The sequence below is a fragment of the Acidobacteriota bacterium genome (assembly GCA_039028635.1).
Classification (GTDB): Bacteria; Acidobacteriota; Thermoanaerobaculia; order Multivoradales; family JBCCEF01; genus JBCCEF01.
Window position 1 is genome coordinate 1 of sequence record JBCCHV010000029.1, and the last position, 57,671, is coordinate 57,671.

At 68.1% G+C, this 57,671-nt stretch carries 45 protein-coding genes (1 of these 45 running past the window's edge); 20 read left to right on the top strand and 25 right to left on the bottom strand.

Going from position 1 to position 57,671, the window contains the following annotated elements; genetic code table 11:
* Window positions 1-281 precede the first annotated feature (281 nt).
* From AAF604_12985 to AAF604_12995, 3 genes are all read left to right on the top strand, one after another.
* The gene (locus AAF604_12985; protein MEM7050573.1) at window positions 282-2,144 is read left to right on the top strand and encodes an ABC transporter ATP-binding protein; all 1,863 of its coding nucleotides are present in this window, start codon (window positions 282-284) and stop codon (window positions 2,142-2,144) included.
* Between the two features lie 58 nt (window positions 2,145-2,202).
* Window positions 2,203-5,064, top strand: a complete 2,862-nt coding sequence (locus tag AAF604_12990; GenBank protein ID MEM7050574.1) for a VWA domain-containing protein — start codon at window positions 2,203-2,205, stop codon at window positions 5,062-5,064.
* 129 nt (window positions 5,065-5,193) lie between these two features.
* Window positions 5,194-6,249, top strand: coding sequence for an alpha/beta hydrolase (locus tag AAF604_12995; GenBank protein ID MEM7050575.1), 1,056 nt, complete (start codon window positions 5,194-5,196; stop codon window positions 6,247-6,249).
* Here the strand turns inward: AAF604_12995 and AAF604_13000 are convergent.
* From AAF604_13000 to AAF604_13075, 16 genes are all read right to left on the bottom strand, one after another.
* The gene (locus tag AAF604_13000; GenBank protein MEM7050576.1) at window positions 6,243-7,466 is read right to left on the bottom strand and encodes an efflux RND transporter periplasmic adaptor subunit; all 1,224 of its coding nucleotides are present in this window, start codon (window positions 7,464-7,466) and stop codon (window positions 6,243-6,245) included. The two genes, AAF604_12995 and AAF604_13000, sit on opposite strands and share 7 nt — an antisense overlap.
* Window positions 7,467-7,511: 45 nt before the next feature.
* Complete coding sequence (locus AAF604_13005) at window positions 7,512-8,123, bottom strand: CIA30 family protein (protein ID MEM7050577.1); 612 nt, start codon at window positions 8,121-8,123, stop codon at window positions 7,512-7,514.
* Window positions 8,124-8,140: 17 nt separating this feature from the next.
* Window positions 8,141-8,875, bottom strand: a complete 735-nt coding sequence (locus tag AAF604_13010; protein ID MEM7050578.1) for an ABC transporter permease — start codon at window positions 8,873-8,875, stop codon at window positions 8,141-8,143.
* Entirely contained in the window at window positions 8,856-9,815 is a 960-nt protein-coding gene (locus tag AAF604_13015; protein MEM7050579.1) for an ABC transporter ATP-binding protein, read from the bottom strand. Before AAF604_13015 ends, AAF604_13010 begins: the two co-directional genes overlap by 20 nt.
* Window positions 9,812-10,630: a SagB/ThcOx family dehydrogenase gene (locus AAF604_13020; protein MEM7050580.1), complete on the bottom strand. Its 819-nt coding sequence runs from the start codon at window positions 10,628-10,630 to the stop codon at window positions 9,812-9,814. Before AAF604_13020 ends, AAF604_13015 begins: the two co-directional genes overlap by 4 nt.
* A gap of 13 nt (window positions 10,631-10,643) precedes the next feature.
* The gene (locus tag AAF604_13025) at window positions 10,644-12,056 is read right to left on the bottom strand and encodes a YcaO-like family protein (protein ID MEM7050581.1); all 1,413 of its coding nucleotides are present in this window, start codon (window positions 12,054-12,056) and stop codon (window positions 10,644-10,646) included.
* A complete protein-coding gene (locus AAF604_13030; GenBank protein ID MEM7050582.1) occupies window positions 12,046-13,071 on the bottom strand; it encodes a TOMM precursor leader peptide-binding protein in 1,026 nt (341 codons plus the stop codon). The genes AAF604_13025 and AAF604_13030 overlap by 11 nt, the downstream gene beginning before the upstream one ends.
* A 154-nt stretch (window positions 13,072-13,225) precedes the next feature.
* A complete protein-coding gene (locus AAF604_13035; protein MEM7050583.1) occupies window positions 13,226-13,390 on the bottom strand; it encodes a hypothetical protein in 165 nt (54 codons plus the stop codon).
* Window positions 13,391-13,599: 209 nt separating this feature from the next.
* Window positions 13,600-14,793, bottom strand: a complete 1,194-nt coding sequence (locus AAF604_13040) for an ABC transporter permease (GenBank protein ID MEM7050584.1) — start codon at window positions 14,791-14,793, stop codon at window positions 13,600-13,602.
* Between the two features lies 1 nt (window position 14,794).
* Window positions 14,795-15,943, bottom strand: coding sequence for an FtsX-like permease family protein (locus AAF604_13045; protein MEM7050585.1), 1,149 nt, complete (start codon window positions 15,941-15,943; stop codon window positions 14,795-14,797).
* Entirely contained in the window at window positions 15,940-16,629 is a 690-nt protein-coding gene (locus AAF604_13050; protein ID MEM7050586.1) for an ABC transporter ATP-binding protein, read from the bottom strand. The genes AAF604_13045 and AAF604_13050 overlap by 4 nt, the downstream gene beginning before the upstream one ends.
* A 9-nt stretch (window positions 16,630-16,638) precedes the next feature.
* A complete protein-coding gene (locus AAF604_13055) occupies window positions 16,639-19,185 on the bottom strand; it encodes a zinc-dependent metalloprotease (protein MEM7050587.1) in 2,547 nt (848 codons plus the stop codon).
* A gap of 69 nt (window positions 19,186-19,254) precedes the next feature.
* The gene (locus tag AAF604_13060; protein MEM7050588.1) at window positions 19,255-21,144 is read right to left on the bottom strand and encodes a CehA/McbA family metallohydrolase; all 1,890 of its coding nucleotides are present in this window, start codon (window positions 21,142-21,144) and stop codon (window positions 19,255-19,257) included.
* A 33-nt stretch (window positions 21,145-21,177) separates the two neighbouring features.
* Window positions 21,178-21,948 carry a hypothetical protein gene (locus tag AAF604_13065; GenBank protein ID MEM7050589.1) on the bottom strand — a complete coding sequence of 257 codons (771 nt, stop codon included), beginning with the start codon at window positions 21,946-21,948 and terminating at the stop codon, window positions 21,178-21,180.
* Window positions 21,949-21,961: 13 nt separating this feature from the next.
* Window positions 21,962-22,639 carry a SatD family protein gene (locus tag AAF604_13070; GenBank protein MEM7050590.1) on the bottom strand — a complete coding sequence of 226 codons (678 nt, stop codon included), beginning with the start codon at window positions 22,637-22,639 and terminating at the stop codon, window positions 21,962-21,964.
* A gap of 150 nt (window positions 22,640-22,789) precedes the next feature.
* Window positions 22,790-24,145, bottom strand: a complete 1,356-nt coding sequence (locus AAF604_13075; GenBank protein MEM7050591.1) for a zinc metalloprotease — start codon at window positions 24,143-24,145, stop codon at window positions 22,790-22,792.
* A 300-nt stretch (window positions 24,146-24,445) separates the two neighbouring features.
* Between AAF604_13075 and AAF604_13080 the strand changes: the two genes are divergently transcribed.
* The 3 genes from AAF604_13080 (at window position 24,446) to AAF604_13090 (ending at window position 28,045) form a co-directional block, all read left to right on the top strand.
* Window positions 24,446-25,558, top strand: a complete 1,113-nt coding sequence (locus AAF604_13080; protein ID MEM7050592.1) for a hypothetical protein — start codon at window positions 24,446-24,448, stop codon at window positions 25,556-25,558.
* A gap of 66 nt (window positions 25,559-25,624) precedes the next feature.
* Window positions 25,625-27,013, top strand: coding sequence for an AbgT family transporter (locus AAF604_13085; GenBank protein MEM7050593.1), 1,389 nt, complete (start codon window positions 25,625-25,627; stop codon window positions 27,011-27,013).
* 24 nt (window positions 27,014-27,037) lie between these two features.
* Complete coding sequence (locus AAF604_13090; GenBank protein ID MEM7050594.1) at window positions 27,038-28,045, top strand: NADP-dependent oxidoreductase; 1,008 nt, start codon at window positions 27,038-27,040, stop codon at window positions 28,043-28,045.
* 6 nt (window positions 28,046-28,051) lie between these two features.
* Here AAF604_13090 and AAF604_13095 read toward each other — a convergent pair whose 3' ends face one another.
* The gene (locus tag AAF604_13095) at window positions 28,052-30,904 is read right to left on the bottom strand and encodes an insulinase family protein (GenBank protein ID MEM7050595.1); all 2,853 of its coding nucleotides are present in this window, start codon (window positions 30,902-30,904) and stop codon (window positions 28,052-28,054) included.
* 211 nt (window positions 30,905-31,115) lie between these two features.
* On the opposite strand from AAF604_13095, the gene AAF604_13100 reads away from it, so the two are divergent.
* A complete protein-coding gene (locus AAF604_13100; GenBank protein MEM7050596.1) occupies window positions 31,116-32,045 on the top strand; it encodes a hypothetical protein in 930 nt (309 codons plus the stop codon).
* Window positions 32,046-32,202: 157 nt separating this feature from the next.
* Window positions 32,203-36,297, top strand: coding sequence for an Ig-like domain-containing protein (locus AAF604_13105; GenBank protein ID MEM7050597.1), 4,095 nt, complete (start codon window positions 32,203-32,205; stop codon window positions 36,295-36,297).
* A gap of 153 nt (window positions 36,298-36,450) precedes the next feature.
* On the opposite strand, the gene AAF604_13110 is transcribed toward AAF604_13105, so the two are convergent.
* The 3 genes from AAF604_13110 to AAF604_13120 form a co-directional block, all read right to left on the bottom strand.
* A complete protein-coding gene (locus AAF604_13110; GenBank protein MEM7050598.1) occupies window positions 36,451-38,394 on the bottom strand; it encodes a SpoIIE family protein phosphatase in 1,944 nt (647 codons plus the stop codon).
* 99 nt (window positions 38,395-38,493) lie between these two features.
* The gene (locus AAF604_13115) at window positions 38,494-40,464 is read right to left on the bottom strand and encodes a thiamine pyrophosphate-dependent enzyme (protein ID MEM7050599.1); all 1,971 of its coding nucleotides are present in this window, start codon (window positions 40,462-40,464) and stop codon (window positions 38,494-38,496) included.
* Window positions 40,465-40,552: 88 nt separating this feature from the next.
* The gene (locus AAF604_13120; protein MEM7050600.1) at window positions 40,553-41,305 is read right to left on the bottom strand and encodes an NRDE family protein; all 753 of its coding nucleotides are present in this window, start codon (window positions 41,303-41,305) and stop codon (window positions 40,553-40,555) included.
* 267 nt (window positions 41,306-41,572) lie between these two features.
* Between AAF604_13120 and AAF604_13125 the strand changes: the two genes are divergently transcribed.
* The 7 genes from AAF604_13125 (at window position 41,573) to AAF604_13155 (ending at window position 48,169) form a co-directional block, all read left to right on the top strand.
* A complete protein-coding gene (locus AAF604_13125) occupies window positions 41,573-41,833 on the top strand; it encodes a hypothetical protein (protein MEM7050601.1) in 261 nt (86 codons plus the stop codon).
* Window positions 41,830-42,261, top strand: coding sequence for a hypothetical protein (locus tag AAF604_13130; GenBank protein MEM7050602.1), 432 nt, complete (start codon window positions 41,830-41,832; stop codon window positions 42,259-42,261). The genes AAF604_13125 and AAF604_13130 overlap by 4 nt, the downstream gene beginning before the upstream one ends.
* Window positions 42,258-43,295, top strand: a complete 1,038-nt coding sequence (locus AAF604_13135; GenBank protein ID MEM7050603.1) for a Rieske 2Fe-2S domain-containing protein — start codon at window positions 42,258-42,260, stop codon at window positions 43,293-43,295. Before AAF604_13130 ends, AAF604_13135 begins: the two co-directional genes overlap by 4 nt.
* A gap of 2 nt (window positions 43,296-43,297) precedes the next feature.
* Complete coding sequence (locus tag AAF604_13140; protein ID MEM7050604.1) at window positions 43,298-44,047, top strand: hypothetical protein; 750 nt, start codon at window positions 43,298-43,300, stop codon at window positions 44,045-44,047.
* 7 nt (window positions 44,048-44,054) lie between these two features.
* Window positions 44,055-44,855, top strand: a complete 801-nt coding sequence (locus AAF604_13145; protein ID MEM7050605.1) for a GNAT family N-acyltransferase — start codon at window positions 44,055-44,057, stop codon at window positions 44,853-44,855.
* A gap of 133 nt (window positions 44,856-44,988) precedes the next feature.
* Window positions 44,989-45,516, top strand: a complete 528-nt coding sequence (locus tag AAF604_13150) for a DinB family protein (GenBank protein MEM7050606.1) — start codon at window positions 44,989-44,991, stop codon at window positions 45,514-45,516.
* Between the two features lie 91 nt (window positions 45,517-45,607).
* Window positions 45,608-48,169, top strand: coding sequence for an alpha/beta fold hydrolase (locus AAF604_13155; protein ID MEM7050607.1), 2,562 nt, complete (start codon window positions 45,608-45,610; stop codon window positions 48,167-48,169).
* 137 nt (window positions 48,170-48,306) lie between these two features.
* Here AAF604_13155 and folK read toward each other — a convergent pair whose 3' ends face one another.
* From folK to AAF604_13170, 3 genes are read right to left on the bottom strand one after another with little or no spacing between them, the layout of a single operon-like run.
* Window positions 48,307-48,792 carry a 2-amino-4-hydroxy-6-hydroxymethyldihydropteridine diphosphokinase gene (gene folK, locus AAF604_13160; GenBank protein ID MEM7050608.1) on the bottom strand — a complete coding sequence of 162 codons (486 nt, stop codon included), beginning with the start codon at window positions 48,790-48,792 and terminating at the stop codon, window positions 48,307-48,309.
* Between the two features lie 7 nt (window positions 48,793-48,799).
* On the bottom strand, window positions 48,800-49,165 hold the full coding sequence (gene folB / locus AAF604_13165; GenBank protein ID MEM7050609.1) for a dihydroneopterin aldolase: 366 nt from the start codon (window positions 49,163-49,165) through the stop codon (window positions 48,800-48,802).
* A gap of 8 nt (window positions 49,166-49,173) precedes the next feature.
* A complete protein-coding gene (locus tag AAF604_13170) occupies window positions 49,174-49,941 on the bottom strand; it encodes an SDR family oxidoreductase (GenBank protein ID MEM7050610.1) in 768 nt (255 codons plus the stop codon).
* A gap of 115 nt (window positions 49,942-50,056) precedes the next feature.
* Between AAF604_13170 and AAF604_13175 the strand changes: the two genes are divergently transcribed.
* Complete coding sequence (locus AAF604_13175) at window positions 50,057-50,389, top strand: DUF1820 family protein (protein ID MEM7050611.1); 333 nt, start codon at window positions 50,057-50,059, stop codon at window positions 50,387-50,389.
* A 138-nt stretch (window positions 50,390-50,527) separates the two neighbouring features.
* On the opposite strand, the gene AAF604_13180 is transcribed toward AAF604_13175, so the two are convergent.
* Complete coding sequence (locus AAF604_13180; GenBank protein ID MEM7050612.1) at window positions 50,528-50,782, bottom strand: DUF6289 family protein; 255 nt, start codon at window positions 50,780-50,782, stop codon at window positions 50,528-50,530.
* A gap of 232 nt (window positions 50,783-51,014) precedes the next feature.
* On the opposite strand from AAF604_13180, the gene AAF604_13185 reads away from it, so the two are divergent.
* From AAF604_13185 to AAF604_13195, 3 genes are all read left to right on the top strand, one after another.
* Complete coding sequence (locus AAF604_13185) at window positions 51,015-52,529, top strand: ion transporter (protein ID MEM7050613.1); 1,515 nt, start codon at window positions 51,015-51,017, stop codon at window positions 52,527-52,529.
* 105 nt (window positions 52,530-52,634) lie between these two features.
* Window positions 52,635-53,213: a DNA-3-methyladenine glycosylase I gene (locus AAF604_13190; GenBank protein ID MEM7050614.1), complete on the top strand. Its 579-nt coding sequence runs from the start codon at window positions 52,635-52,637 to the stop codon at window positions 53,211-53,213.
* Complete coding sequence (locus AAF604_13195) at window positions 53,210-55,867, top strand: sulfatase-like hydrolase/transferase (GenBank protein ID MEM7050615.1); 2,658 nt, start codon at window positions 53,210-53,212, stop codon at window positions 55,865-55,867. The genes AAF604_13190 and AAF604_13195 overlap by 4 nt, the downstream gene beginning before the upstream one ends.
* Before the next feature lie 4 nt (window positions 55,868-55,871).
* On the opposite strand, the gene AAF604_13200 is transcribed toward AAF604_13195, so the two are convergent.
* Complete coding sequence (locus AAF604_13200) at window positions 55,872-56,750, bottom strand: acyl-CoA desaturase (protein ID MEM7050616.1); 879 nt, start codon at window positions 56,748-56,750, stop codon at window positions 55,872-55,874.
* A 243-nt stretch (window positions 56,751-56,993) separates the two neighbouring features.
* Here AAF604_13200 and AAF604_13205 point away from each other — a divergent pair, with 243 nt between their 5' ends.
* Window positions 56,994-57,671: the 5' portion of a HAMP domain-containing sensor histidine kinase gene (locus AAF604_13205; protein MEM7050617.1), read on the top strand. Its footprint extends 270 nt past the window's final position; 678 of the gene's 948 nt are visible here — the first part of the coding sequence; the start codon lies at window positions 56,994-56,996; its stop codon lies beyond the right edge, outside the window.

Here is a 57,671-nt window from a genome sequence, read left to right on the forward strand (position 1 = left end):
CATAACCGCAATCGCTGGCAGGTTGCGGTTATGATCGCTAGCAGGTTGCTGTACATCTCATCGGCAACCTGCTTCCGGGCCCGGAAGGGCTGGGCGCCCCCGGCCCAGCGGCGGCGGTGCCGCCGCGACGGGAGAGGAGGCCCACGAACCGCGCTTCGCGGGCCGGAGAGGGGCGCGTAGCCCCTCTCGGAAAAAACAGCTAGCAGCGCTGGAAAAGTCGCAAAGCGGACTTTTTCAGCAACCTGCTAGGTCGCACTGCTGACCTGCCGGGAGCCTCCCCCTTGTCCGGAGAATCGAAACAAAAGTCGACCCGCCATCGCCTGACCGATGGCTGGCGAGAAGCGCGTCAGATCCTGTGGGCTCGACGCGGGCGTCTCACGGTCGGTTTCATGCTGATGATCATCAGCCGCCTCGCCGGCTTGGTGCTGCCGGGCAGCTCGAAGATCCTCTTCGACGAGGTCGTCGGCGCCGGCCGCGCCGAGCTCCTGATGCCCCTGGCCGCCGCCGCCGGCATCGCCACGGTCGTCCAGGCCCTCACCTCCTTCGGCCTGTCGCAGCTCCTGGGGGTCGCCGCCCAGCGCTCCATCACCGACCTCCGGCGCCGCGTTCAGGAGCACGTCAACCGCCTGCCGGTGAGCTACTTCGACTCCACCAAGAGTGGTGTCCTGATCTCGCGCATCATGACCGACGCCGAGGGCATTCGGAATCTCGTCGGCACCGGCATCGTCCAGCTCATCGGCAGCCTGCTCACCGCCGCCGTGGCCTTTGTGGTGCTGTTCTGGCTCAACTGGCGCATGACCACCATCACCCTCGCCGTCCTGGTGATCTTCGGCGCCATCATGGGCTTCGCCTTCAGCCGCCTGCGGCCGCTCTTCCGCGAGCGCGGCAAGCTCAATGCCGAGGTCACCGGTCGCCTCTCGGAGGCCCTCGGCGGCATCCGCATCGTCAAGGTCTACACCGCCGAGAAGCGCGAGCAGCGCATCTTCGCCCGCGGCGTCCACGGTCTGCTGCGCAATGTCGCCAAGTCGGTCACCGCCGTCGCCGGCGTCGGCTCCCTCGCCAGCGTGCTGTTCGGCGGCGTCGGCGTCCTCATGATGGTCCTCGGCGGCCGCGCCATGCTCTCCGGCTCGATGACCCTCGGCGACTTCATCATGTACATCTTCTTCACCGGCATGATGGTCTCGCCGGTGGTCCAGATCGCCTCCATCGGCACCCAGCTCAGCGAAGCCTTCGCCGGCCTCGACCGCATCCGCGAGCTGATGGCGGTGCGTGCCGAAGACGCCGAGGACGGCCGACGCCAGGGCTTGCCGGAGGTGCGCGGCGACATCACCTTCGACGATGTCTCCTTCGAGTACGACGAGGGCGTCCCGGTGCTGCAGGAGATCGACTTCCACGCCCCGGCCGGCACCACCACCGCCCTGGTGGGCTCGAGCGGCTCCGGCAAGAGCACTCTGATCGGCCTGGTGACGGCCTTCTATCGGCCCCTCGGCGGCAGCGTTTCGGTGGACGGCCACGACCTCTCGGAAATCCGCCTCCACGAGTACCGCCGCCACCTCGGCGTCGTGCTGCAGGAGAACTTCCTGTTCGACGGCACCATCGCCGACAACATCGGCTACGGCCATCCGGGAGCCAGCCGCGAGGCCATCGAAGAGGCGGCGCGGGTGGCCCACTGCGACGACTTCGTGCGCGGCTTCGAAGACGGCTACGACACCGTCATCGGCGAACGCGGGGTCAAGCTCTCGGGCGGCCAGCGGCAACGCCTGGCGATCGCCCGGGCCATTCTGGCGGACCCGGCCATTCTGATCCTCGACGAAGCCACCTCGAGCCTCGACAGCGAGAGCGAAGGGCTGATCCAGGAAGCCCTCGGCCGGTTGCGCTCGGGCCGCACCACCTTCGTCATCGCCCACCGCCTCTCGACCATCCAGAGCGCCGACCAGATCCTGGTGATCGAAGGCGGACGCATCGTCGAGCGCGGCACCCACGAGGAGCTGCTGGCGGCGGCCGGCCGCTACCGCGAGCTCTACGACAAACAACACCGCTTCGAGACCAATCGCTTCATCAATCCCGGCGAGGACTTCACCCCCGAGCCCGAGAAGGAAGAGCCACCGGCCGCGCCGCGCAGCTCGATCCTGCGACCGGGCTGAGCCGCGCCGCCCGGCCGATGCCGCCGGCGGGCACGGGAGCTGCATGGGAAGCAACCCCATGAGAGCTCTCGCCGCCGCCCTCGGTCTCGTCCTCACCGTCTCCGTCGTCGCTCCGGCCCTCGGCCAGGTCCAGGTGGTGCTGCCGCGTGCCACCGAGCGCCTGGAAATCGCCGGCCAAGCTTGCCCCGAGCTGCGCCGGACGCCGGTGCGGGATTGGTTCACGGTGATCTACTTCGATCCCGCCATGCTGACCCCCGATGGCATGCGTCGGGCAGCTCTCGCCCTCGCCGACGAGGCCGATCGGCTGGCCGCCCGCGGCCCCGTCGAGGTCGTTCTCGTCGACCCCTATCCGACGCCTTACCTCGATGCCACCGGCGACGCGGCGGCGCTGCGCGAAGGGCTCGAGATCCTCGCCGAGGAGAGCGTGCTCGCCGGCGAGCGGGTCGAGATCCGCGACGAGCGGGCCGCCCTCGGCGACGGTGACTCCGCCCTTCACCAGCAGCTCGCCGGCGAGGAGCAGGCCCTCTGGCGGCGCTCGCGGTCAGCCCTGCTCGACTACCTGGCGATCTCGGCGGCGCGCGGGCCACGCGCGCTGCTGCTGATCGAGGACGGCTTCCCGACCCCAGCCGCCGAGCAACAAATCGCCGCCCACTGGGCCCGCAGCCTGGCCGCCGGCGGCTGGTCGACCCAGGCCGTCGCCCTGGGAGAAGTCCCGACAGCGCTCGCCCCCTCGACCGCGGACCTCGAAGCCCTCGCCGCCGAGAGCGGCGGCTCGGTAGCGACCACCGCGGCCGACCTCGAAGCCTGGCTGACCGCCAGCACCGACTACGACCTGGTGACCTGCGATCTCGCCAGCGAAGACGGTCGACCGGTGACCGTCGGCGCCGTACCGCTTGCGGGAAGCCCACGCTGGACCACCGCCGGGAGCCCGCGCAGCGTCTCCGAGCGGCGCGCCCGGCAGGCCCTCGAGGGCTCCCTCCGAGGAGCCGGCCGCGGCGAGACGCGGCTCCTCCTGAGCGGCGCCCTGCGAGTCGACCGAGAGCAGCGATCGGCCAGCGCTTCCGATCGCCTCGAGGTCTCCCTGCTGTGGTCGAATGCTGCCCCGGAGAGGGAGGAGTCCGAAGCCCTCCGGCCGGGCGCCGCCACCACCGCCCGTCTCACCCTGGTCGCCGAGCGTCTCGATGCCGAGCCCTTCGTTCTCCACGAGGTACACGCCATCGCCGAGCGCTCCGTCGGCACCGACTGGCTGTTCCAGCGGACTCTGTCCGTTTCCGAGGACGTTCGCGTCGTCGCCGTGGTCCTCGAAGACCTCACCAGCGGCGCCTGGGGAGCTCTCAAGCTGCCCTTCGTCAACTCGCCCTTCGCAGCTCCCGTCGGACGCAGCGTGATCACCGCCGGTGAACCGCTGGGATCGGGCACCCTTCAGCCACCGACGGCGGCGGCCGGCGGCGCAGCCGGCACCGCGCCGACGGCGGCGGCTTCGGCGACGGCCACCGAGAGTGACATCGCAGACCGCGTCATCGTTCTCCTGCCGCCCCGGCGAGCCGGGGCCGGCCGCTTTTCAGGGGCAGTGTCCGGCGCCATCAAGGGTCGGATTCGGCTCGAAACGCTGGCCACCAGCGACGCCATCGGTCGCGCCGTCTTCTACCTCGACGACCGCGAGGTGGGACGCGACGAGAAGGCGCCCTTTTCGACCGTCGTGGACCTCGGGGACGAGGCTGTTCCGATGACCCTCAAGGTGGTCGCCGAGACCGTCGGAGGTCGCCCCCTCGCCGAGCACGCCATCGAGATCAACCGCGGCGCCCGCCCCTTCCGGGTGCGCTTCGCCGCTCTCGAAGGCGAGCCGGCAGCGGGCTCGGTGCGGGTGACGGCGGAGGTCCAGGTGCCGCCTCGCCGCCAGCTCGCCCGCGCCGAGCTCTATCGCAACCTGGAGCTGATCGAGACCTTTCCCGCCGCCGAGCTGCAGGACGGCACCCTCGCCGCCGAGGTCGCGACCCCACAGGTACGCCCTGAGGACTACCTGCGAGTGGTCGCCTACCTCGACGACGGCCAGTTCCTGGAAGACGTCGTCCTGCTGTCGGCGCCCGCCCTCTCGGACCGCGTCGACGTCAATCTGGTGGAGATCTACGCCGTCGTCTCGGACCGCGACGGCACCCCGGTTCAAGGCCTTTCCGCCGCCGATTTCGCGGTCGAGCGCAAGGGCGAAACGCTGACCATCGATCGCTTCCAGGTCGCCGACGAGGTGCCGCTGATCATCGGTCTGCTGATCGACACCTCGGAGAGCATGTGGGGCCTGATGCCGGACACCAAAAAGGCCGCCGCCCGCTTCCTGACCGAGACCCTCGCCCCCAGCGACGGCGCCTTCCTGGTCTCCTTCGATGATCGTCCGCGATTGGTCCACGGCGTCAGCCAGGACGTCTTCGACCTGCTGCGCAGCTTCGCCGTGCTCAATCCCGGCGGCAGCACCGCACTCTACGACTCGATCGTCTTTTCCCTCGCTCAGATCGAGGGCAATGCCGGCCGTCGCGCCCTGGTGCTGCTCACCGATGGTCAGGACGCCGGCAGCCGCTTCGGCCACCGGCGCGCCATCGAGCTGGCGCGCAAGCAGGGGGTTCCGATCTATATCCTGTCCCTCGCCGGCCTGGGCAGCGCCAGCCTCGGCGGCCGCCCTGTTCGGCCCTTCCACTACTCGGACCTCGAAGCGGTCACCGCCCGCACCGGCGGCCGCCTGTTCGACATCGACCGCATCGAGCAGCTCGGCGAGGCCTATGCCCAGATCAACGCCGAGCTGCGCAACCAGTACATCCTCGGTCTGAACACCGAAAAGCCCCTCTCGGCTGAAGAGCTCGGAGAAATCGAGGTCGCCGTCGAGGGTCGCGGCCGCCGAGTACGCGCCGCCATCGGATCCAGCGACCGGTGATGTGCGCGCAAGACTAGGCAATGGTCTGGCCGCGGCCCAAAGGGATTAGATTGAGGCCTGCGATGCAGCCCATGGCTTCGCTGGGTCGGGTCCGTGAGGCGAGCTCTCGAACGCTCCAGAGGTGGCCCCATGGCAGATCGAAAGTCGCGGTTCCGGCGTTGGCTACGCACCCTCCTCATCATCGTCGCCGTCTTGGCGATCGTCTACCCGCTGAGCTTCTTCCTTCGCAGGTCGTGGATCGTCCATCAGCTCGCCTCCAGCAGCCGGTTGGCCAACACGCCCCGCGGGCCCGTCGAGTACCTGGAAGGCGGGCGCGGCCCCGCCACTTTGCTGATCCTCCACGGCACCCCCGGTGGCTACGATGAAGGACTGTTGCTGGCGCAGTGGATCCGCGCCGAGAGGTCTTTCCGCTTCATCGCCCCCTCCCGACCCGGATACCTCCGCACGCCGGTCGAAGTCGGCTCGAGCCCTGCCGAAGCGGCGGCGGCGATGATCGCTCTGCTCGACACCCTCGGCGCCACCCGCAGCTCGGTCCTCGCCTGGTCCGGCGCTGGACCGACGGCCCTCGAGCTCGCCGGCCGATACCCGCAACGCATCAGCGCCCTGGTCCTGCTTTCGACTCGGGTTCGCGGTGACGACAAGTATCGCTTCGCCGACCCGTCGGATCGCGGCACGCCGATCGCTGCGGAATCGCTGAGACCAGACACCGGGATCTTCGGCCCCGATGCCAAGGGGTACCTCGGCGCTGTGATGTTTCGGCTGCTGCCGAATCGCTTCTTCGAACGCTACTTCCCCGCCGAGACCCGCAGCATGGGGCTCGCCGTCGAGCGACTACGCCAGCTGAGGACCGTGACCAGCCCGCCGAGCCGCCGCTACCCCGGAAAGGCCAACGACCAGTGGCAGTTCGCATCGCTCGATCCCGAGCCCAGGATGGACGTGCGCGTGCCAACGCTGATCGTCCACAGCCCTGGCGACGAAGCGGTCGATATCTCTCACGCCTACTGGGCCCGGGATCAGATTCCCGGCGCCGAGCTGCTGGAGGTCGAGTCCGAATCCCACTTCACCACCCTCAACCCCGCCTCGACCCGGATCGTCATGGAGTTCCTGCAGGCTCACGCCGAGGGTGACCCGGTCCTGCCGAACCGGCCGCAGCCCGCTCGCCCGGACCTCGGAGGCCCTCAGTAGCGGACCGCGACGCCGTCGGTGAGCTCGCTCGGAGCCTCGAGAACGACCGTCTCGGCGGGCTCCAAGCCCTCGAGCACGTCGACCCGGCCGCTGCGCTCGCTGCCCAGGGTGACCGGCCGGCGGCGCGCCACGCCGTCCGCGACGACGAACACGACGCTCTCGCCGTCGACGCGGCGCACTGCTCGGCGATCGAGCCAACGACGAGTCGGCTCGGCCGCCAACGCCGGCTCCTCGGCGGCACTCTCGAGGAAGGCCACCTTGACCCCCATCTCCGGCAGGATGCGGGGATCGAGCTCGTCGAAGGCGATCCGCACCCGCACCGTGGCGCGCTGCCGATCCGCCGTAGGCACGGTGGTAATCACCGAGGCCGGGATCGACCACTCCGGATAGGCGTTGAGAATCGCACGCACCGGCTGCGCCGGCCGCACCCGGTTGATGAAGGCCTCATTGACGTCGACCTCGATCTCGAGGGACGACATGTCGACCAGCGTGCAGATGCCGGTGCGGGTGAAGCCACCGCCGGCGGACACCGGCGAGATCATCTCGCCCGGCTGGGCGTCCTTGGTCACCACGATGCCGTCGAAGGGCGCCCGCACCACCGTGTCGTCGAGGCTTTGGCGATCCACCGCCACGCGGCGCTCGGCGACGGCGATCTGCTCGCGGCCGAGGGCGAGGCGCGCCTCGAGAGCATCGACCGCGGCGATATCGGCGTCGAGGTCCGACTGGCTGACGATCTCGCGCTCCGCCAGCGAGCGCGACCGCGCCAGGGTGCGCCGGGCGTCGGCGAGCAGCACGTCGGTCTCGGCGACGGCGCTGCGCGCCGATTCGACCTCCGCTTCGGCGAGGCGCAGGCGGCGCTCGGGGCTGGCCGGATCGAGGCGCGCCAACACCTGGCCTTGCTTCACCGCCAACCCTTCGTCGACCAGCACCTCGACGATCTTGCCGGTGATCTTCGACGACACCGTCGCCCGTCGCCGGGCCACCACGTAGCCGGAGGCATCGAGCACTGCCGCCGACGGGCGGCCCGCGCCTTCCACCGCGAGGGCCGTGGTGGTCACCTCGACGGCTCGAGGCCGCAGCCACCACCAGGCCACGGCGAGGGCGAGCACCAGCAGGAGCAGGGCGAGGCCCAGCCGCAGACCACGGCCGCCACCGTCGCCGCGGCGATCCTGGTCATCGATGCGCAGGTCGCTCAGCTTGTCGGCTTGATCGTTCAAGGTCTCTCCTCACCCTTCCCGCGGTCTGAACCGGAGGCGACGACCTCAGGAGCCGTCGAGCTCGCGAACGAACCGAATGTCGTCGATCTCGAAGGCGAAGGAGCCCACCGAGTTGCTCTGGAAACCGAAGCCCCAGAGATCTTCCGCCCCCCAGGGCACGCGCTGACCCCAAAACGCCGACTGTCGCAGGTCGGCGAACGGAATCGTCACCTCACTCCATTCGCTGCGCGCCACGAAACGGTGGCGGAAATCGTTGTGATCCTCGACCGCCTGGCGGTAGACCGCCACCTCGTAGAGGTTGCCATCGCCCCGCACCCTGAACCTCAAGGCGCGGTAAGCGCCGAGATCCCGCGGCTCGCGGTCCTTCGGTCCCAGCGCGGTGACGCCGCCGGCGAAGGGGAACGAGAAGCCCGCCTTGACCTCACCCTGGATCGCAAGGGCCTTGCCGCCGTCGGTGGCGACCACCGAGACCTCGACCTCGGAAACTCCCTCGACCACCTGATCGGTCAGCGGGAGCCAGCGGCGCCCGAGCAGGGACTCGAGATCGCCGTCTTCGAAATCGTCGACCCACAGCTCACCAGCGGTCTTCTCCTCGGCGACCGCCGGGACGGCGCCGAGGCACGACAGGATCAAGAGCAGGGAGAGAAAGCGTGCCATCACAGGCGGCGAATCTATCAGGATCGCCGACGCAGCAGATAGGCCGCACCGACTCCGCAGACCACCGTCCAGAGGAGCAGAATGGTGAGGTTCCAGAGCACCGATGGCGCTTCCCCCCAGCCGAGTGCCTCGGGCCGAATCAGCTGCACCAGGAAGGTCAGCGGAAAGGCCAACGAGACGGTGTTCACCCACGGCAGCTCGGACTGGTAGAAAACGCCGCTGGTGAACAGCATCGGCAGAAAGATCAGGTTGATGGTGCTGGAGATCGACTGCGGGGTGCGCACCAGGCAGGCCAGCAGTCCGCCGAGGGCGGCGAAGGTCACGGCGCCGAGGAGAGCGTAGAGGAAGAGCACCAGCAAATTGCCGCGGACGCGAAAGTCGAATACCAGGTAGGCCACCAGCAGCAACATGGCGGCCACCGCCAGGATGCGCACGATGCGGCTCAAGGCGACGCCGGTGAGGTAGAGGCTCACCGGAATCGGCGACACTCGCAGGCTGCGCAGGGTACCCCCCAGGCGCATCGTGCCGAGGGTGCTGCCGGCCGCCTGCATGGCGCTCGAGGAGAGAAACAGGGTGAGCAGGCCGGTGACCAGAAACCCCATGTACTCGGGATCGCCGCCGCGAATGAAGCCGAGCAGGAGCAGGAGAATACTCGGCAGGAGGAAGTTGTAGACCAGAACCTCCGGCACCCGGAAGCTCCACAGAAGCTCGAGGCCGGTGATGCGCAGCAGATTAGGCAGAGCGCGCGACATGACTGCTCCTTCCGGTGAGCTTGAAGAAGACATCGCGCAGCGAAACGTCGGCCATCTGGATCTGCACCAGGTCGCCGCGAATCGGCAGGCTCCGCAGCAGCTCCTCGGGCTGGTCGTGGTAGAGGACCGTCTCGCTGCCGAAGACCATCACGTGGCGACGATCGATGCCGCCTCTGGCGAACAGCACTCGCGGCTCGACGCCGCGCAGGACGAGCTTGCGGCGCGGGCCGATGGCCTCGCGGCAGAGCTGCTCCGGCGAGCCACAGGCCACCACCCGGCCATCGTGCAGGATGCAGACCCGATCCGCCTGCTGCTCCGCTTCGACCATGTCGTGGGTGGAAAAGAACAGCGTGCTGTCGCCGGCCGCCCGGCGGAGGATCTCCCACAGACGGCTCTGGGCCTTGGGGTCGAGGCCGGAGCTCGGTTCGTCGAGGAAGATCAGCTCCGGCTCTCCGAGCAAGGCGAGCAGCAGCGAAAGCCGCTGGCGCTGCCCCTTCGACAGGTAGCGCACGTAGTTCTCGGTGTCGAGCTGGAAGGCCTCGATCAGGGTCTGTGGGTCGAGGCCCCCGCGGTGGAAGCCCTGGTGCATCCAGATCACCTCCTTCACCTTGGCGAAGAAGGGGAAGGCGAAGCTCTCGAGCTGGACACCGCGACGCGCCTTGAGGGCGCCATCGGCGGGGTCCCGGCCGAGCACCCAGGCGCGACCAGAGTTGGGGGTCTTGAGGCCGGTGAGGATGTCGAGCAAAGTGGTCTTGCCGGTGCCATTGGGTCCCAACAGGGCGAAGGCCTCGCCCGGCTCGACGCGGAAGGAGACCTGGCTCAGGACCGCCTTCTTGCCGTAGCCCTTGGTCAACCCCTCGGCGGCGATGGCAGCGCTGGTCGGGTCCTGCGGGACGATCGCGGCGGGCTCCTCGACGCGTTCCTCGAGGTCGGCGATCACGGCGTCGGTCGTCCCAGGATCATCGGCAACAAGGCCGCCTCGGTAAGGCCGTCGAGGCCGAGCAGGGCATTGAGCTGGTCATCGAGAAACCCTCCCATCAGGCAGCCGCCCCAGCCCATCTCGGTGGCCACCAGGCCGAGATTCTGAGCCACTGCGCCGGCCTCCATCAGGATCATCCGGTAGCCGCGGTCTTGATACTTGAAGGTCGAGCGCGAGAAGAACCCGCTGATCACGATGAGCGCCGAGGCGGTGTCGGTGGTCACCCCTTCGAGCAGCACGTACTCCTCCACTTGCGAGCGGAAATCGCCGCTGCGCAGCAAGTGGAGACGGTGATCCTCGGGGCCGTAGTGATAGATGCCGGCCTCGAGGTCCGCTCCAGAGAGCACGATGGTGTAGATCTCGAGCGGAAAGAGGGCCCCACCGGAGGCCACCGCCCGAAAGTAGCCCGGCTTGTCGGTGCGCCCGTAAGCGAAGTGCAGCAACCGACCGAGATCGTCCCGCGAGATCGCCTCCGAACGATAAGTGCGCACCGATCGCCGCGCTTCGATGGCCTGCTCGAGGCCGCTCTCCGCCGCCACCGGCGCCAGCTCGCAGGGCCGGCTCAGGGAATAGACCTTGTAGGGCTGAGAGATGGTCTGCACCATCTCCGGGTTGCGCGTGATGGCCGCGATGCGCTCGCCATACGAGCGCGTGTTGGCGGCGTGCAGCTTGGTGTTCTCGTGAAACAGCTCGCTGAGCGACGACTCGGTGACCAACGAGGAGACCTGCCGGTGATCGACCAGGTCGGTGAGGGCGGTCCATTCATCCTTGCGCATGGTGAGCTCTGCCTCAGGGAAAAGGATGGGGATAGGGGTTGATACCGGCCGTCGGATCCCAGCCGAAGCGCTGCCAGTCGAGGTCCCGAGGGATCGATTCGAGGCGCTGCTGGCCCAAGAAGGGCATGTTGTGGTCGCCGTGCAGGGGCACCAGTCCGGGCACGATCACCCGCACCACGTGGAAGCCGACCTCGGCGATATCGGGAGTCGTGATGTCCGCCACCACCACCTCGTAGCCGGCCTTGGCGAGCAGGCCGACGGTGCGCTCGAGATCCCCCAACGGGCGGCCGGTGGCGAGCTCCGGCAGGTCCGAAAGGACCACCCGGCGGTCGACCTCGCGGCAGAAACGGAAGGCCTCTTCCTTGAGCTCCGGACGCTTGATGTAGAGCAGCGAGTGCTCCTCGAAGTTGCGCAGGTCGGAGAAGTCCTCCGCCGGCTCCCAGTCGGCCAGGCGGTCGAGCTGAAAACGGAAGTAGGGCAACGCCTGGCTCGACTCGACCAGGGTCTTGTACACCGCGTCCCGGGCCGACAGGCGAGAAGCGCTGCCGACGCACAGCACGGTGCCGTACTCGGCCGGCCGGGTCAGGATGGTGAGCACCGAGGGAACACCGAGATCGAGGCTGACGTCGTAAACGGCGAGGTCGACGTCCGGGTGATCCGGGTAGTACCTCTCCCGCACCAGCCGGTCGATGGCCTCATCGTCGATCTCGATGCGCGGCCCCATGTGACGCTGCAGCCAGTGGATGGTGAAGGCATCGCGCTCGATCACCTCGTAGAGGCCGGAGAGAATGGCCTCCTCGAGGGTGCCACCGGCGGACAGACCGCTCGAGGCGTTGCGCCCGGTGACCGCCTCGCCGTCGCGATACTCGAATCCCAGATAGACCAGCGTCGCCGGCACCAGCTTGGGCCGGTTCTCGGTCAGGGACCAGCCCCAGACCCACGACACCGGGGCGTCCTCGTCGAAATAGTCGGCGCGATAGCGCGGCGGCGGATTCTCCACCTGCGGGCGTGAGAACAGCCGCAGAAGCTCCGGCGCCACGGCATCGGCGGCGACCTCGCGATGGGGCGCGAAGATCATCTCGTCGCGGTCGTAGAACAGCATGCAGTAGCGCTCCGCCGCCTCGCCGATGGAGGCCGCCAGAGCGACCTCGAAGGTCGCTCCACCACCGCCGGACTTGATGCCGGAGTTGCCGCGCGAGGAGAAGCGCGAGGTGTCGCAGGCCGAGACGCCGAGGGAGAAACAGCGCGTATCCCCCTGGCGAAAGGCCCCGGGACCGACATGACGAATCAAGCCGGTACGCGAGGAGATCAAGCGCTTGCCCTTGCGCACCGTCTCGAAGGGGTCGCTCCAATCGACATCTCGCAGCTCGAAGGTCTGCCGCAGGTGGCGCGGCTCCCGCGGCTCGACGGCCGACCTACTTGCCATAGGTGACCTCTTTCCAGGGATGGGCCTCGGGGGTGAGCGGGTGGCAGAAAGCACAACGCGGCAAGCGCAGCACCTCGTGAGGCTCGGCTCGCCAGCGACCGAGCTCGAAGGTCAGGTAGCGGCCGGCCAGCTCGACGGCGGCGAAGTCGGTCAAGAACTTCACGACCTCGGTGGCGGCGATGCCGGCAACGGCCTCGAAGAAGGGCTGCAGGCCGCCGCAGCGGGCCCCACCCTGACCGATCTCACGCAACCGCTCGGCCAAGGCGCGGTGCTCGTCGAAGGAGCCGCGATGGCTCGCCTCGCGGGCCTCCAAGCACTGCAAGCAGGCGGTGCTGCCGGGCAGGAAGAAGGGACCGATGGCCGCCTCCCGCAAGCTCAGGATGCGCACCAACAACCAAGGGAAGCGCCGCTCCAGGGCGAAGCCGTTGATTGCCTCGACGAGCTCCGGATCGAAGCCTTCCTGGGTCACCAGCACCAGCTCTTGCGAGTCCTTCGGCAAGCCCTCTCCGGCCAACAGCGCCGGACGCCCGCCGCCGGCAAGCTCGAGGCGACGCACGCCGCCGATGCCGGCCCCTTCGAGCTGGCGCCCGAGGGCGCCGGCCAGGGCGCCCTCCCCGACCAGCGTCACGGTGGATTCGATCAGGCGCCGTTGGTGCCCCGCCCCGCCTTGATCGGAGAAGCGCGAGAAGAACGAGATCTGGTGCGAGAAGCGCTCCTCCACCTCGGCCGGTAGGCGGGCCCCATCGCCTTCCTCGAGCAGACCGCGCTGGGCCAGACCGACGATCAGTTGGTCGACCTCGCCGGCGGTGATGCCCTGCTCGGCCACCGCTTGCTGGATCTCGGGACGCGAGCGCTCGCCGGTGAGATGAGGCAGCACCGCCCCGAAGACGGCCAGGGCACGCTCGTTCTTGAGATCGAGGCGCCAGAGCTCGTGTTCACCGCCGCGCAGTCCCCAGGCGGTGCTCGAGATGGGAAAAATGGTGAGATAGGTCTTCAGCCTGGGTTTGTCGAGCATCGTCCGCCCCGTCCCTGCAACCTTCGGTCAGCGATTGAGAGGGTGGCCACCCGCGGTGTCACCACGCTCTCGGCAGAGTCGAAAAAGGCCAGTCCCCGCGACTCGGCCGGGCCGAGCCGTCACGCCTTCAAATCGAGAATTCTGCGGTCTAGCTTTAACGCTCCGCCGCTGGCTCGACGTCGCAGCAACATCCACAGCAGTTGCAGCAGGCGCCGCCGGTGGCGGTCAGATCGAAAGAAACGTCGGCCGGGAAGTCCTCCAGAGGGGTGACCTCGAAGAGAGAGTCCTGATCCACAGCACCATTGAAGAGATCGACCATTGCAGCCTCCTTTGTTCTCAAAGGGTTGAAAATGCGAAACCTACTCCGGGGACTGGCCGAATCCCCTGATGGTGACCCCGGGAGGAACGGAGTAACTACTCCGAGACTGGCAAATTCAGATCGGCGAGGCGCCGACGACGAGGCGAGACGATGCAGGGTGCGGCCCGCGAATAGCTGCTGCTGCCGGGCGCCCCACGGGCACCGGCGGCTCAGAGCTCGCGCAGGGCGACGGACACCGGCAGGCGGGCCGCCCGCACCGCCGGGAAGAAGCCACCGACGAAGCCCATCATCAGAGCGTAGACGATGCCGGCGACCATCAGCGGCGGGGTCACCGCGAAGGCGAAGGCAACCTGGGAGAAGGTCTGGAAGTTCAGGGTCGCGGCCTGGAAACCGTTGAACAGGAGATAGGCCAGGGCCGCCCCCAAAACCCCGCCGCAGCCGGCGAGGAAGAGAGCCTCGGCCAGCACCGACACCACCACCGGTAGCGAGCCGAAGCCAAGGGCGCGCAGGGTGGCGATTTCGCGCGTGCGCGAGGACACCGCCGCGTAGAGTGTGTTGAGGGCGCCGAAGACGGCGCCGAAGCCCATCAACAGCGCCACCAGGGATCCCAGGCCGCGGATGATCGCGGTCATCACCGTCGACTGCTCCTGGTAGTAGTCGGTCTCCCGGATTACCTTGACGTTGAGCCGCGGGTCCGCCTCGAGCCCCTGCTGGAAGCTCTCGAAGGCGGCTGGCGATTCGAGCTTGGCGTGCACCGACTGGAAGGAGGTGCCGCGCTGGTAGGCGGGCTGCAGGACGCGGGCGTCGCACCAGACCTCGGAGTCCTCGGCGGTGCCGCCGGCTTCGAAGATGCCGACCACCTGCCAGTCGATGTCGCTCCAGCGCACCGTCGACCCGAGGGTCAGGCCGGCGAACTCCTCAGAGGCGGCGCGGCCGACGATCAGCTCGTTGCGCCCCTCCTCGAAGAAGCGCCCATCGACCAGCTCGAACTCCTTGCGCACCGCGAAGGCCGCCGGCTCGACGCCACGCAGGGGCACGTTGGCGCCGGTGCCGGTCGAGCGCTTGGGCTGATCGACGACCACGAAGAGCTCGCCGGAGGCGATCGGTCGACCGTCGCCATCACGGCGCACGGCCGGCTGATCGACGATGATCTGGACCGACTCGAGGGACAGCCCGCTGACCATCTCGGAGGTCGCCCCGGAGCGCATCACCAGGACGTTGGAATCATCGCCGGTGCGCGCCAGGGTGGCCTGGAAGCCAGAGGCGATGGAGAGCACCCCGACCAACACCATGACGACGCCGCCGACGCCGACGATGGTGACCAGCGAAGATCCCACCCGCTGGGGCAAGCTGCGCAGACTGAAGGTGGTCACGGCGACCACCTGGGAGATCCAAGAAAACACCTCAGGCCCGCCTCAGTGCATCCACGACCTTGAGCCGCAGGGCCTGCAGCGCCGGCGCCGCGCCGGTGATCAGACCGAGGCCGAGCACCATCGCGATGCCCAGCACCAGGGCATTGTTGGGCATGTAGAGGGTGGGCAAGAAAGCTCCGCCGAGGTCGAAGTTTCGGCTCAGGTAATAGATCAATCCGAGGCCGGCGCCACCACCGAGCAGGGCGAGGAGGCTCGACTCGAGAAGGACCAAGGCCATCACCTTGCCATCGCCGAAGCCGAGGGTCTTGAGCACTCCGATCTCGTGGATACGCTCGCGCACCGACTGCGCCATGGCGCTGCCGGCCACCAGCAGCAAGGTGAAGAAGACCACCGCCGCGACCCCGGTGACGATGGCGCCGATGTTGCCGGTCTGGTTGGCGAAGGCCTGGACGAAGGCCTTCTCGGTGGAGGTCTTGGTCTCCGCCGACGAGTTCGCGAACAGCTTGTCGAGGTTCTCGGCGATGGCGGCGGCGCGGTCCGGCTCGGCGACCTCGATGATGTACATGCCGACGGCGCCGAGCATTCCCATGCGCTCTTCGAGGTAGTCGTAGTGGAACAGGAAGAGGCTGTCGTCGGCGGTGCTGTCGGCACCTTCGTAGATGCCCTCGATGACGAACTCCCAGTAGGGGTCGTCCGGGGGCCGATAGATGGTGCCCTCGAAGGTCACTCGATCCCCGACCTGCCAGTCGAAGCGCTTGGCCGTCGCGCGGCCGACGATGGCGCCGCCGCGGTTGTCGAACCAGGCCTGGCGACGCTCCTCCGGCAAGATGAACTCGGGATAGATGGCGAGATAGGCCTCCGGATCGACGGCGAACTGCGACATCTGGTTCTTGGGATCCTGGTAGATCCCGCCGAACCAGCTCGCCTGACTGACCTTCGCCACGCCGTCCTGGCCCTCGATGCGGTAGCGGTAGGCGAGGGGCAAGGGCTGGATGATCGACACCTTGTTGAGCATCACCAGCCGCTCCAGGCCATTGATCTCGATTCCGGCACCGAAGGCCACCTTGATCGCCGTCAGCAAGCCGTAGAGGAAGAAAGCGACGAAGATCGACAGCACCGTCAGGCCGGTGCGCACTTTCTTGCGCGTCAGGTTGCGCCAGACGAGGTGGAGATACTTCACGCCACCGCCTCCTGAGCCAGCTTGCCCTGCTCGAGATGAACCGTCCGCTGGGCGCGCTCCGCCGCTCGCGGGTCGTGGGTCACCATCACGATGGTCTTGCCGAACTCGCCATTGAGGCGCTCGAGGAGATCGAGAATCTCGTCGCCGGCAACGCGATCGAGGTCACCGGTGGGCTCGTCCGCCAGGATCAGGGTGGGGTCGGTGACGATGGCGCGGGCGATCGACACCCGCTGCTCCTGGCCGCCCGAAAGCTGGCGCGGATAGTGTTTGGCGCGGTCCGCCAACCCGACCACCTCGAGGGCGGTGCGGGCGCGCTGGCGACGCTCGGCCTTGCCCAAGCGGGTGAGCAACAGCGGCAGCTCGACATTGCGCTCCGCGGTGAGCACCGGGATCAGGTTGTAGAGCTGAAAGATGAACCCGACGTGGCGCCCCCGCCAGCGCGTCAGGCGCGCGTTCGAGGCGCGGTCGATGCGCTCCTCCCCCACCTGGATGGTGCCGGAGGTCGGGCGGTCGAGACCGCCGATCAAATTGAGCAACGTCGTCTTGCCGGAGCCGGAAGGCCCCATCAAAGCGACGAAGTCGCCGGCGTCGATGTCGGCCGTCAGGTGGTCGAGGACCTGAACCCGCTCGCTTCCCCGGCGATAGACCTTGGAGACTTCCCGCAACTGCACCAGTGGATTGGACATTGCGGCGGATTATAGCGGAGCGTCGAAGGCTCCCCCACAGAAGTCGTGCGCCCCACCGATGGGGCTCCCGGGAGGCGGCACCGGTGCTGCCGGCACCGCCATCGACGGCAGCTCGCGACGCTCCAGGAAGCGGCCGATCTCGCGCCCCAGGAAAGCATTCTGGGGGCTCACCGGCTGGCGCCGGCCGGGCGGTTTCCGCAGCTCCCGGCGCAGCTCCTCGAGTTGGTCCTCGACTCGCCGCCGCACCTCCACCGCCACTGCCTCGTCGTGGGCCAGGCGGATCAGGCCCTGCACCACCAACCACTGCACCCGGTGCTCGATGGCGAGCTGCCGCGGCGAGCTCGCCGAGGCCTGCGGAAAGGCGACCGCCGAGAGCTCGTCCAGCACTTCTTCGAGGCCGGGCAAGGCGGGGTTGCGGCGATGCTGCTCGACCAGACGCAGGGCACGGGTGGGCTCGAGCACCTGGTCGAGGGTCAGGCCGGCGGCGGTGGCGGCGGCAGCGAGGGGGTCGAAGAGGCGGCCGAGATCGCCCTGGAACTGCTCTCGGTTGGCATCGAACCCGGCCGGCCGCGGCGGCAGCACGGCGAGCACGTGCTCACCGATGTCGAGCTCCGCCGCCCGCAGGGTCGAGAGCACGACCTCGAGGGCCCTGCGCTGATCTTCCCCGGGCACCGCCCGCACCGCCGTTTGACCATCACCCCGCAGGGCATAGCGGTAGTCGACGCCGGCGAGCACCTTGGCGGCGGCGGCGAGCTGGAAGCGGTGATGCAGGTAGACGGTGGCGAGGACCTCTTCCAGCAGGGCGAGCGGCCGCCCCGGCGCCAACCGATCGGCACCGAAGTCGGCGAGGGCGATGCGGCGCACCGCCAGCGCCCGTTCGAGGGTCGCCACCGGATCCTCGCCGTCATCCCAAAGGCTGGCCCGGGGATGGAAGGATCCGCCGCGGGCATCCTCGTCGCTCAAGAACAGCAGGCCCCGCTCCTCGGCCTCGGTGACGCAGCGAGCGAGCATCTCCGCCTCCCCCTCCCCCGCCGCCGGCTCGCCATAGGCACAGGCCACGGCGTGCTTGTCCCAGCTGCCGATGCCGACGCCATAGACCTGCGAGAAGTCGAGCTCGCCGGCCGCCGTCACCCCGACCCGCGGTGGCGGATAGTCCATCACCGAGGCGCGATCGTCATAGCTGCTGGCGGCGAAGTTGTGGGCCAGTCCGAGGGCGTGTCCGACCTCGTGGGCGGCGAGCTGGCGGATTCGAGCCAACGCCATCTCAACCGGATCGTCGGGCGCTCCGCTGCCGGTCTTCGCCACCCCGGCGAGGCCTTCGAAGAGCAGCCGGTCTTGGCGCACCCGCAGGGAACCGAGCCAGACGTGCCCCTTGATCATCTCGCCGGTGCGCGGATCGATCAGGCCGCCGCCATAGGACCAACCGCGGGTCGAGCGGTGCACCCACTGAATGACGTTGTAGCGCACGTCGAGGGGATGCATGTCCGGCGGCATGACCTCGACTCGAAAGGCGTCCTCGAAGCCCGCCGCGGCAAAGGCTTCACGCCACCAGGAGGCGCCCTCGACAAGGGCGCTGCGCACCGGCTCCGGCACCCCGGAGTCGACATAGAAGACGATCGGCTCGGTCACCGGCGAGGCGGCAGCCCCGGGATCGACCTTCTCGAGGCGGTGACGCACCGCCCAACGGCGAATCAAGGGCTCGTCGAGGGGCGCCGCATAGTCCTGGAAGGAGATTTCGTAGGAACCCAGCCGGGGGTCGAAGGGGCGCGGGCGATAGTCGTCATCGGGCAGCCGCACCAAGCTCTGGTGCTGGACCAGGGTCACCGCCTCCGGCGCCGGCACGGTGGCCGAAACCAGATCGCCGGGCGCGCTCGAAGTGAAGGTGAGCCGCGCCTCGAGCACCAGATTGTCGGGAAAGGCGAGGCAGTTGTCGGCATCGACGGCGCTGCGCTCGAGGTCGAGGACGAAAGCGCCTTCCTGGCGTTCGCTCAACCGCGCCACCACCTGGTGGGCGTCGCGCAACGCGAAGGAAGTGATGTCGACGAGCGCCGTGCCGTCGGCGTCGAGGGCGGCGACGGGGCCGGCCCAAAGGACCGAAGGAGCGAACGACTCGCGCACCGCGCGGCGCTCCTCGGGATCTTCCGACAGGGCGCGAAAGCGTAGGTTCTCTTCCTCGATCAGGAGACGCCCGCCGAGGCGCCGGAGCTGGACCACCCGGCCGTCGCCGAGCTGGCCGCGGTCGAGACCGATGGGATTCGACCCCAGCCCCGTGAGCAGGGCCTCGAAGTACAGGTAACGACCCGCCACCCCGCGGTCATCGGCCGGCGGTACCCGCAGCCAGACGGCTCCCGCCGCCTCATCGACGAACAGGTCCAGCAGCCCCGAGCGCTCTTCGAGTCCGGCCGCTTCGATCTTCTCCTGCACGGTCGGCAGACCCTGATCTTTCTCGCCCTCGGCCCGAGCCGGAAGGACCGCGACCAGCCAGGCGAGGCAGAGCAACAGCAACGGTAGGGCCCGCCATCCCTTGGCGAGGGAGGTCTCAGGGAAACTGGTCAAGGGCTTTCTCATGGCTTCTTCCAAAGGTTCGTCGAAGTTCGAGGGGATCTCGGTGCGAGGGTCGCCACCTCAGGAGATGAAGATCGGGCTCGAGAAGGCCAGGCCACCATCGACCTGCACCACTCTCACATAGACGTACTCGCCGGAACGCAGTCCCGGCAGCGGCAGCGCGGCGCTGGCCTGCCGCCGGCCCTGCCCGGGCAGGGAGGTCACCACCTCTCCGCTGCGCACGATGTCGACCCGCTCGACCACCGCCGCCGCCACCAGGGAGATTTCGAGACGGCCATCGCCGGCCTCGGCCTCACCTCCCATCGGCACCTCGCCGAGGTGGACCTCGAGCACGATGCGCGGCCCGCTGGTGGCATAGACGCGGCGCTGACGCAGCGCCTCGAGCACGCCCTGACGGGTGCGGTCGGCGGTGAGCAGGGCCACCAAGCCGCCGGTGCGAGAGACCAGGTGGGAGTGACCGGGATGGCCATCGTGACCATCGCCGCTGCCGATCAGGCCGAGACGGTAGCCGCGGTCGAGGGCGTCGCGCACCCAGTTGCCGGCCACCGGGTCATAGATCGGTGCCGGCGTATCGGCGGCCTCGCTACTGCCGTGGACGGAGACCACCTCGGTGACCGGCTCGAGCTCCGCATCGGGCGGCACCGTCCAGTCGGTGGCGACCGGGCCACCGGCACTGTGGTGCGCCACCGTCAGGGCGTCCTGACCGCGCAGTCCCTGCCACAGCTCCTGAGGGGTGTCGTAGGCCTCGTCGACGGCGCTCAGGATCGAACCCTCGTCACCGAAGTAGAGGACGTGGCGATGGCCGTAGATCCAGCTCGTCCACTCGTAGCCCAACAGCGTGACGAATCGTCCGGGATCGTGGAAGGCGGCGACCTGGCGCTCGATCTCCTGCCAGAGGTCCGGGCGCTGATCGAGAAAAGGCAGACCCCAGTGATCGTGGTCGGTGAGGGACACGACGTCGAGGGCGGCGACGTCGCGGGCATAACGGAAATAGTCCTCGGGGGTGCCAGTGCCATCGGAAAAGGCCGAATGGCCGTGCAGGTCGCCCCACAGAAGGGCCGGCGCCCGCTCCGCCACCCACAGCGGGTTGCTCCACGCCTCGACACCGTTCGAGGCCACCGCCCGCAGCCGATGGACCCCCGGCTGGCGAGCCGCCAGGGTCACCCGACGGCTGCCCCCGGCGAGCTCCAGGGGCTCTCCCGGGAGCTCCAGGCCCGGGGCTTCGCTGGTCAGCGTCACGGTGACGCCGGCGGCTTCGGTGGCGTTGCCGACGGCGTCGAGCCAGGCCAGCGAAAGGCTGACCTCGGCGCCGGGAGGAGCCGTCGATGGCAAGACCACCGCCAGCCTCACCGGCGGCCCCGCCAGCACGTCGACTCCAGGAGCATCTCGGATCCACTGACGGACGCCGTCGCCGTCGCCGTCGACGGCGATCCAGAAGCGCGACTCGCGCTCCGCGTAGGTGTCCGCCCGCAGCCCGGCGGGGCCGGCGCCGAGGTCGAAGCGCAGGCGCTCGCCGGCCCCCAAGGGACGCCCGCCGACGGTCACCGCGAGGAGCTGGGGGCCGAGGGTCCGAGGGCTCAGCTCGACGCCTTCGGCAGAGGTGGTGACGCGGCTGTAGCCGGGCGCCTCCGGCACCTCGACCTGGGGCGTCCCCCAACCCCAAAAGGGCGATACCTGGAGGAAGACCATGCCGCCGACGGCGACCCCCTCGGGTCCCGCTTCGTAGTGCAGCTGCCAGCGTCCCGAGTCCCCGGCTCGCACCGCCGTCGCCTCCTCCAGCCAGGCCCGACCACCGCCATCGGAAGAATGACGCGGGGCCTCGAGGTCCGCCGTCAGCTCGGCGGCGACGTCCAGGCGGGCGGTCTCCGGCGGCGCCACCGGCGTGGTGGGCTCAGCGCAGGACCAGGTGATGATCGCCAGCAGAGCGGCGAAGGGCAGAATCTTCAACACCGGCGAGCCTATCGGAAGCGCTGGCGAAAAGCCTCAGGGCCCCACCGCGAGCCAGATCGGCAGACGAGCCAGGGCAAGGCCTCCGGCGGCCGCCAGGGCGACGCTCAGCAGGGTTCCGATCAGGAAGTACTCGGCGAAGCCACGATCGCGGCCGTGCTCCTTGAGCTCCGGGAAGCGAAAGACCGACTTGGCGGCCAGCACCAAGCCGAAGGTGGCCGGCCAATCGGCGACCACCGCCGTCAACAGCAAGAAGCGCTCGAGCCAGCCGATGTAGCGTCCCGCCAGGATCAGGCCCCGGCCTTCGGCCGTGGGCAGGTCGAGCTGGGCGGCGAAAGGGGCCAAGACGAGGGCGATCAAGTGTCCCCCACCGAAGATCACCAAGGCATAGATGGCGGCCGCCAGCAGAAGAGCCGGACCCTGATCACGACTGAGGGCGAGAAGCTCCGCCAGGCGGTCGCCCGGGGCACTGTCGAGCATCAGGGCGCTCACCAGCACCAGGACACCATGGACCGACTGGACGAGCAGGAAGGCCCGTGGACCGGTCTTCGCCAGCCGACGGCGCGACACCAGATCGACCACCGCGTGTGCGCCGACGGCGGTGAGCAGCACGAGCTGAAAACGCAGCAGTCGGGGATCGTTGGCGGTGAACAGCGTCAGGACGAGGACGCTGAGCAGAAAACGCAGGAGCGCCGCACCGGCGACGCCGCGCAGACCGTTCGAAGGCGTGGCCGAGGGGCGCAGAAAGGCCACCATCCCGTGGACCAGGAGTAGCGCCAGGAAGTCGACCACGGTGACGGGCATCATGGCCGCGAGTTTCTCAGGTCGACGCCTGCGAGCGCCAGCGCCGATGCCAGTCGGCGAGCAGCTCGACCAGCGAGTCCCGCACCTCGATCATCTGCCAGTAGGCGCCGCGACGCAGATTGCGGCTGACAGTCGAAGGGCCCGCCAAACCGAGCCGCCGGGCCGCCTCCTCGCCATCGGCTGCGGCGCTCCAGGCGAGGATCGTCTCCCATTGGCGGCGACTGGTCTTGGCGGCCAGGGAGTCGTGCAAACCGTAGATCAGGTTGACCATCCGATCGAGCGCTCCATCGGGGCTACCGAAGCGGGTGCGAGTGGGGATCTTGCCAGTGGGTCCTGACAGGGCCTCGAGGGCGTTGCGGGCCCGCTCGAAGGCCGGCCCCGTCGCCGACAGGTTGAGCGATTCGGCAGAGCTGCGCTGCACCTCGCCGACGCCGAGCCCGATGCGCAGCTCGAGGGGCTGAAAACGCAGCCGCAGATCGAACACCATTCGAGGCAGATGCTGGGGACCGCTCGCAAGACCTTGGAACTCGTCCCAGGCGGTGACCGCATAGGGCGCTTCGATCCAGCCCTCTCGGCGGTGGTCGGTCGAGGCAGCGGCCAGCACGCGCTCGCGCACGGCGGCGAAGTCGCTCGCCCGACGCGAGGCGACGACGTCGGCGATGAGGACACCACGGACGGCGTTTCTTGCACCCATGGGTGCCATCATAAGAAATTGCACACCAGAGTGCAAATATACAAAATTGCACCATCCGATGCAATTACTCCCAAACCTCTCGACCCAAACAAAGAGCCCGCTCCGCCGAAGCGAAGCGGGCTTTCGTCCAACAACGAGCTAGCGGAGCTTCTACGGACGATCGAGGTAGAAGTCGTAGGAGCCGCTGCCGCTGTAGGAAACCACGCGCCAGTAGTAGTAACCGCGCGCGCCGTTGTAGGTGATCTGCTCCGACGACGTGCTGCTGACCGACTGGGCGACCCGCGTCCAGCGGCCGGTCCAGCGGTAGAGCTCGAGATCGAAGTCGGCCGAGCCCGGACCCTCGAGCCAACCCTGATGGGTGCCGGCGGCCGAGAAGTACCAGGTGCCGTTGGGCTGGGCATCGGCGTCGCCGGTGCCGGTCAGGTTGCCGCTGTACTGCTCGCAGTTGGTGCACGGCGCGCCACCACCGGGACCGCCGGTACCGCCCACCAGGGTGCTGCGGTAGTTGATCAGCGAGCAACGCATGCGGTTGGTCTGCTGACCGGTGAAGCGATCCATGCAGGTGTCCTGCGTGTAGTTCATGTAGTTCTCGATCGGATCACGACTGCTGCAGCTACTGGCGTTCGGGCAGTTGTAGTTCGGCGCGCTCTGACGCTCCGTGTCGGCGAGCAAGTCACCGGTGGTGAACGGCGAGCTGGCCGAGCCACAGCCACTCTGGAAGGTGTGGAACAGACCGAGGTAGTGACCGACCTCGTGGGTCGCCGTACGACCCTGGTTGTAGATACCACCGCCCGGGGAGTTGCGTCCGACGGACGAGTACAGCAACACCACGCCGTCATTGACGCTGCCCGCGTCCTGCTGCGGGAAGGTGGCATAGCCGAGGTTGCCGGCGGCATCGTTGGTGTAGATGTTGAGGTAGCGGGTGGTATCCCAGCGCAGCGCCTGCTTCATGTCGTTGAAGGCGCCCGGACCAGGGTCCGTGAAGTAGGCGTTGCTGGTCACCCGATTGATGCCCGACGTGGCATTGCCGTTGGGATCCGTGCTGGCGAGCACGAACTGGATCTTGGTGTCCGTCCCTGGGCCACCGGGGGTGCCGGCGAGGGCGCGAAAATCCTCATTCAGGATGTCGACCTGGCTGGTGATCAAGGTGTTCGCGATGTTGCCCGTGCCGTTGGTGCGGGAAATAATGTGGAACACCACCGGAATGGTGTAGGTGTCCCCGTTGGACGGGTCGTACTCGGACTGGATGGTGGTCGAGCTGAAGGAGCAATCCGACGGCTGAGCCAACAAAATCCGCTCCTCGAGGGCGGTCAAGTCCTGGCTGGCGCAACGGTGGCCGCCACGCTTGAACTGCTCGGAGAGCTGGAACTCCAGCATATCCCCGTAGTACTGGCCTTTCACCTCGACGCTGCCATCTTCCCCGATCTTGAAATCACTCTTGTCGGCCAACGCCGCGCCGGCGAGCAACAGCGAAACGGCCACTAAAGAAATGCACTTGAGTCGCATGAACAAATTCCTCCTGGGTGGTTCCATCGCGAGTCGGCCCACAACGGGCCTGGAAATCCACCACGAGACCAAAGCTTGCCACCGGTCCCCCCGAACCGTGCCTCGTGGCGGCTTGAACACATCGAAACTCCATGATTTCTTTTAGTGTACAGATGCATACAATCTGGCGCAAGAAATAAAGCTCAATCTAGCATTCAGTAAGCGCTGAAAAGACCTCTCCCTCCCCTTGGCAAATCGACGGCACCAGCGCAGAATCGCGCCCAACGTCGCTGGCAAACCCGACTCCGATGGGAGGGCAACATGAAGCACCGAGAAGTGGAGACCCTCCACGAGCTCGACCACCTGATCGCGCGAGGCGAAGATCTCGCCGACCACGTCTTTCAAGGCCTCGACCTGAGAGGCCGGGAGCATCTCTTCCGGGACCGCGACCTCCGCGGCACCGTTTTCCTCGGTTGTCGCTTCGACCAGGCGCCATCGCCGGCTTCCGGCGCGATCCTCTTGCCGACCCTCCCGGATCTCCCCTATCGCCCTTACCGCGGCACCCTCTACTCGCCCGAGGAGCTGCTCGCCGGCTACGACCGGCAACGCAAGGAGAGCTACCAGCAAACTCCCGATGGGCGCATCTGGCAGCACTATCGAGACACCGGTCGAGCCAATCCCCCGAGCCTGACCGAGACCCTCGCCCGCCGTCTTCACGATCACGCCATGAGCGATGCCCTCGAAGAGGCCATCGCCGGTCACCGCGTCGTCGGCGTGATGGGAGGTCACTCGCTACAGCGCACCGATCCCAGCTTCCGGCAGGTGGCTCGTCTGACTCGGCGCCTGACCCGGCGCGGCTATCTGATGGTGAGCGGCGGCGGTCCGGGAGCGATGGAGGCTTGCCACCTCGGAGCCTGGTTCGCCGAGCGCTCTGCGGACGACCTCGACGAGGCCCTCGGCCTGCTGGCGCCGGCCCCCGGATACAAGCCCCGGGAGGCTTGGCTGGCGACCGCCTGGGAGGTGCGCGAGCGCTTCCCCCTCAGCCCGACCGACCTCGAGACCTGTCGCAGCCTGGCGGTGCCGACCTGGCTCTACGGTCACGAGCCGTCGACGGTCTTCGCCTCGTGGATCGCAAAGTACTTCGCCAACAGCGTGCGCGAGGACGGTCTGGTGACCATCGCCCACCATGGCCTGATCTTCGCTCCCGGTGGACCCGGAACCATCCAGGAGATCTTCCAGGACGTCACCCAGAACCACTACCAGACCTTCGGCCCGCCGAGCCCCATGATCCTCCTCGGCGAGGCCTACTGGAGCGACGTCAAGCCGGTCTTTCCGCTGCTCCGAAGGCTCGCCGACGGCCATCCCTGGGCCCAGCACCTGACCCTCACCGACTCCTCCGACGAGGCGCTGAGGACGATCGAGGCCTTCTCCTGATCAGCGGCAGAAGGGACCGTTCCAGGACTGCTATCCTGCGCCCACCAAGCTCGCGGGAGGATTGAGATGAAAGAGTCGCGTTTTCGCGTTCCCCACACCCTGGTTCTGCTCTTCGGGATGGTGGTGCTGGCCTACCTGATGACCCTGGTTCTGCCGGCCGGAGAGTTCCAGCGGGTGACCAACGAGCAGGGCCGACAGCAGGTGGAGCCCGGCACCTACCAGGTGCTCGAAGAGCCGCCGAATCTGTCGCCGATCACCGTCTTCTCGGCGATTCCGCGCTCTTTCGCCATCCACAGCACCGCCGAGATCATCTTCTTCATCTTCATCGTCGGCGGTTTCTTCGCCGTCTTTCGCGCCACCGGTGCCGTCGATGCCGGCATCAGCCGACTCATCGACCTGCTCGGCCACCGGCCCTTCTGGCTGGTCGCCGGCGCCATGGCGGCCTTTGCGGTGGGCTCCTCGACCATCGGCATGGCGGAGGAATACATCCCCTTCATCCCGGTCCTGATCACCCTCTTCGTCGCCCTCGGGTTCGACACCGTGACCGCCGTCGCGGTGGTCTGTATCGGCTACGGCGTCGGCTACGGGGCCGCCGCCATCAATCCCTTCACGGTGCTCATCGCCCAGGGCATCGCCGGCGTCGAGCCGGCGTCGGCCCAGGGTTTCCGCTGGATTCTGCTGGCGGTCTTCTTCGTCATCGGCCTACACCACGTCTGGCGCTACGCGCGCCGCATCAAAGCCGATCCAGACCAGAGCCTGGTGGCCGGAATCCCGGTGCCTGCGAACATGAAAGCGCCCGAGAAGGCACCCCTCACGCTGCGCCACGTCCTGGTGCTGATCGCCCTCATCGCCGCCCTCGTGTTGTTGATCTGGGGCATCAAGGCGAAGGGCTGGTATTTGGTCGAGATGGGTAGCCTCTTCCTCGCCCTGTCGGTGCTCGTCGCCCTGCTCGGCGGCATCGCTCCCAGCAAGACCGCCAAGGCCTTCTGCGACGGCGCCGCCGAGCTCACCTCGACGGCCCTGATCATCGGCGTCGCGCGGGCCATCGAGACGGTCCTCAACGACGGCAAGGTCATCGACACGGTGATCCACGGCATCGCCGCACCGCTGCAACAGATGGGCGCCACCGGCGCCGCCATCGGCATGTTTCTGGTGCAGTCCCTGTGCAACCTGTTCATCCCCTCCGGCAGCGGCCAGGCCTTCGTCACCATGCCGATCATGGCGCCGCTCGCGGACCTGGTCGGCATCTCACGGCAGATCGCCGTCCTCGCCTACCAGTTCGGTGACGGCTTCACCAATATTCTGGTGCCGACCAACGCCGTTCTGATCGGTATCCTGACCCTCGCCGGGATTCCCTACGACCGCTGGGTACGACTCATCTTTCCCTTCATGATCAAGGTCTGGATCGCGGGCTCCATCGCCCTCGCCGTGGCCGTCGCCATCGGCCTCAAATAGGCGCCGACCCAAGGAGCATTTCTCATGGCTGACAGCAACCTGCAAGTTCTTCTCGTCGCCCGCCCCGTCGGCCTTCCCAAGGCCAGCGATTTCGAAGTGGTCCAGGGAAGTGTCTCCAGCCCCGCCGCCGGCGAGGTGCTGGTGCGCTCCCTCTACCTCTCCCTCGACCCGGCGATGCGAGGCTGGATGGACGACCGCAAGTCGTACATTCCACCGGTCGAGCTTGGCACCGTGATGCGCGGCCTGGCCGTTGGTGAGGTCGTCGAGTCTCCGGACGACGCCTTCCCCGTCGGCAGTCTGGTGGCCGGTGCCCTCGGCTGGCAGCAGTACGCCGCGATCTCCGCCAAAGAGCTGACGGCGATCCCCGCCGGCGTACCGCCGACCCTCGCCCTCGGCCCCCTCGGGATGATCGGCATGACCGCCTACTTCGGCCTGCTCGACGTCGGCGCGCCACAAGCCGGCGAGACGGTGCTGGTGAGTGGCGGCGCCGGCGCCGTCGGATCACTGGTCGGACAGATCGCCAAGATCAAGGGTTGCCGCGTCGTCGGCATCGCCGGCAGCGACGACAAGTGCCGCTGGCTGACCGACGACCTGGGCTTCGACGACGCCATCAACTACCGCACCACGGAAGACCTCCACGAGGACATCCGGCGAACCTGCCCGCAAGGAGTCGATGTCTTCTTCGACAACGTCGGCGGCGTCATCCTCGACACCGCCCTGCGCTCGATCAATCGCGCCGCCCGGGTGGTCATCTGCGGCGCCATCTCGCAGTACAACGCCACCGAGCCGCAGCCGGGCCCGGCCAACTACGTCGCGCTGTTGATCCAGCGGGCGCGCATGGAAGGCTTCATCGTCTTCGACTATCAGGAGCGCTACGGCGAAGCGGTGGCGGAGCTCGGCGGCTGGATCCAGCAGGGCAAGATCGAGGCCCGCGAGGACATCGTCGAAGGCCTCGAGAGCGCCCCTCAGGCCCTGCTCAAGCTGTTCGACGGCAGCAACCAGGGCAAGCTGATGGTCAAGGTCGCCACCTGACGGCCGCTATTCGGCGACCGGCTCGGCCGCTGCTTCGGCGACGGCCTCCGGTCGCAACACTCCCACCACGTAGCGCTCCGCATCGATGTAGCGCTTTGCCGCATCGAGCAGAATCTCGGGGGTCATGCGGCCGGTGAGCTGATCGAAGGCCAGGATCAGCCGCGGATCGAGGCCGAGGGTCTCGTAGGACTTCAAAACCCCGATCCAGAAGCCATTCTGCTTGAGGAGCAGCTCCCGCTCCCGAGTCTGCGCTTCGATCACGTTGTCGAGCTCTTCCGCCGTCACCGCTTCCCGCTGTAGTCGGGCGATTTCGTCGAGCACCCGCTGACGCAGCTCGTCGGCCTTCTCCGGCGCACAGCCGAAGGCGACCTGGAATACCGCCCGCTCCACCGGGCGGGCCTCGATCACTCCCGACACCTGGACGCCGTAGGTGGCGCCGAGATCCTCCCGCAGCACCTCCCGCAGGCGGGTGCGAACGACCTCTTCGAGGGTCGCCATCTCATGGACCGACTCGCGACTCCAGCGGGCCGGACCGTTGAATATCATCTGTACCGTAGCCTTCGGCTCGAGCCCCTTCAGCACTTCGACCTCGACCACGCCGCCGGGTGCCCGAACGCCGACGTCGCGCCAGCTCTCCTCGCGGCCGGCCGCCGGCAGCGACGCCAGGAAGCGCTCCACCGGCGAGCGCAGCTCATCGGGCTCGAAGTTGCCCACCAGAATGAAGGTGAAGTCGCCGGCATCTCCGAAGCGATCGCGGTAGATGGCTTCGGCACGCCCGAGGTCGACGCGGTCGAGCATTTCCTGGGACGGTGGCTGGCTGCGCGGGTGGTCCTGGGTGAGGGCGGCGATCATGCGGTCGCCGAACACCGTGCCCGGGCTGGCGGCGCGATTCTCGAGCAGCGCCCGCCGGCGGGACAGATGGGTCGCCACCGCCGCGGCATCCACCCGCGGCGCCGTGAAGCGTAGGTAGACGAGCTCGAACATCTCCTCGAGGGCGCCCCCGGAAGCGGTCGCCGTCAAGCCCTCCTCGAGCTCGGTGATGAACACCTGGGCGCCGGCGGCCACCCCGGCCAGAGCTTTCGAAAGCTGGACCCGATCGAACTCGCCGAGACCGCCTTCGTCCATCAGGGTGGTGGCGAGCAAGCCTGAGGGCAAGTCTTCGTCGGCGACCAGGGAGTGGCCGCCCGGGCTGAAGCCGACCATCAAGATCTGATCGTTCTGGAAATCCGTCGGGCGCAGCAGCACCTTGGCGCCGTTGCTGAGGCGCCACTCGGTGAGGTCGATCTCGGCGACCCGCGACTCGGCGACGATGGTTCCCGGTTGCGGGCGTTCGGCGAGCAGAGGCCGATCGACCACGGAATCCTCGTAGGGCTCGATCTCGGCCTCGGCCACGGCGGCCAAAACGCCGGCGAGCTCGGCCTCGCCGGGCAGCTCCGCCGCCGCCGACTCCGGCGCCGTCACCACCACCACTCGGCTGCCGCGACGAATCCAACGATCACCCACCGCCTGGACTTCGGCGGCGGTGATCTCCGGCAGATAGCGGCGCACCAGGTCGACCTCGCGCGCAATCCCCGGAATCGGCTCGCCCTGCAGGAAGTGGCGGGTGTACTCCGAGGCAAACAGCGCCGACGGCGTCTTGGTGCGCTCGACCAAGGCCTGGTCGTAGAACAGCAAGACCTCCTCCTTGGCGCGCTCGAGCTCACCGGCGGTGATGCCGAAGCGGGTCGCCCGCTCGGCCTCCGTCAGGAGCGCCGCCAAACCCTTCTCGGCTCCTCCGGCCTCGACCCCCGCCGACAGCGAGAACAGACCACCGGCCCGCACCAGGCCGCCGCGCCCCGCGGAGGCCACCAAGAAGGGCGCCTCCGCCTCGCGGGCGGCGATCGCCAAGCGCTGATTGAAGATCCGCAGGTAGAGCAGCTCCACCAGGCCGCGGCGGTAGTCGCCATAGGTGCCATCGCCCTCCGGCGGCAGCTTGAAGTGCACCGCCACGGCGTTGGTGGAGATCTCGGGATCGGACTCGATCGAGAACAGGGTCTCCTCGTGGGCCGGCACCTCGAAGCTGGGTCGCGGCCTGGGATCCGCGACCGCGGCGAGGCGACCGAAGCGCTGCTCGATGGTGGCCTCGATGGCCGCCGGATCGAAGTCGCCGACGGCGATCACGGCCATCAGGTCGGGCCGGTACCAGTCGCGGTAGAAGCGCTCGAAGGCTTCCTTCGGCGCCGATTCGAGCACCGCGACCTCACCGATCGGCAGGCGCTCGATATGGCGCGAGCCCTGCAGCAGCACCGGCAGCTGCTTGTCCCGCAGCCGGGCACCGGCACCGCGGCCGAGGCGCCACTCTTCGATCACCACGCCGCGCTCCTTGTCGATCTCGGCGGGATCGAAAGCAATGCCGTGGGCCCAGTCTTCGAGGATCAAGAAGGCGCGATCGAGGATCAGGGGATCGTCCGTCGGCACCGTCAGCATGTAGATGGTCTCGTCGAAGGAGGTGGAGGCGTTGATATCGGGCCCGAAGCGCATCCCGATCGACTCCAGGTAGTCCACCAGCTCCTGCTCTTGAAAGTGGCGACTGCCGTTGAAGGCCATGTGCTCCAAGAAATGCGCCAATCCCCGCTGATCGTCTTCTTCGAGGAGCGAGCCCGCATCGACAACCAGACGAAGCTCGGCCCGGCCCTCGGGCTTGCCATTGGCCCGAATGATGTAGGTCAAACCGTTGTCGAGCTTGCCGACCCGCACCGCGGGATCCACCGGCAGCGGACTCTCCGCCGTCGGGGGAGCAACCGGCGCCGGAGCCAGGGATGTACAACCGAGAGCCAGGAAAATCGCCAACCCGGCCAACCACCGCAAATTCTTCAGCATCAAGGACACACCTCCGTTCGCACCAGATACGGACCGCCCGGAACGAGAGTTTCTCACCCTTCCGAAAGTCATGAGTTCGAAAATATGCTATACTCCGAGTATTCAATATCTCCGGAATTCCGAGACCACCGTGGTCTCGGTCAGGACTCGGACCTCTTTCCGCCGCGAGAGGGCGAGTTTGAGTGTTCTCTAGTCCGTGAAAGGAGAAACCATGTACAAGTCGACGAAGTGTTGGGCCTTCGGCATCGCCGTGCTCCTGCTGGTGGGAGCCCCGGTTCTGGCCGACGACATGATCTACCGTGGCGCCGACGTCTGGAGCACGACCGCTGGTGGATTCACCTACTCGACCTTCGAGCACGACCCAATCCCGGCCGACTTCTTCTGTGAAGGCTCGCTGCCGTTCACCGGCAACATCGCCTTCGAGGGTGCGCCCCTGGCCACCGAGCCGGCCCGCCAGCTCGGCACCGTCGACACCATCGTCGAGCGGCTCGACGACGCCCCCTTCGACCAGAACGGCGTCGCCGTGACCCGCATTCAGCTCCTCGCCATGTCGTTGGCCAGCCGTGACCTGCTCGAGAATGAGTGCGGCACCTACCATGTCGCCGTCAGCCTCGATGGCAAGCAGCCGATCACCGAGATGAAGATCTTCAAGGACTCGGACTTCGGTGGTAGCTACGAAGCCCCCCTCGAGCTGCGCATCAAGATGGTCTTCACGCCGGTCGCCGGCGAGGGCACGACGCGCGAGCTGAGCCGCGACATCTCCCTCGGCCCCGGCACCTTCTCCGTGTGGTCGCACCAGGAGCGTGATCTGCAGGCGGCCAAGGTCAAGGTCGACACCACCAACGACGGCATTCCCGATCAGTATCTTCCGGGTCCGTCGAACTTCGTGGCCGGCGTGGCACCGGTGGCCTTCACCGCCACCACCGCCGATCGCGCCAACTGCCCCTACACCTCCTGCCACTGCAACCCGGTGCCGACCGATTGGGACGCCATCAACGACCCCAACGAGTGGGTCTGCCATCCGAGCCACAAGCACTGCATCGACACCTACGTGCCGTGCCATCTGATTCCGGACCGCGACCGTCCGAGGTTCGAGCCCTACGACAACGAGCCGTACGAACACGAGGGAGAGGCCCTCTAGGACGACGAGGCCCCGCAGTGATTCCGGCGGCCCCTGCCCTGGGGCCGCCACTTCCCTTCTTCCCCATTCCCGGGGACCCGGCGGCCTTCAGCCGTCTGATAGCATTTCGCGCATGTGATGGTTGTTGTTCTCTGAAGGTAGTTCAGAAAGTGAGCTGATGAAGTCACCCCTTTGCCGATGGTGCGGCCTCCTCGCCCTCTTCCTCTTTCCTCCGAACCTGACCGCTGAATCGCCGCTGCTGCGCGGCAGTGCCAGCGGGTTTCCCAACGTTCCCCAGACCCCTGGAGCCCTGCTCAGCGGCCTCAACGCTCCCGAGCAAGGCCGCACGGCGATCATCGCGTACCACAACGGCCTGCTGTTCACCGTTCCGGAGCTACCCGCCAGCCAGCCGAACTCGGACTTTCAGGTGCGCACCTGGGACCTCTCCGATCCCAGCGATCCCCAGGTGACGAGCACCTTGGGGATCTCGCCGATGCCGATCAACGCCCACGGCTACTTGAAGAGCGGTGACTACCTGGTGATCGGTCCCAACTGGCCGCCGGAAGCTCCCTGGTCCTTCCGCGCCACCACTCCGGGAGTGGTCGAACGCACCAGCTTCCCGCAGCTCGATGGCGCCGGCGTGCGCGGCTCCCTGTTCCAGCCCTGGTTCGCCGGGCCGACCTACTGGTCCTACGGTGAAGTCGGCGGCGATGCCGTGCTCGCCCTACGCGGCACGGAGCTGGCGCGCTGGGACCACCTCGGGCTCACCGGCGTCGTCGGTCACCCCTTCATTCTCGGCGATTTGCTGATCTTCGCCTCCGACCAGAGCCGCACCGGCGTCGCCACCTACGACATCAGCGACCCATCCAATCCGGTGCTCCTCGACGTCCTCACCACCGGCGGTCCCGGTGGCTATTGGCCCGAGCTGTGGGGTGGCGACGGCAAGCTCTACGCCGTCTTCCCCTACCGCACCGGCGGCAACGGCATGCGGGTGGTCGACCTCACCGATCCCACCGATCTGCGCTTCGTCACCGATCGCTCGCTGCCGGGCGACGCCTCCATGTACATCCAGTTCCAGGACGAGTTCGCCTTCATGGGCAGCCACAAGGTCGACATGCGCACCTTCGAGTCGGTGCTCGACCTCGATGGCGCCAACACCGTGCGCACCAACGACGGCGGTACCGGCATCGACACCAGTCAATTCGCTCTCCCGATCGGCAATCTGCTGGTCACCGGCGGCGTCGGACCACACCAGGGAATGGCCATCTGGGCTCACCAGGCGGCACCGGACACGCGCGGACCGAGCGTCGGGTACCACATCCCCCGGGCCGGTCGTACCGGCTACCCGGTGGGAGCGCCGATCAGCCTGCTGATTCACGAGACCCTCGAGACCTCGACCCTGGTGAACGGCGTCACTTTCATCCTGCGACCGGTGGGCGGAGGCGCCGTTGGCGGCCGCTTGACCTTCGCCTTCGATGACGTCCTGACCTTCACGCCGGACCAACCCCTGCAGGCCGACACCACCTACGAGGTGATCCTGCCGGCGGGCGGCATCGAGGACGCCGCCGGCAACGGCATGGTCGGCTACTCCTTCAGCTTTTCCACCGGCTCCACCCTCGGCGGCAACGATCCGCCGAGCCTCGACAGCCTGACCGCCTCCGCTTACCCCTTGGCACCGGGCGAGAGCGTGACCTTGACCGCCAGCGGCAGTGATCCCGAGAGCGGCAGCCTCGAGTACCGCTTCGACTTCGGCGACGGCAGCCCCAAGACCGCCTGGTCGGCGACCCCTGCGGTGAGCCACACCTATGGCGCCAACGGCCACTATCAGGCCACCGCCCAGGTGCGCGACGCCGCCGGCTCGCTGGCCTCTCGGGCCCTCACCGTCACCGTCACCACCCCCGCCACCGGTCCCGCTCCGCAGGCCAGCGGAGCGCTGCTGTGCGACGTCGCCGGCCGCCGCGTCTGGACCGTCAACCCGGACAACGACTCGGTCTTCGCCCTCGATGCCGACTCCCTCACCGCCCAGGTCGAGACCGCCGTCTGCGATGGCCCACGCAGCCTCGCCCGTTCCGGCGCCGGCGAGATCTGGATCGCCTGCCGCGACGACGATACGGTGCGCATCCTCGGCCCCGGCGGCGGACTCCTCGAGACCCTCGGCCTGGGCTGGGGCAGCGCGCCGACGGGTATCGTCTTCTCGCCCGCCGGCGACACCGCCTACGTCGCCCTCGAGGGGCGCGGTGAAGTGCGCCGTTACAGCGCCAGTGGCCGCACTGAAACGGGCCGTCTCGAGGTCGGTCCGACACCCCGCGCCCTCACCGTCAGCGGCGATGGTCAGACCCTGCTGGTGACCCGCTTCCTCTCCGCCAAGGACTGGGCCGAAGTCTGGGAGATCGACGCCGCGGCCTTCACCCTTCGCCGCGCCCTGCGCCTACCCAAGCTCGGCGGTGATCTCCACCGCGACGGCACCGCCTCCGGCCGCGGCGTGCCCAACTACCTGACGGCGATCGCTCTCGCCCCCGACTCCGCTTCCGCCTGGGTGACCTCGAACAAGCCCAACAGCGAGCGTGGCCTGGTCTTCGCCAACGACCTCGACCAGGACAACACCGTTCGCAACCTCCTCACCCGGGTCGATCGCAGCAGCGGCGAGGTGGTCGACAGCCTCGACATCGACAACAGCGACTCGGCCAGCGCGATCGCCTACTCGCCCCTCGGGGACTACCTCTTCCTCACCCTGCAGGGCAACGACGAAGTCTTGATTCTCGACGCCCTGGCGGCGGAGGGCTCCGGCAGCCTGGCGAGCTTCGTCACTCGCCTGGCGGTGGGCTCCGCTCCCCAAGGGGTCTGCCTCGACGGGGCGACGGAGCGCACCTTCGTCAAGAACTTCCTCGGCCGCAGCCTGACCGTGCTCGAGACCTCTGGACTGTTGCGTCGCGGAGAGCGCACGGTGGCCACCAGCGAAGTCGCCACCGTCACCAGCGAGACCCTTTCGAGCGACGTCCTCGCCGGCAAGCGCATCTTCTACAACGCCTCCGACCGGCGGATGAGCGCCGAGGGCTACCTGAGCTGCGCCACCTGCCACCTCGACGGTGGCCATGACGGCCGGGTGTGGGACTTCACCGGCCGCGGCGAGGGATTCCGCAACACCACCAGCCTGCTGGGCCGCGGCGGCATGGCCCACGGCAACGTCCACTGGAGCGCCAACTTCGACGAGATCCAGGACTTCGAGAACGATGTCCGGGGCGCCTTCGGCGGCAGCGGCTTCATGGCGGACAGCGACTTCGACGCCACCTCGGACCCTCTCGGCGCCGCCAAGGCAGGCCTCAGCGCGGCCCTCGACCAGCTCGCCGCCTATGTCGCCTCGCTCGGCCGCTCGAGCCTGCCCCGCAGCCCCTACCGCGCCGAGGACGGCAACTTGACCGCCGCAGCCATCGCCGGACGCAACGTTTTTCGACAGCAGGGCTGCGATGCCTGCCATCTCGGGACCGCCTTCACCGACAGCACCCGCAGCAGCGCCACCCTGCACGATGTCGGAACCCTGCGCACGACCTCCGGCGACCGCCTCGGCAACCCGCTGACCGGCATCGATACACCGACCCTTCTCGGAGTGTGGGAGACCGCCCCCTACTTTCACGATGGCTCCGCGGCGAGCCTCGAAGAGGTCTTCGAGATCGCCGGCGGCGTCAACCTGCAGGCCGAGTCCGGCACCCCGACCAACGGCGCCCGTATCGTCGATCAGTATGTCGACCTCAACAACGACGACACCGTTCAGGGGCGCTCCTACGTCGAGCTCGATGGCAACGGCTCTCGCCTCACCCTCGCCGGCATCGACGGCGGCAGCGGTGGCGCCGGTGCCCTCGAGCTGCGCTACAGCTCGAGCGGCGAGCTCGAAGTCGAAGTCGCCGTCAACGGGACGATCCGCACCCTCACGCTGCCCGCGACCGGCAACGATCCCGGTTGGCGTCACACCAACTGGCGACGCCAGCGCCTGGCGGGCCTGAGCTTCAACGCCGGGACGACGAACACCGTAGAAATCGTAAAGCTGCCGTCGTTCCAGAGCCTCAGCCTCGACGCGCTGCTGGTCTCGACGGTCGATGATCTCGCCCGCGCCCAGCCTCACCGCCGGGTCTCGGGTCTGCCCCAGGGTGAGGTCGACGCATTGCTCGCCTATCTCCGCCAGCTCGATCGCCGGCCGGAGCTCAACCCGGGGTCGACCCTGCTGGTCGACGGCTTCGAATCGGGAAACACTTCCGCCTGGTCGGCAACGGTCCAGTAGACGACAGAGGCCAAGGAATCATGAAAACCCAACCCACCGCCCTCATCTGGCGCCGACGGCTGCTCTACGGTGCCGTGACGGCGGTCATCGTGGCGTCTTTTCTGGCCCAGATTCTGCGCGGCGAGTGCCCGGTGCCGTAGGGGCCGGCGCGCTTCAGGAAGGCACGATACCGCTCGGGCCGCTGGTCGGCGCGATGCAGCGCAGCACCAGGAAGGTGGCGTCGTCGCCCGGCGCCTCCTGCAGCCCGGCCGCCCGCGACAGGGCATCGACGATCGTCTGCGGCTCTTCCTCCGCCAGGCCGTCGAACAGCTCCCGCGTGCGCTCGTAGCCCAGCGGCTCGCCGTCGGCGTCGAGTTGCTCCGGCAGGCCATCGGTGATCAGCAGCAGCGTGTCACCGGTCTCGAGGCGCAGCCTCGCCTCGCGGTACGGAAAGCCTTTCATCGCTCCCAGGGGCGTGCCCGGCAGCACGAGCTCTTCGGTCTCCCGGCGCGCCGCCCGATGTAGGAAGGCCGGCGGCATGCCGGCCGCCGACAGCACCAGGTCCCGACCGGCGACAGAGGCGACGCACAAGGACATGGCGCGCCGCCCCAGGCCCATCGCCTTGATGGTCTCCGTCGATTCCTGCAGGAAGACCGCCGGCGTGATTTCGGGCCGAGCCGCCACGAACAGACTCTTGACCACCGTCACCATGGTGCCGGCGGCGGCGCCATGGCCGGTGGCATCGCCGATGGCGAGCAGCAAGCGGCCATCGGGCAAAGCCCGAAAATCGTAGTAGTCGCCGCCGACCTCGGTCGCCGTGGTCATGGCGACGGCGATCTCGAAATGGCGCAGCGCCGGCATGCGGGCCGGCAGCAACGAAAGCTGGAAGCGACGCGCCTCTTCGAGCTCCTCGCTCTTGCGATCGTGCTCGGCCGCCAGCAGGCGAGACTCGAGCTCCGCCTCCTTGCGTTCACGCTCCTGGGACAACAGGCGCTGCTGGTGATCGCCGAGGTCCGAAGCCATGCGATTGAAGGTCTGCGCCAGGCTGCCGATCTCGTCCTTCGAGCGCACCGGAACGCGCACCGTCAGGTCACCTCGCGCCAGCCGCTGGGCGCCGTCACCGAGTTGCTCGATGGAGCGGCTCATGCGGCTCGCGATCGGCAGGATACTGCCGATGCACAGGCCGATGACCACCAGGCCGTAGCCGAAATTGCGCGCCGCCGTCAGGCGGAGCTCGTCGAGGGAGCGCTGGATCGGCCGCGCGATGCCGTAGCGCACCCCCGACCGGCGGTCCTGGCGCGACGCCACCACCCAGCCCGGGTGGCCATCGTCGATGAGCTCCTGAACCCGCTCCCGATCGCTGCCGTCGAGCGTCAAGACGGTGCCATCGGCCTGCACCGCGAATGCGATCTCGCCGGCTTCGCGGCGCGTCTCGGAGACCACCGCCGGAAAGATCTCGGAAAGGCGGAGACTGGCCCGGACGTGGCCGACCACTTCGTCGCCCCGGCGCAGCGGAGTGCCGACCATCCGCCCCGGCAGCGGCGCCTCGCCATCGGGCAAGGCGAGACCTTCGAGGCGCAGGTCCTCGTGCCGCAGGGCCGGCGGCGGTGGTGTTCCGGAGCGCAGTTGCTCGGCCACCGCGCGGCCTCGTTCCGCCAACAGCGCCTGGGCCGCCTGCACGACCCGCTCGACCTCCTCCTCCACCTCGTCCAGGCTTTCGAGATCTTCGAGGCCTTCGAGCTTGGCGAGATCTTCGAGCTCCACCCGCATGCGGCTCGGCAACGAAGGCCGGTCCATCACCAGCTCGAGGGAGTCGACCAAGGCCATCCGCTCGCCGAGCAGCTCGCCGAGGCGACGACGCAGCTCGAGGCCATCGCCCTCCTCCGACTGCAGCCAGATTTCCGGTGGAATCTCGGCCAGGGCCGGGAGCTGGCGGTCGAGCTGGTCCGAGACCTCGTCCACCCGCCGCTCCATGCGGGCGGCGATCTCGTCCGCCTCGGACTCGACGGCCCGCTCGAGGGCCCGCTGGGAGTTGAAGTAGGAAAAGGACACGACGATGGCCAATGGCACCACCGACGACAGCAGCAACATCAGTGTCAGCTTGGTTCGCAGTCGCAACGCCCGCCCCTCGGTCGAACCGGCGAAAAACCCGGTCGGCCGTAGTTACGACCGACTCGGGAGATTGTTTATCCGGCCGCGGCGGTGGCCGGCGCTCGGCTACACCAGCTCGGGGTCGGTGAGGATCTCCACCAGGCTCGGGCCGCGATGGGCGAAGGCGCGCTCGAAGGCGCCATCGAGCTCGCCGGCGGTCTTCACCTGCAGGCCCTGGGCACCGCAGAGCTCGGCGTAGGCGGCGAAGCTGGGATTGTGCAGCGAGGTCTGCCAGACGTCCCAGTTGCCGGCCCGCTGCTCTTTGCTGATCTTGCCGAGCTGGCTGTTGTTGAGCAGCACATGGGTGATGTTCATGCCGTACTTGACGGCGGTGGTGAGCTCGGCCAAGTACTGCCCGAAGCCACCATCACCGGACACCGAGATCACCGACCGGCCGGCGAAGTCTGAATCCGCCTCCTGGGTGGCCGCCCAGGCCCCCATCGCCGCCGGGAAGGAGAACCCGATCGAGCCGAGGTAGCCGGACATCAGGACGGCCTGCCGACGGCATTCGAAGTAGCGCCCGAAGGAGTAGGTGTTGTTGCCGACGTCGACGGCGATGATGGCATCCTCGGCGGCCTGTCGAGTGAGGGCCGAAAAGACCGCCGCCGAGTGCACTCCCTCGCCCCGCTCTTCGTTCTCGCGGCGCGCCTTCTCGGCGCGCCAGATGGCCCAACGCTCAGCGATCTCGGCCCGCGGGTCGAGGCTCGCCGCACGGCCCCCGAGGCGCTGCCGAAGCAACTGGGCGGTCACTCCGATCTCTCCCCACACGGGCACCTTGACGGCGTGGAACTTGCCCAGGATCATCGGGTCGTAGTCGACCTGGATGATCGGCCGTTTGGGAGTGATCCCGGTGTGGTTCGAGAAGCTCGCTCCAAAGACCAGCAGCGAATCGGACTCGTTCATGAAGTAGGACGCCACCGGCGTACCGCTGCGCCCGAGGACACCGCAGGCCAGGGGATGATCGTCGGCGATCTGGCCCTTGCCCTTGAAGGTGGTGAGCACCGGGGCGTCGAGCTCCTCGGCCAGGGCCAGGACCTCGGCCATACGGAATCGCGCCCCGTGGCCAACGATGATCACCGGTCGCCGGGACGCCCGCAGCACCGCCAGCGCCTGCTCCACGGACTCCTCCGGCGGAGCGATCTCGCGCGGCGTCAGGCGACCTTCCGGGCTCGACGAGCGCACCCCCTCGGCCGGCATGGTCTGGACTTCGTCCGGAAAGATCAGGTGGGAGACGCCGCGATTGAGGATGGCACTCTTCATCGCCAGGTTGACCAGCTCGGCGGGCTTGCTGTCGTGCAGTAAGGGCTGGGACCACTGCGCCACCTTGCCGAAGGCACCCTGCTGGTCGATCTCCTGGAAGGCCCCGGGACCGAGCACCTGGGTATCCACCTGCCCGGTGAGGGCGAGCACCGGCGCACGATCGACGTTGGCGTCCCACAGGCCGGTGAGAAGGTTGGTCGCCCCGGGGCCGGCGATGGCGAGACAGGCGGCCGGCCGGCCGGTGAGCTTGCCGTAGGCGGAGCAGGCGAAGGAAGCGGCCCCTTCGTGGCGGATGCCGTAATAGGTCAGGCCGCCAGCCACCTCCTGCCGGCGCAGGGCGTCGGCGAGGCCGAGGTTGGAGTGGCCGACCATGCCGAAGACCTGGCGAATGCCCCAGGCAACCATGGTCTCGGCCACCACGTCGGTGACCGTCCGCACGTGAGGCTCTTCGAGCTGGAGCTGCACGTAGACGCCGTCGTCCCGCACATCCACCGGAAAGGTCTCGACACCGTCATCGAAGCCCGGCGCCTTGCCGCTCAGCGGATGGTAGTCCCAACCGTGCCAGGGACAGCGCAGATTACCGTTCTCGATCGAGCCCTCGCCGAGCGGCCCGCCCTGATGGGGGCAGCGGTTGTCGAGGGCACCGTAGCGCCCCTCGAAGTGGGTCATGCAAACGGTGCGGTGGGAGCAGGTGACGGGCTTGACCCGCCCCTCCGGTAGCTCGCCGTGATCGAGCACCTTGAGCCAGCGAACCGCCGTCGGCGTGGATTCGTTCATCGCGGTGGTTCCTCCCCTCGCCGCTTCTGCCCGCGGCGCTCGGCCTGACCTCCGGCGCCTTCGAGGCTCGCGGCCAATTCAAAGACATCTACCCGGAGAAGACCGTACTACAGCGTTCTCGCGGGAGCAAAACGGGTTCTCCGAGGGGCGTTCGGCAGGGCGGACCCGCCGCATAGGCGAGGGCGATCCGCGGCCCGTCGATCACCACCTCACACTGGCTGACGGTGCGCGCATCGAGCCGGTGCATGCAGGGCGAAAGGGGACCGCGGGCGGGCCGATGGCTGCGCTGAAAGGCGGTCATGGCGGCGTCCGCCTCGGCACCCCCGGCAGCCTTCGAAAGCCGTTCCAGGAAGAGCCTCTGGCGGGCCGCCCGAGCCGCCGGCTCATCAAAGGAAGAGGAGGCGAGGAGGGGCTGTGGAGGCGATGCCAAGGGGGAGAGGCCGCGACCGTCGGAGGTCGCCACCCGGGCGCTTCCGTCGGCCGCCACGCAGAGCAGAGTGAAGGGCCGAAAGCTCTGCGCCTCGATGGCGGCCAGGCGCTCCGCGGCACCGGCGAAGGCACGCACGTCGGCCAAACCATCGACAATCCAGCCCCGGCTCTCGCGACGGCCCCAGCCGCCCGCCGGCGGCGCCACCTCACGGTTCAGCAAGCAAACCGTCCAACCGCAGTCGTTGACCGCCAGCCAAGTCCCACCGCGGTCGCCGTCGATCGGTGCCAACACCTGCCGCTCGCCGACCCGCCGCCGCCGCGGCGGCTCCGCTGGCCGGCGAGTGCGCAGCTCGTCGCGATTGAAAATCAGCCGATAACCGCCATCCCGTCGCGCCCAGATCACCGTACACATAGGGGCTGCATTCTAAAGGCCACCGTCGCTAACCGGGAACCTCGCCCGGCGATGGTCGCCACGGACACCAGCCGATCACCCGCCATCCTCGACCAGGGTGCAGCGAATACCTCAAGACAACGTCACCAGAGGACCCCGAAGAGTGCCGATCAACACCTCTCCCTATGCTAGAGTGCCGGCGGTAGATGGCCTACATTCCGCGAGCAAATCCTCCCTCCACGCGGTGAGCCCGGCGAGCTCGCAGGGGTCGCAGACTATGGAAATCTCATGCTCCCGATCGTGAACTGGATGATCGCCGGCCTCCAGCTCTACCTCGCCCTCGGGCTGATTTTCGGGCTGCTCTTCGTCCTGCGCGGCGCCGCCACCATCGATCCCGCCGCACGCGGCGCGACCTGGGGCTTCAAGGTCGCCATCCTGCCCGCCGTCGCCGCCCTCTGGCCTTATCTCCTGCTGCGCTGGCGGCGGCGCACTCCGCCTCCGGAAGAGAGCTCACCGCACCGCTGCGCGGCTCGTCGGAGTACCCCTTGATCCGCCCCCTGCGCCGGCGTCACCGACTGATGATCGGATTGCTGGCAGTGAGCCTCCCGATCGCTTTCGCCCTCGCCCTCGGCGCCCGGCCGGATTTTCCCCGCAGCGCCGTGGCGATTTCCCCGCCGGCGCTCGGTGACGATCTCTTCCCCGACCTCGAGGTCGCCGTACGCCCGCTCTCCGGCGGCGCCCGGCTGCTGGTCGACGGAGCCGACAGCAACCACCCGGAGCTCCTCCTCTACCTCAGCTCGACTCCCGCGGCAGGGTTCGAGCTGCCGGCCGCTGCCCACCTGCTGGGGCCGGGTCAAGGGCTGCCGCCGCGCCTTCTCGACCTACCGCCGGACGCCCGGGGAACGCTGCTGCTCTACAGCCTGGGCCACGGCCGCGTCATCGCGCAGCAATCCTGGCCGGGGGAGACGTCACCATGAGCCATGCCTACAAAGCGGTCGGCTGGAATCGCCAGAAGAAGGTCTACGACCTCACCCTGATCGGCGGCGTCGTCGCCTACCTCGCCCTGTTCGTCGTCCTGGGAGGCGTGCTCAAGCCCGAAGCGACGATCGAGACCCTGCTGATTCGAGCCCTCGGCACCGGTGCCTTGATGCTGCTCCACATCATCCTCGCCATCGGTCCCCTCAGTCGCCTCGACCGGCGCTTTCTGCCGTGGCTCTACAACCGCCGCCACCTCGGCGTGACCATGTTCTTCCTCGCCCTCGGCCACGGCGGCTTCTCGATCCTGCAGTTCCACGCCTTCGGTGACCTCCATCCCCTGGTCAGCGTGCTGGTGAGCAACGGTCGCTATGGCGATCTCGCCCAGTTTCCCTTCCAAGCCCTCGGCCTCGTGGCCCTCACCATCCTCTTCCTGATGGCAGCGACCAGCCACGACTTCTGGCTCGCCAACCTCACCCCACCGGTGTGGAAAGGCCTGCACATGATGGTCTACGTGGCCTACGGCTTGATCGTGATGCACGTCGCTCTCGGTGTCCTGCAGACTGAGCGTCAGCCGCTGCTGGCGGTCTTGATGGGGCTCGGCTTCGTGATTCTGCTGGCGCTCCATCTCCTCGCCGGCTGGCGGGAGCGCGCCAAGGACCGACCGCTGGCGGCGCAGGGTCGCGGATTCGTGGCCGTCTGCCGAGCCTCGGAGATCCCCGAAAAGCGCGCCCACGTCGTCACCCTGAGCGGCGAGCGCGTCGCCGTCTTCCGCTACGACGGCAAGATCTCGGCGATCTCGAACGTCTGCCAGCACCAGAACGGCCCCCTCGGCGAAGGGCGCATCCTCGACGGCTGCGTCACCTGTCCCTGGCACGGCTTTCAGTACGACCCGGCAACCGGCGCCTCGCCGCCGCCCTTCGACGAGAAGGTCCCGACCTTCAATGTTCGCCTCGACGGTGATCAGGTGCTGGTCGACCCGCAACCCAACCCGCCCGGCACGCGCGTCGAGCCGGCGGTTCTGGAGCAGGGTTGATCATGTCCCGGGACGACTTCTACATCGGCTATCAGCCCCAGGCGCCACCATCCCTCGGCCGCTATCTGCGCCGCTCCGTAATCGTCGTCGTGGCCTTGACGGTGGGCATCGCCGGAGCCCTGACGGCGCTGCAGGGCGCCTACGATCCCGGCACCTTCGAGTTCGGTGAATACCGGACCTTCGAGGGCCGGCTGCGGTTGCAGCCCTACCCCCATCTCGAGGTGCCGCGCCCGGGGAGCGACGGCGACCTGTCGCGCTTTGGCCTGGTGCCCTTCGGCAAGGCGGGAGTCGAGCCGCGGGTGGCCGGCCTCGATGGTCAGCGGGTGCGTCTTTCCGCCGCCCTGCTCTATCGCGAGGGCATCACTTTTCTCGAGCTCGCCGATGGCGACCTCGAAATCCTCGACACCGACGCCATCGCGGGCCAGCCGCCGGAGGACCTCGGCGAGCAGGTGTTGCGCGGTGAGATCGTCGACAGCAAGTGTTTCCTCGGCACCATGAAGCCGGGCCGCCGCAAGCCGCACCGCGCCTGCGCCGCCCTCTGCATCCGCGGCGGCGCGCCGCCCCTGTTCACCGTCGAGGACACCGCCGGCCGCACCCGCTCCTACTTCCTGACGGACGAGGACGGAGGAGCGATCAATCAGCAAATTCTCGACCGCGTCGCCGAACCCCTGGAGGTCACCGGCCGCGTTCAGCGCCATGGCGACCTCTGGACCCTCGCCGCGCCATCCCATGCCATTCGCCGTTTGGAGTAGAGAGACCATGTTGACCAAGACTCGCTTCACTTCCGGCGGTGGCTATCCGCCTCACCCGGAAGGAGTGCCGACAGGCATCATCCAGTACGGTCGCTACCGCGTGCGCTTCGCCTCCAGCCAGGAAGAGCTCGACACCATCCTGCGACTGCGCTATCGAATCTTCAACCTCGAGCTCGGCGAAGGCCTGGCCTCATCGGAGATGACCGGGCGCGATGAAGACCCCTTCGATTCATGCTGTCACCACCTGCTGGTGGAGCACGAGCCGTCGCACTCGATCATCGGCACTTACCGTATTCAAACGGCGGCGATGGCCGAGGAGGGCCGCGGTTTCTACTCCGCCGGTGAGTTCGACCTCGCCGCCCTATCGCCGACCCTGGTGGCCAACGCCATCGAGATCGGTCGCGCCTGCATCTCCCGCGAGCACCGCAACCGGCAGGTCTTGTTTCTGCTCTGGAAGGGCCTGGCCCGCTACCTGCTCGCCAACGACAAGCGATTTCTCTTTGGCTGCTGCTCCCTCAACACCCAGGATCCGGCCGAAGGGGTGCGGGTGCTGCGTCACCTCGAGCGCCACGGCCACCTCCATGAAAGCGTCGCCATTCCGCCCCAGCCGGGCTTCGAATGCGTAGCCCCGGAGGCTCCCGAGGAGGACACCGTCGATCTGCCGGCCCTCTTCAAAACGTATCTCCGCTACGGCGCCAAGGTGTGCGGCGCCCCGGCCATCGACCGCGAGTTCAAGACCATCGATTTCTTCGTGCTGTTCGACATCCGGGCGATGGAAGAGCGGACCTACCGACTATTTTTCGAATGAAGGCCTGAGGACCGACCAGCCCCTGCCCCGAGAAATCGAGCCCGCGGCACAGACGAACCTGGGAGACGCAACGACGGCGCTTCCCGGGGCCAGGGCTGCTAAGCTCTGTGGCGCAGGATCTGGTGGAGGGATCATGAACCACGCAAACCTACTCACGGCAGGAAATCTCGCGCTTCTCGCCCAGGGGGCGGAGCTTCTCGAACGCCTCGACGACGAGCTCTTTTCGGCGAGTCCGCCGGTGCGCATGGGCACCGTCGGCGGTCATATCCGGCACTGTCTGGACTTCTATCTCTGCTTCCTCGACGGCCTCGACCAGGGCCTGATCGACTACGACCAACGCCGGCGGGACGAGCGCATCCAGAGCGACCGGGGCTACGCCCTCGGACTGATCGCCGCCCTTCAGGAGCGCCTCGGCGAGCTCTCGCCGGAGATCGCCGAAACGCCCGTCGAAGTCGCCCTCGATCGGGCCTTCGAGGCCCCGGAAGCCCCCCTCGGACGCTCCACCGTGAGGCGAGAGCTGCAGTTCCTGTGCAGCCACACCACCCATCACTACGCCCTCATCGCCGCCCAGCTGCGGCTCCACGGCTTCGACCCGGGGAATGGCTTCGGTGTCGCTCCCTCGACCCTCGAGCACGAGCGCACCGTCGGCCGCCGCGTCTGACCGCCCGGCGCCGACATCGGCCGCCCTCGCCGTGGCTCGGCAGCGGTCGCCCTTCTCCAGTCCAACCGCCGCCGGCCTGAGCTGAGCTCCGTTGGGACGTCGACGTCTACGCTGGTGGCTGCTGGTCGCCTACGGGCTCCTGCTGGCGGCCTCGACGGTGGCCCGCTGGCGCGCCCCGGAGCCCGCTCCGGCTGCCCATCTCGAGCTCACCGAGCTCGCCGTTGACGGCACCCCGCTGCGCCTCGCCTGGCGCCAATGGGGCGAGGCCAACGCCGCGGCTCCTCCCCTGGTCTTGCTTCACGGCAGTCCCGGCAGCCACCACGACTTTCGGCGCCTCGCCCCGGCGCTGGCCGACGACCGCCGAGTCATCGCCGCGGACCTGCCCGGTTTCGGCGCCAGCGATCGTCGGATCGACGACTACTCGGTGCGCTTTCAAGGAGCTGCGGTGCGGGCCTTGCTCGAGCACCTCGATATCGACCGCTACCACCTCGCCGGCTTCAGCATGGGGGGCGGCGGCGTCCTGGAGATCTACCGCACCACTCCGGAGCGGGTGCTCTCCATCACCATGATCGCGGCCATCGGTGTCCAGGAGCTCGAGCTCCTCGGCGACTACCGGCTCAATCACGCCGTCCACGGTCTGCAGCTCGCCGCCATTCAAGGGGCGCGCTGGCTGCTGCCCCATTTCGGCGTTCTCGATCGCTTCCCGCTGGGCTACGAGTACGCCCGCAACTTCTACGACACCGATCAGCGGCCGCTGCGCGGTCTGCTCGAGACGTTCGAGCCTCCGATGTTGATCATCCACGGCGAGCACGATCCGCTGGTACCTGCCGCCGCCGCCCGCGAGCACCATCGAATCGTGCCTCAGAGCGAGCTCCAGATGCTCGACACCAGCCACTTCTTCCTATTCAGCGCCAATCCCGACGTCGCTCCCCTGCTATCGGACTTTCTGGCGCGGGTCGACCGCGGCGAAGGCCGCCGGCGGGCAGCCGCCACCGCCGAGCGCTTGGCCGCCGCCGGCCGAGCCCTCGATGTGCCGCGCTGGCGCGGCACGGCCCTCTGGGTCGTGCTGCTCCTGCTCGCCCTGGCGACCTTGGTGAGCGAAGATCTGACCACCCTCGGTGCCGGCTTGCTGGTGGCCCAGGACCGACTCGACTTCTGGCCCGCCGCCGCTGCCTGCTTCGCCGGTATCTTCATTGGAGATCTGCTGCTCTTCGCCGCCGGCCGATTCCTCGGCCGACCGGCCCTGCGCTTACCGTTCCTGCGCTGGTGGCTCTCCGAGGACGCCGTCGTCCGCAGCTCCGCCTGGTTCGAGCGCCGCGGACCAGCGGTGATCCTGCTCAGTCGCTTCATGCCCGGGGCCCGGCTGCCGACCTACTTCGCCGCCGGCGTGCTGCGCACCAACGCCTGGCGCTTCGCCGCCTACTTTTTCGTCGCCGTGGCCCTGTGGACCCCCGCCCTGGTCGCCCTTTCAGCGACCCTCGGCGAGACCGCCCTCGAGCGCTTCGGCCGCGGCATCGGCTGGGCGGTGGTCGCTCTGCTGGTGTTTCTGGTGATCCTGCGCAAGCTGCTGCTCCCCCTCGCCACCTGGACTGGCCGGCGCCGGCTGCTCGGCACCTGGCGGCGCTGGACGCGCTGGGAGTTCTGGCCGCCCTGGCTGTTCTACCCCCCGATCGCCCTCTACGTCCTCGGCCTCGGCCTGCGCCACCGCAGCCTCACCCTGTTCACCGCCGCCAATCCCGCCATTCCCACCGGTGGCTTCATCGGCGAGTCGAAATCCGCCATCCTGCAAGGGCTCGCCGGCGCCGGCGATGCGCTTCCGGCCTGGCGGCTTCTGCCGGCCTCGGCTCCGTTGGCGGAGCGCCTCGATCTGCTCGCCGAGTTCCTGGAGCGCCACCGGCTCGACTACCCGGTAGTCCTCAAGCCCGACGCCGGCCAACGGGGAACCGGCGTCGCGGTGATCCGCGATCACCCATCGGCGGCGGCCTATCTCGAGGCGGCCCACGGCGACCTCATCGTGCAGCAGTATGTTCCCGGGGTCGAGATCGGCCTCTTCTACGTGCGCCGGCCGGATGAGAGCGAGGGGAACATCTTCGCCATCACCGAGAAGCAGTTGCCCGAAGTGCGCGGCGACGGCGAATCGACCCTCGAAGAGCTGGTGTTCGCCGACGACCGGGCCGTCGCCATGGCCGAGCTCTACCTCGCCGGCAAGGACATCGAGCGGTTCGAGGTTCCCGCCGCCGGCGAGGCGCTTTCCCTCGCCGAGCTCGGCACCCACTGTCGCGGCGCGATCTTCCTCGATGGCGGCCATCTCGCCAGCCCCGCCCTGCGGGCGACCATCGACCGCATCAGCCAGACCTTCGAGGGCTTCTACCTCGGACGCTACGACCTGCGCGCCGCGAGCTTCGAGGCCTTCACCGCCGGCGGCCCCTTCCAGGTCATCGAGCTCAACGGCGTGACCTCCGAAGCGACCAACATCTACGACCCGCGCTACTCCGTCTTCCAGGCCTGGAAAATTCTCCGCCGGCAATGGCGCCTAGCCTTCGAAATCGGTGCCGCCAACCGCCGTCGCGGCATCGCCCCGGCGAGCGTCGGTGAGCTCCTCCGGGCCACCCTCGCCTACCGCCGTGGGCTGCGAAGACCTACGCCGGGATGAATTAGAGGAGCACTCCCAGGATGGCGTAGACGGCGAGCCGCTGAACGCCTTCGCGACAGCTCGATTCGCCGTCGGAGGCGACCTGCTGGGGTCGAGCCAGCCCCGCAAGCCCTGGAGGGCAAAGCCCTTGGCCGGTGCTACGGCAGCCGTTCGACGCCGGCCTGGTGGCGGAAGGGAGCGGCGATCTCGGCCAAGGGACGGCCGTCGACGGGATGCACGAGCTGCGGGGCGAGATCCGCCAGCGGCAAGGCGACGTGGGCGCGGGTGAGGATCTCGGGATCGGGGATCCGCAGGCCCGCCTCGCTCACCACCAGGTCGCCGTGGAGGGCGATGTCGAGGTCGATGGTCCGGGGCGCATTGCGATCGGCCTGTCGAACCCGTCCGAGAGACTCCTCGAGGGGACGCAGCACCCGGTACTTGAGGTGCCTGGGCTCGAGAGCGGTCGCAAAGACCACCGCTGCGTTGTGAAAGGGAGGTCCGCTGCTGCCGACCGCTGCCGAGCGATAGAGGGGTGAAAGGCGCAGCTCCCCAAACTGCTGCCGTAGGCCTTCGACGGCCGCCGGAAGATGGATTTCGGGCTCGACGTTCGAGCCCAGGGCGACGAAGACCCGGTGGTGCGGCAAAGCGGGGTCAGTCCCGCGAGCGTTCGATCTCGACGCCCACCGAATCGGCGAAGCGCAGAGCCCCCGGCTTCTCGATCCGAACCCGCACCCGCTCGGCAGCGAAATCGTCGAGGGCGATGGCGGCGATGCGCTCCGCCAGGGCCTCGACCAGCAGGTGGGACGACTCCTCGACATAGGCGATCACCGCCTTGGTCAGGGTGCGGTAGTTGAGGGTGTGAGCGACATCGTCGGTTTGGCCGGCCTGGCGGGTGTCGAAGGCCAGCTCGAGGTTGATCAGGATGTCCTGTCGCTTCACCCGCTCCCAGTCATTGAGGCCGATGATGCCCCGCACCAGAAGGTCCTTGATCAAGATCTTGTCTTTCGTCGCCAACATGCTCTCCTCTAGTGGTTCACCGGTCCCACCAGGTGCTCGCCACCGTCCACCGGCAGAACATGTCCGGTGACGTAATCGTTCTCGGCCAGAAAGACCACCGCCTCGCCAATGCGCTGCGGATCTCCGGGCCGCGCCAGCGGCACGCCGGCGGACATCCCATGCCACTCGGCGCTGTCCCGGGACATGCCCGGCGGCGGCAGAATTGGGCCCGGGACCACGGCGTTGACTCGCACCGCCGGCGCCAGCTCCCGCGCCGCAACCCGGGTGAGATGGAGTAAAGCCCCCTTGCTGGTGGCGTGATGGGCCATGCCCTGCCAGGCGAGCACCCCGGCAAGGTCGCCGATATTGACGATCACCGCCGGCTCCTCGGCCGGCCGCGACACCGCCGCCATGCGCTTCGCCGCCCCCTGCATGAGCAGAAAGGGCGCTCGCAAGTTGACTGCCAGAACCTCGTCCCAGGCCTCGGCGTCAATCTCGCCGAAGGCCTGATGGCGAAAGCTCGCCGCACTGTTGACCAGCATGTCGAGGCGGCCGAAGTGCTCGCTGACGGCGTCGAGCAACGGCTCGATCGCCGCGGGCTGGGCGAGGTTGGCGCTGAAGGCAGCCGCCTCGCTCCCCTCCTCCGCCAGCTCCTCGACGGTCTGCCGCGCCGCCTGCGCCGAGCTGCCGTAGTGAATCGCCAAGCGCGCGCCACGGGCCGCCAGGGCGCGCACGATGGCCTTGCCGAGGCGATGGGCTCCGCCGGTGACGAGGACGGTTTTTCCGGTCAAGTTCAATGCAGGTCACTTCCTTTCGAGGGCCGATGATCGCCGGACCGGAGCCGCGAGTCAATCTTCGCGGCGCGCCGCCCCCGCCGTGCTATTCTGCCGCCCTTCCCGCCGACGAGCTCCCATGGCCAGCGAACCGATCTACCGCATCGTCTTCTCCCAACAGGGCAACATCTACGAGGTCTATGCGCGGCAGGTCTCCCAAGGTGGCCTCTACGGCTTCGTAGAGGTCGAGGAGCTGCTCTTCGGCGAGCGTTCTTCGGTGGTTCTCGATCCCTCCGAAGAGAAGCTCAAGAGCGAGTTTCAAGGGGTCGAGCGCTTCTACGTGCCACTCCACGCGGTGCTGCGCATCGACCAGGTGGAGCGCAAGGGCACGCCGCGGATCACCAAGTCCGACGGCGAGGGCCAGGTGGCGATGTTTCCGCTGCCGTCGGTGCCACCGCCGACTCAGGACTGAGCCACAGAAACGAAAAAGCCCGGCCGCGACGGGACGCGCGGCCGGTTCCAGAAGGCCTCGGAACAGCTCCGAGATCGATGAGCGTTGCGGACCGGACGGAGAAGCCCATGCGGTCCGGGTCGATGGGTCGAGGGTCGCCTAGAAGCAGGGGGTGGTGTAAGTGTCGCGATAGGCGGTGCGCTGGCCGTTCGAGTAGCGACTTCCCCAACAGGTCAGAAGCCAGCTTCCCACCACCTGAGTCTTGGCCGGGCTGCTGTAGTAGATGTGGAGGATCTCCTCCGCCGGGCCACCCTGAGCTTCGCCGGTGACGAAGCCGGTGACGGCGAGGGCGGTGAGCAACAGACCGAAGACGAATCCGAGGGCTCGCGGGGACTTGCGCAGTCGACTGAACATGGTGTTATCTCCTTGATCACAGTTCTGATGTTTGGTTCGGTTCTCCGGTTGCCACCTGCCGAGGGCGGTCGCAACCGGGAGCGGGTTTGTCCTAGCGATCCCCAAGATCGAATTTTCGTGCCCGCTCGTTGATGGACTACGGAACCACCGCGAGAATCCCGCCACGGACGATTCGAGAATTCACCGAACGGGTGCCGGGAAACAGCCGACGGGGCGGTGATACGCTGCCGCGATGAGCGCACTGTGGGAGGGCGTGCGGTCGGCCTTTCACCGTCCGGAAACGCGGCACTACCGCATCGTCCAAACGACGATCTGGTTACTGATCGCCTTCTCCGTGGCGTTGCTCTTCGTGGAGCTGGCGGCAGCACCCGCGGAGCCCTGGGCGAGCCGTCTCCAGCGCATCGACATCGCCGTCCTCTGGTTCTTCGGTTTCGAGCTCATCCTGCGGGTGATGACCTTCCGGCCGCGCGGCCTGAGCTTCTACGACACCGCTTCCCTGGGGCGCTGGAAGCTGCACCTCACCGGCCGCCTGCGCTACTGCCTGCGGCCCCTGGTTCTGATCGACATCCTCACCGTGGCGGCCCTGGTGCCGGCCTTGAGGGGCTTGCGAGTCCTACGGCTGATGCGCCTCTTCCGCACCATTCGGGTGTTTCGCTACAGCAACCCCTTCCGCGGTCTCGAGCGCGCCTTCCGCGACAACACCCTGCTGTTCGCCTTCGCCTTTTCGACCCTCGCCGTCTCGGTGCTGATCGGCGGCGTCAGCCTCTACCTGATCGAGGCCGATCGCAACCGCAACCTCGACTCCCTCGGCGACGGCATGTGGTGGGCATTGGTGACCCTCACCACCGTCGGCTTTGGCGACATCAGTCCGGTCACCACCATCGGGCGGCTGGTGGGCTCGGTGCTGATGATCGCCGGCATGTTCAATCTCGCCCTCTTTGCCGGCATCGTGGGCCGGACCCTTCTCACCTCCGTCTTCAGCATGCGGGAGGAGCAGTTTCGGATGAGCGGATTTATCGACCATGTGGTGATCTGCGGCTTTGACACCGGAGCCGCCATGCTTCTCGACGCCCTGCGCCAAGAGCTCGATGCCGATCGCGCCGGGCTGGTGATCTTCGCTCCCGGAGAACGCCCCGGCGACCTGCCGCCGGAGTTCATGTGGGTTCAGGGCGACCCCACCAAGGAAAGCGAGCTCGACAAGGCCCGCATCACCCACGCCAAGGCCGCCTTGGTGGTGGCGCCGCGGGACGTGCCGCCACATCACGCCGATGCCACCACCATCATGACCCTGTTCACGCTGCGCTCCTACCTCGAGGGTAGTGCCTTGAAGACTCCCCGCCGACGGCCGCTCTATCTGGTCGCCGAGATCCTCGATGCCGAGAACGTCGATCACGCTCGCACCGCCGGAGCCGACGAGGTCATCGAGACCACCCGCCTCGGCTTCTCCTTGCTCGCCCACGCGATCAAAGTACCGGGCACCGCGGCCATCCTGTCGAAGGTCGCTTCCACCGGCGCCAACAGCCTGTTCGTCGGCAAGCTACCGGCCGGCCTGACGGAGGCGACGCGCTTCGCCGATGTCGCCTGCGAGGTCAAGAAGGCCGGCGGCCTGCTGCTGGGAGTTCGGGATCCGCGATCACGGGTCAACCTGGTCAATCCCGACGACGAGTACCTGGTGGATCCTTCGGCCCATCTCATCTACCTGGCGGAGATGCCGGTCCTCGGCCCCCTCGAGCCACAGCCGATCTGACCGGCGCCCGCGCGCCCCCCCTTGACCCGCAGCCGGCAGCATCGTCAGAGTCGGCGCCGAGCGCTTGCCAGGAGAGCGCCGAACAGATTTGGAGAGCGAACTGCGATGAGCCCCGACAGAGTGCGCTGCGGCTGGGCCGGCAGCGAAGAGATCTACCAGGACTACCACGACCAGGAATGGGGCGTCCCGCTGCACGATGAGGGACGCCTGTTCGAAATGCTGATTCTGGAAGGTGCCCAGGCCGGCCTCTCCTGGATCACCATCCTCAAGCGACGGCAGGGCTACCGTGAGGTTTTCGACGGCTTCGATGCCGCCACCATCGCCTCCTACGATCAGCCCAAAATCGAGCGCTTGCTGTCCGACACCCGCATCATTCGCAACCGCCTCAAGGTCGAGGGCACCGTGAAGAACGCCCGCGCCTACTTGCGGCTGCGCGACGAGGGCAGCTCCCTCGACGCCTATCTGTGGGATTTCGTGGACGGTGAGCCGATTCAGAATGCCTGGCCACAGCTCGCCGACGTGCCCGCCGAGACGACGCTCTCGAAGAGCCTCAGCAAGGACCTCAAGAAACGCGGCTTCACCTTCGTCGGCCCGACCATCTGCTACGCCTACATGCAATCCATCGGCATGGTCAACGACCACACCACCGACTGCTTTCGGTACCGCGAGCTCAGCCCCCGGTGAAGCACCGCCGGCGCCCTCGCTGGACCAGCCTGGCGCTGCTCGCGGTGGCCTGCAGTGGCCTCGCCGGCTGCGCCGGTCCAGTGGCGCCAAGGGACGGCCAACGGCAGCTTCACCAGCGCCTGATCCCGACCGCACCGGACCAGCGATTCGACGGCTCGGCGCTGATCGAGCTGGCCGCCGTCGAGTCCTGGAATCTCACGGACTGGACCGCCGATGGGGCCGACCTCGAGGACCGCCAGGGCACCGGCGGACGCTTTCTCAGATCCTCCCGTCAGTACCAGACGCTGAGCCAGCCGGTCACCCTCGACGCCGCCGAGGTCGATGCCTTCGAGCTCCTCCTCGGGCGCACCAAAGGGGCCAGCTTCAGCCTCCACTGGCACGGCCCGAATCAAACCTTCGACCGCCGGCGGCGGGTCCGGGTGGCGGCCGACGATTTCGCCCGCGGCGCCGTCGGCCGGGTGCTCTTCGACCTGCGCCGGCACCCCCACTGGCAGGGGCCGATCACGGCCCTGCGCATCGCCATCGGCGCACCGGCCGAGCAGCGCATTCAGCTTCGCCGCCTGCAGGCCTCCCGCGGCAACCTCGCCGCCGACCGCCTGACCGCCGCCCTGACCGGGCCGTGGATCGTCGAGATGGGGCGCGACGCGCGCTCCGCCTGGCTGGTCGCCCCGGGACTCGACGTCACCCGGTCCCTCGAGCTGCCCCCAGACGCCCGCCTCGAAGCCGCCTGGGCGCTGCCCGAGGGATATCCCTCGGGCAGCCGCGTGCAGCTGGTGTGGGAAGCCGCCGGCAGGAGCCCGGCAGTGCTTCTCGACCATGCCGTCGCCGCCGACGAGCACGGTCGCTGGCACCCCATCGAGGCCGACCTCGGCGACGCTGCCGGCCAACGCGGCGAGCTCACCTTTCGCATCATCGGCCCGACTCCGGACGGCACCCTCCTGGGCGCCTTCGGGCATCCCGAGATCACCGTTCCACGAACTTCGCCGAAGCCGCCCGACGTCGTGCTGCTCTCCCTCGACACGCTGCGCGCCGACCGCCTCTCGGCCTATGGCTACCGGCTGCCGACCTCGCCGAAGATCGATGCCTGGGCGGCTCGCCGAGCTTTGGTCTTCGAGCAGGCCTTCTCCGCCGCTCCCTGGACCCTGCCGGCCCACGCGTCGATGTTCACCGGCCTCGACGCCCATCGCCACGGCGTCAATCACGACGCCCCGCTGCCCCCGCCCATGACCACTCTCGCCGAGCACCTGCGCCGCGCCGGCTACCGCACCCGCGCCGTCACCGGCGGCAGCTTCCTGCTGCCGGCCTACGGCATGGCGCAGGGCTTCGACCGCTTCGTCCACCATCCGTCGCGCAGCCCGGAGGAGAAGGCTGTCGAGCTCGAGCGCGGCCTCGACGTCGCCCTCGAGATGCTGCGGGAGGCCCCCGGTCAGCCGCTGTTCCTGTTGCTGCACACCTACGAGACCCATGCCCCCTACCGACCGCGGCAGCCCTTCTTCGAAGCCCTCCACGGCTATCCACCGCCCGACACCCCGGGGGTGCCGCGCCTCTTCCGGCCCGCCGCCGAGAGCGGCTTCGTCGATCGACGAGTGCCCGACATCCCGCAGGCGCCGCAGCTCGACGCCGCCGAAAAGGCCCGCCTGTCGAGCGATCTCTACGACAGCGGCGTCGCCCACCTCGACCACCAGCTCGGCCGGCTGCTCGAGGCCCTCGAGAAACGCGATCGTCCCCTGCTGGTGTTGACCTCGGACCACGGCGAGCTGCTCGGCGAGCACGGTCTGGCGGGCCACGCCTACCTCTATGACGAGAACCTCCGCATTCCCTTGATCATCGCGACCCCGGACGGCCAGGGCGCCGGCGGCCGGGTCGCGGAGCAGGTGCGCTCGATCGATCTCCTGCCCACCATGCTCGACCTCCTCGGCCTGCCGCCGGCACCGGACATCGACGGCGTGTCCCTCGCCGCCTTCTTCGCCGGCGAGCGCCCCTCGGATCTGCCGGACACCGCCTGGTCCTATGCCGCCCGCACCAATCGTGGATTTTCGCTACGGCTGCGCAATCGCCTCAAGGTGGTGCTCGACAACTCGGTCTGGGAGCCGGTCGCCGGACGGGTCCGGGCCTTCGATCTGCGCCATGACCCCTCCGAAAGCCACCCCACGGCGCCACCGGAACAGGCGGTCCAGCGGTTGCGCCAGACCTTCGAAGACCTCCCGGGTCTATGGATCGAGCTCGAGAACTTCTCCGACCGCCCCCTCGACGGAGAGCTCGAGGGTCCCCTGGTCTCGGCTCCGGCCCTCAAGTCGGCCAGCCTGGGCGATAGCCGCTGGAGTCTGCCGGACCGCGATCAAGCGGTCTTCCATCTCCCCGCCGGCGGGCGGGCGAGAGTACGGGCCGAGGTGGTTCCGAACGGCAAGCTGACGATCAGCGCTCGCCTCGACGAGGATTCGGTCTGGCAGGTGACCCTCGATCGCACCGCCCTCGAGCAAGATCACCAATGGTGGCTCGCTGGGGGACGCTGGACCACCGAGCCCACCACCGGCTCGGTCCAGGCCCGCATCGGCCTCAGCTGGAGCGGCCCTCAGCGAGCTGCCGACCGCGCCGTTTCGACCGAGGACGAAGACCTGCGCCAGCAGCTCCGCGCCCTCGGCTACATCGACTGATCGATCAGCTCGCTACCGACGACGGCTCCGCCAGGGACTCCGGCGGTGCGTCGGCGATGCGATTCGCCGCCTTGACCTTCTCCGACGGCTCGCGGATACCCCACACGATGCCGACCACGGCGAGCAGGCGCAAGATGTAGTAGGTGATGTCGATCTCCCACCAGAAAAACCCCTGGCGGGTGCAGTTCTTGTAGTAGTGGTGGTTGTTGTGCCAGCCCTCGCCCAGGGTGATCAAAGCCATGATGAAGCTGTTGCGGCTGTCGTCCTTGGTCTGGTAGCGCCGCCGACCGACCATGTGGGTGAGGCTGTTGATGGCGAAGGTCGCATGCCAGGTGAGGACGGTGCTGATCAAGCCCCAGACCAAGGCCGCCCAACCCCCGATGGCGACCAGCAGCACACCGGCCACGAGCCCCGGAACGGTGTGATACCGATTGAGCCAGACAAGCTCTGGATACTGCGCCAGATCGCGCACCCGGGCGTAGTCGGTGTCGTCGTACTTGGTCGACATGATCCAGCCGACGTGCGCCCACAGGAAACCCTGCAGGCCCGGCGAATGGAGGTCGCCATGACGATCCGAGTGGCGATGGTGGTGGCGGTGGTGGGCCGCCCACCAGAGGGGGCCCTTCTGGAGACTGAGGGTGCCGAGCAAAGCCAGGACGAACTGGAAGACCCGGCTGGTCTTGAAGGAGCGGTGCGAGAAGTAGCGGTGATAGCCGGCCGTGATGGCGAACATGCGAATGAAGTAGAGGCCGGCGCAGAGCGCCACCAGCCCCCAGTGGAACGGCAACCAGAAGGCCGCCAAGCAGGCGACGTGTACCAGGATGAACGGAATGCCCTTCCAGGTGAGCTTCAGCTCGGGATGGTCGTCGACGGGCTCGATCATGGCCAGACTCCGGCGCGCCGAAGGAGGTTTCGAGCCCTCCAGCGGGCGCGAAACAGGCGCTTCGGCAGTATGCGGCGAGGCCGCGTCATACGCCGTCAGATGTCCGTCAAAAAGCGGTCAGAAGGTGCCGAGATGGGTCAGACGGCCGTCTAACGCGCGGCCGGAGCGCTACAATCAAATCCTTCGGCCGGTAGCGCGGCGCCCATCCCCCGCCGTCCCGGCGCCCGCGGCTCGATCCCGATCATGGCGAAAAAACGCACCTCCCATATCGTCACGGCCTACGTGCTGTCGCTCCTCGCCACCATCGCCCTGCTGGTTTTCTGGGTGATCTACACGGTGCGTTCGTCGGCCCGCCTCGACGAGCTCGGCAGCCGCGTCGGGGTGCGAACGGACAACTTCCAGTGGTACGTCTTGGCTCTCGGCTGCGCCCTCTGCGCGCTGATGATCGGAGGCGTCACCTACCAGCTCGCCCAGGCCTTGGCGGCGCGCCGCTACTCGGCCAAGCAGGAGGAGTTCATCTCCAACATCACCCACGAGATGAAGTCGCCCCTCGCCGCCATCAAGCTGCACGCCCAGACCCTGCTCGGTGAGCCGGCCGTCGACCCGCAGATCGGGCGCCGCTCCCTGGAGCGCATCCTGCAGCAGTCGGACCGCATGACCAAGCTGGTCGACAACGTTCTCGAAAGCAGCCGCCTGGTGGCCCGTCGCAAGCGGCTGGCGCTTCATCCGCTGCAGCCGGCGGAGTTCTTCCCGACCTATCTCGAGGAGGCCGGCGAGCGCCTCGAGCAACATGGCGTGCGCCTGGTCAGCTTCGTCGAAAGCCGGCAACGGGTGATGGCGACGGAGGATGCCCTGCACCGCATCATGGACAACCTGCTCGACAACGCCGAGCGTTTCTCGCAGCGCGACGGGCAGATCCGT

Bases quoted from the DNA above. Each gene is read 5' to 3' on its own strand.
- AAF604_12990 (MEM7050574.1), top strand. From the start codon at position 2,203: ATGAGAGCTCTCGCCGCCGCCCTCGGTCTCGTCCTCACCGTCTCCGTC.
- AAF604_12995 (MEM7050575.1), top strand. From the start codon at position 5,194: ATGGCAGATCGAAAGTCGCGGTTCCGGCGTTGGCTACGCACCCTCCTC.
- AAF604_13005 (MEM7050577.1), bottom strand. From the start codon at position 8,123: ATGGCACGCTTTCTCTCCCTGCTCTTGATCCTGTCGTGCCTCGGCGCC.
- AAF604_13010 (MEM7050578.1), bottom strand. From the start codon at position 8,875: ATGTCGCGCGCTCTGCCTAATCTGCTGCGCATCACCGGCCTCGAGCTT.
- AAF604_13020 (MEM7050580.1), bottom strand. From the start codon at position 10,630: ATGCGCAAGGATGAATGGACCGCCCTCACCGACCTGGTCGATCACCGG.
- AAF604_13025 (MEM7050581.1), bottom strand. From the start codon at position 12,056: ATGGCAAGTAGGTCGGCCGTCGAGCCGCGGGAGCCGCGCCACCTGCGG.
- AAF604_13030 (MEM7050582.1), bottom strand. From the start codon at position 13,071: ATGCTCGACAAACCCAGGCTGAAGACCTATCTCACCATTTTTCCCATC.
- AAF604_13035 (MEM7050583.1), bottom strand. From the start codon at position 13,390: ATGGTCGATCTCTTCAATGGTGCTGTGGATCAGGACTCTCTCTTCGAG.
- AAF604_13050 (MEM7050586.1), bottom strand. From the start codon at position 16,629: ATGTCCAATCCACTGGTGCAGTTGCGGGAAGTCTCCAAGGTCTATCGC.
- AAF604_13065 (MEM7050589.1), bottom strand. From the start codon at position 21,948: ATGATGCCCGTCACCGTGGTCGACTTCCTGGCGCTACTCCTGGTCCAC.
- AAF604_13070 (MEM7050590.1), bottom strand. From the start codon at position 22,639: ATGGGTGCAAGAAACGCCGTCCGTGGTGTCCTCATCGCCGACGTCGTC.
- AAF604_13075 (MEM7050591.1), bottom strand. From the start codon at position 24,145: ATGCGACTCAAGTGCATTTCTTTAGTGGCCGTTTCGCTGTTGCTCGCC.
- AAF604_13080 (MEM7050592.1), top strand. From the start codon at position 24,446: ATGAAGCACCGAGAAGTGGAGACCCTCCACGAGCTCGACCACCTGATC.
- AAF604_13085 (MEM7050593.1), top strand. From the start codon at position 25,625: ATGAAAGAGTCGCGTTTTCGCGTTCCCCACACCCTGGTTCTGCTCTTC.
- AAF604_13090 (MEM7050594.1), top strand. From the start codon at position 27,038: ATGGCTGACAGCAACCTGCAAGTTCTTCTCGTCGCCCGCCCCGTCGGC.
- AAF604_13095 (MEM7050595.1), bottom strand. From the start codon at position 30,904: ATGCTGAAGAATTTGCGGTGGTTGGCCGGGTTGGCGATTTTCCTGGCT.
- AAF604_13100 (MEM7050596.1), top strand. From the start codon at position 31,116: ATGTACAAGTCGACGAAGTGTTGGGCCTTCGGCATCGCCGTGCTCCTG.
- AAF604_13105 (MEM7050597.1), top strand. From the start codon at position 32,203: ATGAAGTCACCCCTTTGCCGATGGTGCGGCCTCCTCGCCCTCTTCCTC.
- AAF604_13115 (MEM7050599.1), bottom strand. From the start codon at position 40,464: ATGAACGAATCCACGCCGACGGCGGTTCGCTGGCTCAAGGTGCTCGAT.
- AAF604_13120 (MEM7050600.1), bottom strand. From the start codon at position 41,305: ATGTGTACGGTGATCTGGGCGCGACGGGATGGCGGTTATCGGCTGATT.
- AAF604_13125 (MEM7050601.1), top strand. From the start codon at position 41,573: ATGCTCCCGATCGTGAACTGGATGATCGCCGGCCTCCAGCTCTACCTC.
- AAF604_13135 (MEM7050603.1), top strand. From the start codon at position 42,258: ATGAGCCATGCCTACAAAGCGGTCGGCTGGAATCGCCAGAAGAAGGTC.
- AAF604_13140 (MEM7050604.1), top strand. From the start codon at position 43,298: ATGTCCCGGGACGACTTCTACATCGGCTATCAGCCCCAGGCGCCACCA.
- AAF604_13145 (MEM7050605.1), top strand. From the start codon at position 44,055: ATGTTGACCAAGACTCGCTTCACTTCCGGCGGTGGCTATCCGCCTCAC.
- AAF604_13150 (MEM7050606.1), top strand. From the start codon at position 44,989: ATGAACCACGCAAACCTACTCACGGCAGGAAATCTCGCGCTTCTCGCC.
- folB (MEM7050609.1), bottom strand. From the start codon at position 49,165: ATGTTGGCGACGAAAGACAAGATCTTGATCAAGGACCTTCTGGTGCGG.
- AAF604_13175 (MEM7050611.1), top strand. From the start codon at position 50,057: ATGGCCAGCGAACCGATCTACCGCATCGTCTTCTCCCAACAGGGCAAC.
- AAF604_13180 (MEM7050612.1), bottom strand. From the start codon at position 50,782: ATGTTCAGTCGACTGCGCAAGTCCCCGCGAGCCCTCGGATTCGTCTTC.
- AAF604_13185 (MEM7050613.1), top strand. From the start codon at position 51,015: ATGAGCGCACTGTGGGAGGGCGTGCGGTCGGCCTTTCACCGTCCGGAA.
- AAF604_13190 (MEM7050614.1), top strand. From the start codon at position 52,635: ATGAGCCCCGACAGAGTGCGCTGCGGCTGGGCCGGCAGCGAAGAGATC.
- AAF604_13200 (MEM7050616.1), bottom strand. From the start codon at position 56,750: ATGATCGAGCCCGTCGACGACCATCCCGAGCTGAAGCTCACCTGGAAG.